This window comes from Novosphingobium mississippiense (genome assembly GCF_044029535.1).
Classification (GTDB): domain Bacteria; phylum Pseudomonadota; class Alphaproteobacteria; order Sphingomonadales; family Sphingomonadaceae; genus Novosphingobium.
Genome location: NZ_CP147003.1, coordinates 1,270,456 through 1,328,126, shown reverse-complemented (window position 1 = coordinate 1,328,126; position 57,671 = coordinate 1,270,456). Strand labels below are relative to the sequence as shown.

The window sequence follows — 57,671 nt, the reverse complement described above, 5'->3', positions numbered from 1 at the left end:
GGCGCAGATCGCGGGCTTTCCGCTGAGCAGCGGTTGGCTGGTGGCGGCGATGCTGCTTTATGTGCTGGTAGGTGCCTGCTGGGTGCCGGTCGTGTTCATTCAGGTCGAGATGCGCCGGATCGCCGATAGGACGCCGGATGGCGAGGCGCTGCCACCGCAGTATTTCCGTCTGTCGCGCTGGTGGTTCGGCCTTGGCTGGCCGGCTTTCATCGGCGTCATCGTTATCTACTGGCTGATGGTTGCCAAACCGGAGATCGCATTTTGAAACCGCCATTGTTCCGGCGCCTCCTGTCAGGCGGGATGGATGCACTGCCGCCGGTGCTTCGCGCGGCGCATGACGCCGATGATACGCAGCGCTGGGAAGGGCTGGCGCATGTGACGCTGAGCCGCAATCGCGTCGCCCGGTTGCTTTGCCGGATGATGAAATTGCCAGCGCAAGGGCACGGAATTCCGGTAGTCGTCGTCTTCGAACGACTGGAGCACGGCGAACGATGGCGGCGTACATTCGCCGGGCGCAGTTACAGCAGTGACCTCACCGTCAGGGACGGTTTGATGGTGGAAAGGATGGGCTTGGCTACCAACATCTTCCAAGTGTCTTCCGGCGAAGGCCGGATTTTGCTGGATCTGGTGGCCTTTCGTTTTCTGGGCCTGCCGTTGCCGTCTTGGCTTCGCCCGCGCTGCCGAGCCACAGAACGGGAGCAGGATGGGCGTTACGTTTTCGACGTTCCGGTCAGCCTGCCGCTGCTGGGACGTGCCATCCACTACACGGGCAGCTTGGAGCGCCGCGATGTCTGAAGTGCATCCCATCATCCTGTTCGACGGGGAATGCGTGCTTTGCTCTGCCAATGCGCAGTTCATCCTGACCCACGACAAAGCCCGCCGTTACCGCCTTGCGCCGATGCAGGGAGAAGTCGGCGCGGCATTGTTCCGCCGCCATGGTGTAGATCCTGACGATCCGGACACCATTCTGCTTATCGATGGCGACAGAGTACTGCGGGACAGCGATGCAGTGCTGTCGATCTATACAGGCCTTGGATGGCCATGGCGCATTGCAGGGCTAGCGCTCCTGGTTCCGCGTTGGATGCGCGATCCAGTGTATCGGTGGGTAGCGCGCAATCGATACAGGATTTTCGGCAGGCGAGAGACTTGTTGGATTCCCAGCGACGAACATGCTGATCGGATTATGTGATGGCACGACGCTCTTCAGCCGACTTCACGGAAAAATTGAATGACCGCCGAGCGCAAAAGAGCATGTCTGCCGAAAGACTCCCGCCTTCAGGCTTCAAAACGACGGTGTCGTCGTACGTTGTGTCTGCCGATGTCGACCCTTCCACGACGTTCAGCCAAAATTTTCCACGCTCCCTGTGCAGACTGTCCGCTATTCCGATGCTTACCGATCCGCTGTCGCTTATCCGCGCATCCATCGATTGATCGACCGACCGGATTCGCTCTCTGCTCTCGCAAGATCGGAGGAACGCGAATGTCGCGTTTGGCACGCAAACCACCGGAAGCATCAACGCCATGAACTTCAGCGCCAGCCTTTTTGGAAGCATTCGAGCGATTGGCGCAAAATCAGAAATGGCGGCCCATGACAGGCCGCCATCCCTCACGCTTCCATGGGATAGATCAGAAGCGAACCTTGGCGCCCAGCGAGAAGTAGCGGCCGATGGTGTCGTAATGGATCGCGCCGTAGGTGGTCAGCGGCGGATCACGGTCGAACAGGTTGTTGACGTTGGCGAAGATTGTGAACTTGTCGACATTCACAGAGGCGCCGAGGTCCACGTAGACGCGGGCGGAAATGTCGTTGTTGGCGATGTCCAGCGCATGGTTGAACTTGCCGCCGCCGACATAGCGCACGCGAGTATCGAGCGAGAAGGCGTCGCTAGAATACGTGACGATGCCGCTGGCGCGCCAGTGCGGGGTGCCGAAGCTGACGTTGTCGCCCACGTCGCCTGCGCGGTCGACCGTGGTGGTGCCGTCGTTGATCAGCACCTTGGGGACGTAAGTGGCAAGGCCGCGCAGGCGCAGGGTACCGCCCAGGTTCGAGGCGATCGTGCTCATCGGGAATTGGTACGTGGCTTCGATATCCACGCCTTTGGTCTTGTATTCGGCCAGGTTGATGTAGGTGGTGTAGATCGTGGTCGGCGCGCCGGCGCTGTCGCGCACGATCTGCGTGCAGAGCGCGGTGTTGCCGTTATCGCAGCCCGAAACGATGTCCTGCGCACCCAGCGACGTGATCGCATCGCGCAGCTTGATGTTGTAGTAATCGACCGAGAGGTTGAAGCCGCGCAGGAACGTGGGCGTGAACACGGCGCCCAGGGTCAACGTGCTGCCGATTTCGGGCTTCAGGTTCGCGTTGCCGCCGCCGTAACGGGTGACCGAATAGGTGTTGCCGTTCTCCGCCACGGTGGAGAAGCTGGTCGTGGTGGTGGTGAACAGTTCGCTGAGGCTGCCTGAACGGATGTCGCGCGAACGCGATACGCGCAGCAGCAGGTTGTCGAAGATGCGGTCGGTCAAGCCCAGCTTCCACGACCAGATGCCGCCGCTGGTGCTGTAGTGGCTGTAGCGAGCAGCGCCATTGACGTCGATCTTGCTGAACGGCTGGTCGAGCAGCGGGATGGCGACTTCGCCGAACGCTTCCTGCACGTTGAACCCGCCATTGAGGGGCGAGAAGTTGAAGCGGCTGAAGCCCTTGGCGGCCGAGATGGCGTCAAGGCCGCTGGTCACCTGTTCTTCCCAGCGCGCCTCGGCGCCCACTGCGATCGAGACCGGACCTGCCCAGGTCGAGAACGGGTCGCCGCGCAGGCTCGCACCGGTCGAATCCAGCTTGGTGGTATAGACAGCGCGCGCGGTGTTGCCGAAGACATAGTCGATCGCGGCCTGGCTGGCGGTTCCGGTGCCCAGGATGTTCAGCGGGGCGCAGGCGGTGTTCGGATCGGTCAGCGCCACACGGCAGACGATGTTGCCGTTGGAATCGGTCACCGCGTCCAGCGCATTGGTCAGGTTCGTGCCCGTGATCTGGTTGTGGTAGCTCTGCATGTTGCGCATTTCGCCGTGGCTGTAATAGGCGCTGTAGCGCCACTTGCCGTTGGCGAAGCTGCCGTCCACGCCAATCGCGCCTTCCACGTTCTGGCGGTAGTAGTCGAAGTTGCGGTAGCCATAGTCCTCGAACACGCGGCCGACCTTGATGCTGCTTTCGCCGGCAGCGGCAAGCTGGCTGCGGATCGTGTCGGACAGGTAGGGGTTGGCGGCCGAGATCGTGTAGGTGCCGCTTTCCGCATAGAAGGGATAGCTGGCCCAGATGCGGCTGTAGCTGCCGTCCGCCCAGAAGGTGGCATCGCCCACTTCGAAACTGGCGCGGGCATAGGCGTTCACGCGCTGGTACGGGTTGGTCAGCGCATATTCGTCGTTGGTGGCAACGCCTTCGCCGCCGACCATGGTGGTGCCGCTGATCTGGCTGCCATATTGGAAGTTCCGCAGGGTGCCATCCGCATTGAAGGTCTGGCCCTTGAGCGTGCCTGAGGTGATCAATCCGCCAAGGCTGGTGTTGGAGGCATTGACGTCGCGCACCAGGATGTAGTCGTGATCGCCGCCGACGGGCGAGAACAGGTTGGAACTGCCGACGTTCTTGCGCGAGTTGCGGTCGAGGATGCCTTCGTCGTTCTGGTATTCCCCGCCGATCATGAAGTGGCCGCGACCGCCGGCGAACTTGGTGCCGAAGGTGCCGTCGAAGCTGTAGCGATAGCCGTCGCCGCGTGTGGAAATACCGTTCTGCGCGCCAATGGTCAGCCCTTCAAGCTCATCGTCGAGGATGATGTTGACCACGCCGCCGATCGCGCCCGAACCCCAAGCGGCAGAGGCGCCGCCGGTGACGACATCGACGCGCTTCACCAGGCCCTGCGGAATGGTGTTGAGGTCGGCAGAGCCGGTAAACCGGCGATTGTTGAGAAGCGTCAGGGTGCGAGTGACGCCAAGGCCGCGAAGATCCATGGCCGAAGCGCTGGAGTTGGTGTTGGCCACGGTGCTGGCCGGCGTCTGCGTGGCGCGGAACTGGGGAAGGTCGTTCAGAACCTGCGCGATGCTGGGGCGGGCGCCAAGGCGCAGCTCGGTCTCACCGACGACGGTGGTCGGCGTGGGCGCGTCGAAGCCCTTGCGATCGATGCGCGATCCGGAAACGACGATGGCGGGGCCGCTCTCGGCGGCCTCATCCGCAGGCGCGGTGTCTTGCGCCATGGCGGGCTGGGCGAAGGCGATGGTCAGGCCGAGGGCAGCGGTGCCCCCGGCCAGCAATTGGCGGAACTTTCGGTTGGTATCACGCATGTTTGTGGACCCCTTGTTGAGTTTATCCGGCCGCCCCTGAGCGGCTTTTGTGGTGAATCTGTCGGGAGAGGGCTCAGCCGTCGACGCGGCGGAACTCGACGTCGTAGGCACGGCCTTCACCGAAGCGCAGACCGGTGACCTTGCCGGCCGCATCGCGCTTGAATTTGACCGTCACGGCCGAGGACTGCGGCAGTGCGTCGCCGGTGAAGACATCGGCATAGGTCACGGTCAGCGGGCGGCTGGACCAGCGCGGGCCATCGTAGACCAGCGCGTTGCCTTCCTGACGGAAGGTCAGGCAGCCGGTAGTGTCGACGCCGCAGAAGCGGCCGGTGAAATCCTTCGGATCGAACACGGTGACCTGATCGACCTTGCGATAGGGGATGTGCTCACCCTCACGGTTTTCGCGGACGAGGCCGGACCTGGAAAAGGCGAAGATGTCCTCGCGCAGTGCCCAGCGACCGGCACTTACCGGCGACAGGGCGCGGCCATCGGCGGTGAGCTGGCCTTGCGCGTCGGCGGCGAAGCGGACCGGGAAGCCGGTCATGCCATCGGCGTAAAGGCCGGTCGGCAGCGGGCCCTTGGGCGTATAGGGTTGGGCCTTGAAGGCGGGGAGGAACACGTCGGCGACAGCGCGACCCAGCGTCGGGGTATCGGCGTTGCCACCGTTGCACAGCAGCGACACGGCCAGCTTCTGCTTGGGATAGCGGGCCATCCACGCGCGGTAGCCGCCGGTCGAGCCCGAGTGGCTGACTTCCTGCTCGCCATTGTGATCCAGGTTCACCAGCGCCAGGGCATAGGCGATGCGGGTGCCGTCGTTCAGCGCGGTCGGCTGCTGCATCGCCTCGGTAAAGCCGGGACCGAAGCGGTCGTCGTCGAGCGCCGCCTGCCACTTGACCAGATCGCCGACGGTGGTGAGCAGGCCGCCGTTGCCGTAGGCGTCCTCGATCACCTGATCGTTGCGATAGACGTCCCTTTCGAATTCGTAGGCACCGGTGCGGCTGACGACGACATCGCCGTGGTCATCGCGCCAACGGGTGTGGGTCATGCCCAGCGGCACGAAGATGCGATCATGCGTGAAGTCCGCCAGCGACTGGCCGCTCACGCGCTGGATGATGATCGCCAGCAGGTTGAAGTTGCTGTTGCTGTAGAGGTAATGCGCGCCGGGAGCGAAGTTCAGCTCCTTCTGGTGGACCAGAATGCCCAGCATGTCCTGATTGTCCGCCGTGCGGCTGTTGCGCGGCCAACCTTCGATGGCAGCCACCGAACCCCAGTCGCGCAACCCGCTGGTGTGGTGCAATAGGTGGCGGATGGTGACCGGCGCGCCGTAGTCCGGCATTTCCGGCACGTACTTGCGGATGTCGTCATCGAGCGAGAGCTTGCCCTCGCGGGCCAGCATCAGCGTGGCGGCGGCGGTGAACTGCTTGGAGTCGGACCCCGCCTCGTAGATCGAATCCAGCTTGGCCGGCACGCCGAGTTCCAGACTGGCCATGCCATAGACGCGCTGCGCGATGATCTGGCCATCGCGCGAAACGGCGACGGCACAGCCCGGCGTATCCTGATGTGCCCAGCGCGCGAAGATCGCATCGACTTGCGCGATCTGGGGGGCTGTTGCCGGGCCGGGGGCCGGCGCAGGCGCCGCATAGGCCGCACCGGCAATTCCAATGGCAGTCATCACGCCGGCAATCGGCGTCAGGCTCAACTTCATGTCGCAAGGTCCCCTTCGGTCCCGCAACCCGCTGCCTTTGGCTCTGGGCCCAAGCGGTGTTGCGTTCGAGGGGAAGAGCTAGAGTGCCTCGCTGTCACGAACCTGACATGTGCGCCCAGCGTCAAGCTTTTGTGCAATCAATTGCAAGAGTGTGTTGCCCGGGCTTGGCATTTGTTATGCGTGGAGCCATGCGTGGCGTAATTTCGCATCCTTGGGGAGGGGTGCCGGGTCGTCATTTGGGGAATTTCTGATGCGTTTGTTGCTGGTTGAAGATGACGAACGGCTGGCGCGCGGTGTGGCCGCCTCGCTGGAGGCAGCGGGCTTTTCGGTGGACCGTCTGGAAAATGGCGAGGACGCTTTGCAGCTTGCAGGGGAGGAGCCTTACGCGGCGATTATCCTCGATCTTGGTCTGCCCGATCTGGACGGTTTGGACGTGCTTTCGCGCTTGCGGGCACGCGGGGGAGTAACGCCCGTCATCATCCTGACCGCACGGGACATGGTGGACGATCGCATCAACGGGCTTGATCGCGGTGCCGACGATTACATGGCGAAGCCTTTTGACCCGCGCGAACTCGAATCGCGCATCCGCGCTCTGGTTCGCCGCAGTCAGGGCACGCCCGATCCGGTGCTGCGCATCGGCACTCTGGTGTTCGACCGGTCGAGCCGTACCGTCTCGCTGGACGACAGCGTGCTCGATCTTCGCCGCCGCGAACTGGCGGTGCTGGAAACGCTGATGGGTCGCCCCGGCAAGGTGATCCCCAAGGAACGGCTTTCGGCAGAGGTCTTCGCCTTCGATGATGCCGTCACGCCCAATGCGCTGGAAGTCTACGTCGGCCGCCTGCGCCGCAAGCTTCAGCCCTCTGGCCCGGCAATCCGGACGGTGCGTGGATTGGGCTATATGATCGAGGCGGCCTGACCTGACGCAAGACGCCATGCTGCACGTCCGTCCTCCGCGCGCGCCGTCGTTGCGTGTGCGCCTCACCGGCGCGGTGATGCTGCCGCTTGCCGCGCTCGTCCTGTTTTTCGGCGTGGTGACGGTATTGGTCACGCACAATACCGAAGCCGATACGGTGGACCGCGTGCTGGTCGGCTCGGTCCGCACGCTCAGCCTAGCCTACAACAGCCCCCCGCAGGATCGCGAGCGGTTGGTGCCGCTGGCGATCCACTTGCTCAAGCGGCGCGCTCGCCCGGTGGTGCATTACAGCGTCTATCGCGGCGATAAGGCGATTGCGGGCGATCCGGCACTGCTGCCGCCGACGGACTATGCGCGCCAATGGAACGGAGTGACCGACGCGCATGCCCCGGCCACCTTTTACAATGCCTATCGCGAACACCGGTTGGTACGCGGTTATCTCGATCCAGCCGATGCCCAAGCTGTTACCCAGGCCGCTTACTTGCGTGACGGAATGTTGCGCGGAAAGCCCGTGCGCATCGCCACCGAGATTCGCCGCGCGGCCGGGGACGATGGCCTGATCGCGATCCAGATTGCTGACTATGTGGACGACCGCGCCGCGTACGAGCAGAACTTCAGTCTGCGCGTCCTGATGGTCGGTCTGGCCGCGCTGGTGGTGACCGGTGCCTTGTTCTGGTGGGCGATCCATTGGGGTTTGCGCCCGCTGCTGGACATGACGCGGCAGGTGGAACAGGCCCGGCACGATGCGTCCCCCTCATTCCGCTTGCAAGCTCCGGAGACGGCACCGGTGGAAATGCGGCCTTTCGTTACAGCCTTCAACGGCCTGATGGTGCGGCTGGATCGGGTGGCCGACGCGCTGCGCCAGTTCACCTCCAATGCATCGCACCAGATGCGCACGCCATTGGCGGTTGCGCGCGTGCAGCTTGACGTGCTCGATCGCTATGGGCCGGAATCACCGCAAGGGCAGGCGGCGCTTCAGGACATTCCCCATGCGATAGATTCACTGGAGCAATTGCTGCGCCAGTTGATCTCGCTCGCGCGTAGCGAGGATCAGGAAGGCACGCTGCTCGAACCCTTCGACTTGTCGGAGGTGACGGCATCGGTCACCGCGGACCGTGCTGCATTGGCGCCTGCGAATATCGACATCAGCTATGAGCATGAAAGCGACGGCACTGTCATTGCTATCGGGGAATCGCGACTGGCTGCCGAACTGATCGGCAATCTGCTCGACAACGCGATCCGCTACAATCGCCCGGGCGGCGCCGTCACGGTGCTTCTCGGCAGGCGCGGGAACAATGCCTTCGTGGAGATCGACGATACCGGGCCGGGAATTCCAGCGGAGGAACGCGAAAAAGTGTGGGAACGGTTCTACCGCGTGCGGGGGCAGAGCCAGGCTTTCGGCACCGGTCTTGGCCTGCCGATCGCGCGGGCGCTGGCTGAACGCCTTGGCGCGCGAGTGACTCTGGATGACGGCCGTACCGGGCAAGGCCTTTGTGCCAGAGTGGAGTTCCGCGCCGAAGCGGCGTGATCTGCCTCTCGATCCGACAGGCGTGACAGGTTCATGTCAGCCCCGGTCGATAACCCTTGGGGCCAGCCATTATCGGGCCAGTCCAAGGGGAATTCCGTCATGCCTATCCGCCGCCGCGCATTTCGCGCCCTGCTTGTTGCAGGCGCTGCCGCCTTTGCCGCTATCGCGATGCCCGCCTTTGCGGAGGAAGAGGAGGAGGGCGGCAAGCTGCCGGACGTCACGAGCGTTCCCAGCACGCCGATTGCCGGCGACTTCACGTTCGCGGCCGTGGGCGATCTCATTTACTTGCGGCCGATGCTGGCGACGCTGGAAAAGCAGTCTCCCGACATGCTGCGCCTTCTCCGCAGCGCGGATGTCACCTTCGGCAATTTCGAAACCACCGCACTCGATCTGAAGACCTTCAAGGGATCGCCGCAGGCGGAATCGGGTGGCACCTGGATGCTCGCCGATCCGAAGGTGCCAGCGGACGTGGCCGGTATGGGCATCGATATCGTCGGCCATGCCAACAACCATGCGACGGATTGGGGCGTGGAAGGCATGCTCGATACGCTTGATCTTCTCGATGCGGCGCATGTCGTGCATGCGGGCACCGGTCGTTCGATGACGGCGGCCCGCGCACCTGCGTATTTCGATGCAGGCCACGGCCGGATCGGGCTGGTTTCGGCAACCACTACCTTTACGCCGATGTCGCCCGCCGCTGATCCGTTGGGGCAGGTACCAGGTCGGGGAGGTGCGAACACGATCCGCAGCACCGAAGTCGGCCTCGTGTCTCAAGCCGATCTTGCCGTGATCGCCCGATTGTCGGGAACGAAGGATGGCGCACCGGTAAAGATGAAGGGCCGCGAATATCGTTTCGCCGCCGATGCCGCTTCGCCCATGAAGATCGAATACGATCTCAACCAGAAGGACGTCGGCGCAAACCTGCTGGCGGTGCGGCAGGCCAAGGAGAACGGCAACTTCGTCGTCTTCTCGCTGCACAATCACGAGCCAGGCAATGCCAGCAAGACGCCGGCTGGCTTCGCGCAAGGCCTCGCTCATCAGGCGATTGATGCGGGGGCGGACGTCTATGTCGGCCACGGTCCGCATCAGCTTCGCGGGATCGAAATCTACAAGGGCAGGCCGATCTTCTACTCGCTGGGCAACTTTGCGATGATGAACAATTCGCTCGATGATGTTCCGGCCGACATGTACGACCAGTTCGGCGTCACACCGGGCAGCGTGACTACGCCCGAACTTCTGGCCGCACGTAACGCCAAGGAGTTTTCCGATCCCAACCTCTACGAGACGGTGATTGCCACATCGCGTTACCGCGACGGCAAACTGATGGAAGTGCGGCTCTATCCGATCGATCTCGGGGTGAATGCCAGCGGAGCAGGCCGCGGCGTGCCCCACATGGCGGACGCGGCGAGCGGAGCGCGAATTCTGAACCGCCTTCAGTCGCTGTCGCAGCCCTATGGCACGAAGATCCTCATCGACCACGGTGTCGGTGTGATCCGGATCGGCGCGCCCAACTAATCGACAACACCCGCCGGCGCCGACCGCGCCGGTCGTCCTGTCCCGAATTTGGCCCGGCCCACGTGCCGGGCCTTCCTGCGCGGGGCTTGAGTGCGAGAAGCGACTTTCTCTCGGATTGGAGGCGCAATGGACATGCTGCCATGCACTCTGGCCATTCACCACTCGCTCAATTCGCCTTTGTTGGCACAGTTATCGAATGGAGCGGTCCAACCCTACCCGCATCATCTGTGCGACGCCGCGAGCATCATTGGGACCGGACTTGTTGATCTGCTGAGCCTTGAGAAGCGGACGATCGGGGATACCTCAGTTGAGGTTAGATTTCCTGCTTCGGATCCCGGATCTTCGGTGGTGCGTCCATCAAGCCGCATCTGCAGCGGCAAAGTGTGCGATCTGGTTGTCATATGCTTTCAGGAAGGCTGGTCGGGCCGTCGCGCGAACGACGTATCCGCGACAAGCGGGATACTCTTCTAGCCCATCGAACCGGTGCACCTGCCGCAGCACGTCCGCCATCAGGAGGTCGGCCACGGTGAAGCGACCGGCGACAAGCCATTCACGGCTGGCCAGAACCGCCTCCATCCGCTCCAGTCTGGCTTTCATAAAGTCATCGACGAATTTGGCCTCGGGCGAATGGCCCGGAAAGCCCATGAAGCGGAACAGCGCCCACGGCTGGCTCGGCAGGTCGACCGAGTTGAGCGCGGCAATGACCCATTCCAGCACTTCGGCCCTCCCGCGTGAATCCGTAGGCATGAGCACGGGGCTCTTCTCGCCGAGATGCAACAGGATCGCGCCGCTCTCGAAGATTGTGAAGTCCCCGTCGGTCAGCCACGGAACCTGGCCGAAGGGCTGCGCCGCGAAATGGTCGGGGCCGCGATCTCGAAATGGAGTACTCTCCACCCGATAGGACAGTCCGGCCTCTTCCAAGGCCCAGCGCACCCGCAGATCGCGGACCATGCCGCGCGGCATCTCGGGAACCCAATCGTAGGTGGTGAGGATCAACTCGCTCATTCACTATCTCCAAGAAAAGTCTTTCCGGATTCCACCCCGGTCCCGACGGCAAACCGGCTTTCACCGCGACTGTGACGTCGTATCGTTCGGCCCACAAGTAGACGGCGTGACGCTCGGTCGCGGGGAGATGACCGAGCGTCGCTTTACCGAATGCTGATGCTCCCAACCGGCGGACGGGTTCGGCCATTGGTCAGGGTAAGTTCCAGTGGCCACGCGAAGTATCTCCCTCGCAGGCGGGTTCTCGGCAGGTGAGCGACAGTTTGTCGAGCGATGCGGTTGAACAAAATGATACCGGTGTCATAAGAGGGGGAAGAACGAAGACCGGAGGGCGTGTTCTCTTCGGCTCAAAGGGAGCGAATGCCAAGTGCTGCACCACCGGAAGCGTATCGTAACGAATCGGGCCACCTCCAGGATAGCTCTGGCGGTCGCCAGTCTATGCATCGCTGCGGCCACCCCCGCTTCGGTTATGGCGCAGGAATCGGATGGCCTGTTGTTCCATGCCCCGCTGGACAGGGGCTTCGATGCGATCGTCTCCGGCGGGGCGGCCACTCCCAACTTCAAAAGCGATGTTACGATCACCCCGGATGGCGCGATCGGCGGAGCAGGGCGATGGTCGGACGGTGGCTATGTGGCCTGGGAAGCCCCCGGCAACATCTATGCCCAACGCGGCACCCTGTCCTTTTTCTGGCGCAGCCATACGCCGGTGGGGGAGGCCCCCTTCGTCATCTTCCGTGCCAGCGCTGGCGACCATTCGAGCTGGGACATGGCATTCCTTCGCATCGATTGGAACGGCCACGGTTTCGACGCCTTCGTTACTGATGCCAATCTCTCACGCGTGCGGGTGAGTTGGACGGTCCCCACACCGCCGGCGGCCGATGCTTGGCACCATATCGCGTTCGCCTGGGACGAAACGCAGGGTGTTCGACTGTTCTGGGACGGCAAGGAAGTCGCCTCGAAGCAACAGGCGGCGGATCTCGATATGGCGCTGGACCAGTTCGGCTTGGCCGGCCGCGTTATCGCGCCGCATCAGGTGCAGAGCCGCTACAACTTCATGCGCGGATCCGATCTGGACGACATTCGCGTCTACGATCACATGCTGAGCGGGGCGCAGGTTACCCAACTGGCCGAGCGTAAGGAGGTGTCTCCGATCGCCTCGTCGCCGGACCTGCAAAAGGCCTGGCTCCATCGCTTCGGCTGGGACACCCAAAGCCCGCCGGTGCTGGCGGACAAGGTTACCACGATCCGCAAGGTCGAGTTCGCCGATGCCAAGGATTTGAAGGAATGGATGTGGAAGGGCATCGACGGGATCGCCGAAACGACCTGGCCGGGCGTCTATAACCGATCGCGCCTGCCCGGCCGCGACGATTACTTCGAACTGCCCGACTGGAATGTCTATGTGGAGGGCGGCAAGACCTATCAATTGACCGTGCCGGACAATGCATCGTTCAATCGCGTCGAAATCCGGGGCGCGGCGTACGGCGCGCTGGAATGGTCGCAAGATGGCAAGGCCGCCTGGAACAAGCTTGCGACCCGCCCGCAAGGCGTGGTGCGATCGCTTACCGATACGCCCATGAAAACCGGCGGAACCTTGCGCTTCACCAATGTGATGCAGGAACAGCCGATCCAGGAAATCTGGGCTTATGACATTCATCCTGGCGAAGTGCCGCGCGGCACGTTCCAGCTCAGCTATACGGTGCATGCCGATGCTGCGGCGGATCTTGGCGCCCTGGAACAGCTGAAAGCCCATATCGCCGGCCGCTACCCGGTGAACGAACGCTCGACTGTCGTTGCGCTGCCGACCAGCGGCATGAAGACGGCGGTAGGAGCCGGAAGCGCGGGCGCTTCGGGGGCGGCACAGCGGACTGGGAACGAGCTTCCGCTGGTCCATGTGCTCATTCCATCAAACTTTGGCGATGCACCTGCAGACCGCCCGCTGGCCCGGGCGTGGAACTATGGCTGGGAAAACGTCCACGATGGATTGGATGGGCTGGCCATCGATCTGCCCGCGATCAATGCCAAGCCCAATGCGCAGGGCGTGATCCCACTCGATATTCGCGTGAAGGACCCGATCTGGCCAGATCGCGATATGATCGACGTGCAGGTTTCGGTCCGCCCGGGACAACCCCGCACGCTGTGGCTGGACTTGCGCGACCGCATCCTGACGGCCGACAGTTTCTACCTGACGGTCGCGTCGGCCGCTTCGGATTTCGGGGCCAAGTCGCTTGACGGCATGACCGTGCGCCTTGTGTTCAAGGATCGTGCCGAGGCGAAGGTTGAGCACATTGCCGATCGCTTCAACCAGGTGAAAGACAACTGGGCCTTCCTTGTCGAAGAGCACACGGCATCCAAGCGCGCGGCGCTCTATCGTCGCCTCTACGGGGACATCACCGACCTGCTTCGCGTCGACCCGGACAATCTGGAAGCGCGGCGCTACTGGGCCGACATCAGCTATTCCGAGGATCAGCTACCGCCTTTCGTGCAGCCCGAACCGCCGGCGGGCATGCCGCTTTGGGCCTTTCGCCAGCTTGAGGATCTGAAACTCACGCGCCAGTTCGTGAACTGGTGGATCGACAACAGGCAGGTGCCCTACGGCGATTTTGGTGGCGGCATTTCCGACGATACCGATCTGACGCAGCAGTGGCCGGGCCTTGCGTTGATGGGGGTCGATCCGGACAAGATCAACACATCGCTGCGGGCCCTGTCGGATGCGGCCTACAAGAACGGCATGATCGTCGACGGTCTGGCCTATATCACCACGGACGAACTCCACGCCTACGAAGAAGGCATCAATTCAGACGCTGAACGGCTCTATCTGAACTGGGGGGAACCCAAGGCGATCGAGCGGGTGATGGCGACGGTCAAGGCGCTGGGCAAGGTGATCCGCGTGAACCCGGCGGGGCACATGCACATCTCGTCAAGCTGGTACGGCGCGCGCAAGATCTACCACGACGAACCCTGGGCCTGGCAGAAGCCCTATGGCTTCGTCATCACGCATTCGCCCATCCTTCTGGGCGTCTATAACGCGGATCCGACCGCGCGCGGGATGGTGACGGGACTGATCGACGGTTTGCTCGCCCACGGCAAACAGGGTGCGGATGGTCTCTGGACCTTCCCCAACGAAATCAGTTTCGACCACGACACCGAACGCGCGGGCGACGGCGGCGGCGCATCGCTGCCAATGCAGTCGGCCTGGGCGTCCTGGCGCTTTACGGGCGATGACAAGTATTTGCGCCCGATCCTCGGCCGTGTCGGCAAAAGCAATGTCGGCGCGCTGAGTGAGATCAACGAGAACGCGCTCACCGTGCTGGGCAAGCGGACGGAGTTGAAAGATGCCGTGCTGAACAAGGCCGGGGGGGGGGGACGATTTCGCCCGCTTCGAAGCCTGGAACGGCACTGGCGATCGGGCCTGGCTCGAAGCGCTCAACGCGCATGGAATCTCGGACAAGAGCCAGCACATGTACATGTACACGCAAGGCCACTGGTGGAGTGACCGCGTGGATGCGCCGAACGAGTACCTCCAGCGCGAGCGGCTTGGCGGCATCGCGCTCAAGCGCAACCAGACATATCCGGGTAATGCGGTAAGCTGGCGCTTCGCCGATCCGGAGGCTGCGGTGAAAGTGGCCATCCTGGTGCGCGACGCCACGCCCGATCGGTTCACGGTAGTCGCTTACAACACGACCGGAACCGAGCAACGCGCGGACATGGGCACCTGGAACGTGGTGGGCGGCATCTGGGAAATGTCGCAGGGCATCGCTCCGCAAGGAGGCGATGTTGCGCAGAACAACGTTTCCACGCGCGAGGTTGAGATCGAGCGCAGCGGATCGCTGCCGGTCTCCTTTGCTCCGGGCGCCACGACGGTCATGACCTTCCGCCTCAAGCAGAAGGCAGGCGTTCAGCCGGAGCATCGTCCAGACCTTGGCATTGGCGATGACGACGTGATCCGGAAGGGCAGCAGGCTTTCAGTTACGGTGCACAGCCTGGGTTCTGTTGCCGCGCCCGGCGGCACGCTGACGTTGGAGACACCGGAGGGTAAGGTTCTTGCGTCCACCCCGGTCCCTGCATTGGCGGCGCCGAGCGACCTGAGGGCAAAGACTGCCACCGTCACGCTCACCGTTCCGGCGGGCGCGCCGAATCTGCTGCACGTCAAGGTTTCGACCGGTGCGCCGGAAGTAACCCAGCGCAACAATCTCGTTATCCTTGGGAAGGCGAACTGATGCGGGTCCGGGCTCTCCCCCTGCTCGCCTTGGCGGCGTTCGCGGTGGCGATGCTCGCCGGTCCGGCGCAGGCCAAGGCGAAGCAGGAGGTATGGAACTTCGATCGCCTTGACCGCATCGGCGACTTGCGGCCCCGGATACTCGGGGCCCCCAAGATCGAACAGGCGTCGGTCGGAAAGGCCGCCGCGTTCGATGGCGTCGGCGATGCGATTTACCTTGGACGACACCCTCTCGCCGGCGCCAAGCAGTTTACCGTGGAAGCGGTATTCCGCCCTGATGGCGGCGCGTTCGAGCAGCGTTGGCTGCACCTCGCGTCGGACGATCCCGTGAACCAGACCCGCGTCATGTTCGAAATCCGGGTGGTCGGTAACGCATGGTATCTGGACAGTTTCATTAAGGGGAAAGGCTATTCGCAAGTGCTGATCGACCCGGTGAAACTGCACCCTATCGGGCGCTGGTATCATGTCGCCCAGACATTCGACGGCACCACCTATCGCAGTTACGTCGATGGCGTTCTTGAATGTGAAGCGAAAGTCGCGGGCTTCACGCCGCAGGGGCCGGGCAATGCCTCTATCGGTGTGCGCTACAACCGGGTGAATTTCTTCCACGGGGCCATCCGCACGCTGCGCTTTTCCAAACGCGCGTTAACGCCTGCTCATTTTGAAATGCCCGCGACTGTGAAATGAAAGGAACGAGAGCAGGCGGAGCGTCTTGGGCGCCTGCTCTGAGATTTTGGTTTATCGCGTTTTCCGAGTCATCAGGTGATTCCACCTGACTAAAAAAGGCTCTAGCTGAAGTTCTTGAGTTCAGGCCAGAGCTGGATGAGCGGCGGCTTCACCCCTTCGCAAAGGGCGATCACCTTATCGTTCTCATACGCCATGGCATACTGGGACCAGGTCTTGCCGAGCAGAGTTACCTTTTCACAGTAGGGCGCAAGGCCAGCAAGATCGTCCTGAACGACGACCAGATGGCGCGGGTTCTGGCCGCGCAGGCCCCACACGAAGTACTGGTTGTGGCCGGTGAGGGCAGGGGGCAGGTGCTTGCCATAGAGATCGAGCGCCGCCGCTTCGCCATAGTTGTCGACCTTGATGCCGGTTTGCGCGCGCAAAGGGGCGGGGACGCGGGTCCATGCCGCCTCGACCTGATCGGTGAAATCGTGCCAGCCCAACTGGTCCGCGAAAACTTGCGGCAGGACCGTGCCCTTGAAGCTGCGCTCCTGCTGTTGGGGCGCGATGCCGATGCGGCCCATGTAGGCGGCGAGCCCCGCCGGCGAGAGAACCGGCAACGCCATCGGCGCGATGAGGGCGGAGATGACGACTGCCGCCGCCATGCCGATGCCGGCGATGGCCCTGCCGGTCCGTCCCTTCGCAAGCGGGGCCAGCGCAACCGCGCCGATCACGAAGAGCGAGGGATAGAGCGGGGCCAGATAGTAGTCCTTGCCGTGGCCCAGCCTGACGATGACCACCACGACCACTGCCGCGATGGTCACGAAGCGCAGGTCCCTGAGCTTGCCGACCACGAACGGTGCGACAAGTCCGGCGATGCACAAGGGGGCGAACAGCGGGTTCATCACGAAGGCCTGATTGGCCAGGAACGGAAGCAGCGGCACGTCCACATTCTTGCCCTTGGCTGCCGCGCCCAGCTCCAGGAAAGGAAACCCGTGGAGCAGCTGCCAGACGAAGGAGGGCGCCGCGATCACGGCTGCCAGCACCACGCCCACCCAGAATGCCGGACGCAGCAATATTCGGCGCTCAGGCGTAAGCAGCAGGCCGATGGTCAGCCCGACCATCCAGAATGCCATCGCATATTTGATCTCCAGCGCCAGTCCCGCGATCACGCCGGCAAGCACGAGCGCGCGGTCGTTCCCCTCTCGGAGCGCCTTGGTCATCAGGTAGGCGATGGCGGTCCATGCCAGCGGATCGAATGTCGAGGTGTTGAGCGTGGCGGCAAGGCCCATCAGCATCGGCGCGACCGCGCAGGAAAGGGCGGCAAGGGCGATGGCCAGCCCGCGCCCACCCAGCAGACGGGTGAAGCGAACCGCCAGGTACACCAGCAATCCGGCAGCCAAGGCCGCGGGCAGGCGTACGCCCCAGGCGCCGAACCCCAGCTTGAATAGGGCGGCGGCCATCAGAGGCACGACCGGCGGTTGGTCGACATAGCCGAATGCGGGATGCTGCCCGCAGACGATGAAGTACAACTCGTCCCGAAACAGATCGTACCGCGCGCCAAGCAAGGCATGGGCGACGAACACGATCAGCGCCGGAATCAACGCTGCCGGATCGCGGACTATCCGGGGCTGTCTCGCCTCTGCCATCATGAAATTGAGCGCCCTCATTTGAAACCGTCTTATGCCCGGGATTGCCAGGATAAGCGGCCTTATCCTAATGGGTTGACTTGCACGCCGTCCAGTAGTCGCCGCATTGCCGCAAATGGCACGACCAGCGGTGCCGGATAGATAAGGATGCCTATGTCGCTTGATGGCCCACGCCTAGCGCCCCTGTCCGGTTCCAAGCCTGACGCGCTCATCGTCTTCGTTCATGGTTATGGATCGAACGGGGAAGACCTCATTTCGCTCGGCGCAATGATGCAACCTTCGCTACCAGGCGCCGCATTCGTCGCTCCAGACGCCCCCGGAGAGCTTCCATTCATGGCGGCAGCGTATCAGTGGTGGCCAATCGAAGAATTCTCGATGGCCGAACGATCGATCGGTGCCGAGATGGCCAGGCGGGATTTCGATGCCTTCCTCACCGCGGAACTGGAAGCAGCGGGCCTGGACAGTTCACGCCTGCTGCTGATCGGCTTCAGCCAGGGTGCGATGCTCGCGCTGCACGCCGGACTGCGCCGTCCTGCCAGCCCGGCCGGCATCGTGGGCATATCTGGCATGCTCGTCGCGCCCGAACGCTTGGAAGCCGAAATCCAAAGCCGCCCGCCGACCCTGCTCATCCATGGCAGCGAAGACGATGTCGTCCCGTTCCGCTCCATGCAGCTGGCCGCGGTTGCACTCGAAGGGGCGGGCGTACCTGTCGAGACGCATATTTCGCACGGTGAAGGCCACAGTATTGCGCCGGATGGTCTTAAAGCGGCAATCACGTTTGCTCAGCGCGTTCTCTATTGAATGATGGCGCCGGGTAAGGCGCCATCATGGACTTCAAGGTGGATGCGCCGTTCAAAACTGATCGAAAATCGACCCCATCCGCGGACTGAACAGTCGGTCGTACGCTTTGAGTAAGCCCCGTCGGTCATGCTCGCGATGTAGTCGCAGATGACGCGGGGAACATCCTCGCCGTGGCGAACCCTCGCCAGTTGATCCGCCGGCAGCAGAAGCTCTGGCTCGGATGCCAACGCCTCGAACACCGACACCACCATCTTCTGGCCCTTGAATTCAAGTTGCTGAACGCCAGCGCTTTGAATGACGGCGCGATAGACCGCGTCCTTCAGCGCTTCCAGGAACGCCTTTGGGCCGGATTGCATCCCGGCCCGGAACCGGATCATGGGTTCGTCGAATTCGTCATGGGTTTCGATCTCGCAATGCGTGATCAAGTGGCCGACCATCCGGCCGATGCAGCGCTTCCGCTCGCCGCTGTCGCCAAACAGCATCGCGATCAAACGTTCGTAGACGTTGTTCTCGGACTCCTGCGGGTATTTCTGCTTGAGATAGGACAAGAACGAAGCGCAGCTTTCCTCCGGGACAAGCATCCGGAAGGTGCTCTCATCGACAAGCCGCAGCGCCAGGGCATCTTCAAGGTCGTGCACGCCGAAACCGATGTCGTCGGCCACGTCCATGATGCTGCAATCGAAGGATTTATGGACGGCCTGGTGGTGCTTCCCGCCTTGGGTTCGCAGGGCCGTAAACCTCTCGCGATCCGCGCTGGAAAGCCGCTCGAGCACGCATTGCACGACATCACGTTCGGTATCGAGGTAGCATTTGGGCGGCTTGGATGCCGCACGGTCGATGATGCTGATTGCCGTGGTCCGGCCATTCAGGCGGGGCGGACAAGCCGGATTGTAGGCCTGCGAATAGGGAACCGGATACTTCAGCACGCCAAGCAAGGTACGCCGCATGAGGTTTGCGCCGGCGCCGGCCGAAAATTGCTCGAGCTTTGAAAGGATACGCAATGTCTGCCCATTCCCTTCAAAACCGCCCGCCTCGCGCATGCAATAATTGAGCGCCACTTCGCCGCCATGCCCGAACGGGGGATGCCCCAGGTCATGCGTGTTGCCGATTGCCTGCATGAGACTGTGTTCGGGCAGATGGGCAATCGCCGGATGGTCAGGAAAATCCTTCCTGAACTGCCGGGCAATTCCTCCCGCAATCTGGGCCACCTCAAGCGAATGGGTGAGCCGGGTCCGGTAGAAATCGCTGTCCCCCAGATTGAGAATCTGCGTCTTGCCTTGCAGGCGCCGGAACGAGGCCGAATGGATTACCCGCGAGTAGTCGATATCGGCTTCATCACGAGCATCGCTGTTTTGGGCCTGCCAGCTTTCCTGCCTCGCGTACCAGCTCATCTTGGACTTCGCTCTCCTGTGGCCAACGCTCGCCGTCGGCCGTGCCTGAGCCGTCTAGAGCAGTTTCCGATCCGATTGCATCGGATAAACTGCTCTAAGATCCTGGTTTGCCGCGTTTTCCGAGTCATCAGGTGATTCCACCTGATTAGAAAACGCTTTAGCGTCCAATGCGCCGGATACCAATTCTTACGATCCGCCGGTCTCTGCCCCCACTCGATCAGACCTGGCATACATATTTGCGATGGAATGCGGGACGAGCCAGGCGACGACCAACGCAAGTACACCGCCCAGCAGCGTTGCGAGGAAACGATGCTCAGCATTCAGCAAGGGCGTTGGCTGAGCCAGCGTTACCATCAAGACGACGGTCGCGGTGATGCAAGCCGTCAAAACCGCATAGTGGGCCTTTTGCAGGGCAAAGGCCGCGCCCGCAGCCACGCTGATCCCCGCAACCAGCAGCAGTGGCCGGTCGCTCGCCAGCATCGCGAAGAGCGTTGCCACTAGTCCTCCCCCGATCGTGCCCCCCAATCTCGCCATCCCCCGCGCCCGTGTCTCATGCAGGCGAGGTTTCAGGACGATCAGCGCGGTCATCGGGGCCCAGTAGCCGTGATCGAGGCCGAAGCGGTTTACTAGGAGGATACCGCCTCCCACACACAGGCCAGCTCTGACCATGTGCGCAATCAGCAAGGCACGATCCCGGACTTGCGTTATCGCACTTTGGAGGATCGCCTGGGCTGCCTTCGGATACAACCGCGCGAGGCACCACACGGCCGCTAATTGCACGGCGCCACCGATCGCGACCATACCCGTTCGGCCAACGGCGCTTTCCAGTGGTCCGCCGTAGAAGCCGGCAACGAAGAAAATGATGACGATCTGCAGGATCACCCACCACAGGTCTTCGTCATAAAGGGCCAGCGCGGCACATCCTGCCGCAGCCATCGCCGCGCAAAGTACGAAGGCTGCCGTATGCGGTCCGAGCAGGGTCCCAAGGAACGCCGCCATCGACATTCCGACCCAGGCACCAAGCATTGCGGCCCAACGGCGGCCTCTCAATTCGCGCGCCGCGCCAAAGCCGACGGCAAACGCTGCACCTGCAGCGACAACGCCACCGGAGACGGCTTGCAGGCCATATCCGCCCAAGATCAGAACTGGGATTGCCGGAACGCAAAGCGCGGCTTCGCGCCAATGAAATGGGATTATCGAGGCGTTGACACGGTCGAGAACCTGCCTTGTGATGCCTTTCGCCAGTTCTCGTGTCCCGAAACCTTTGTTTCGATGCGGCTTACCCGGCCTGACGTTCCGCAGCAAGGCTGCTCAGTGCCCAGCTTCGGCGGATGGGGCCTCACCGCTGGCCGCGCACCGTCTGCTGTCCTGAGCGACGCGACCCGCGTCAGCCGTGCGGATCGAGTTGCCCGGCCACGGCAACCACCAGCACGATGGTCACGGCGCAGGCCGTTTCCAGCATGAGCGAGCGCGACAAGCGGCGCGCGGCGCGCGGCTTTCCCGCCGCCAATGCGGGGACCAGGTGCCAGCGGTTGCGCGCAGCACAGCCCAGCATCGTCAGGAACAGGGCCACTTTCACGGCGATCAGCCGGGGCCATGGGCCGGAAGGAAGGCTGCCATCGCTGATCAGCCATGCATTGGCGGTGCCGGTCGCGAACAGCACCGCGACCACGATCGTGCCGGTGCGGGCAAAGGCGGCAAGGCTGCGGATGACCTCGTCTTGTGCGTTCTTGCGGAACATGGCGGCAAGGAAGGCCAGCATCGCGCCGAGCCATAGCGCGGCGGCGCCAAGGTGCAGGATGTCGCTCATGGGCAGCATCGCGCTGCCCGCTCCGGCATGACCGGTCCATGCCGCGCTTGCCAGCGCGATCAGGGCCGGCGGAGCGAGCCAACGCGGACTTGGGCGGAATGCGATGGCGGCAAACAGCAGGAAGAGCGCCACGGTGCGAACCGTCAGTACCGTGGCCAGCGGTGTGGCGCCGATCACGGCGGCGAAGGTCTGGCGGCCGAGTTGGGCCAGCGGCATGTCCACCATCGCCGCGACATCCGCCACGGCCCACCACAGCGATGCCGCCAGCGCACCGGCGGCCATGGCGGCAAGCATGGCGCGGGCGCTGGCGGCGAACCGCGCGCGCCGGTCGATCAGGGCATGAAACGGCACCCCCGCCACCGCCAGCATCAGCGCATAACTGACGCAGCGCGCGGCGACTACGGGAGCGGCGATGAGGGCGCCGTTTTCCAAGCGATCAGCGGACGGCGAAGCTGTAGCTGCCCTCGACGCGGTGCTGGTCGGCGGCGACGGCGTGCCAGGTCAGCTGGTAGGTGCCGGTCGGCAGCGGGCGGGGCAGGGCGACGGTCAGGGTCTTGCCGCTGGCCTTGGCGGTGATGCCCTTGATCGGCATCGGCTTGTGGTCCGCCATGCCGGGCATCGCGGTCATCACCAGGTCGATGCCCGAAAGCGGCGCGACAAGGTCTTCGGAGAAGGTCAGCGCGATGGAGGTGGGCTTGGTGACCGCCGAATTGGCGGCGGGCGTGGCGTTCACCAGCTTGGGATGAGCCAGCGCGACAGAGGGGACGGCGGCGACCGCAAGGATGGCGGCGGCAAGGGCAGAGAGGCGCATGGGGGAAGCTCCGGTTCCGTGGTCCGGGCGAACCAGCTTGCCCGGACTTGCAGGAACCCATACGCAGGGCGGCACGCCATCCCTTGGCGAGGCGGACGAATTTTTCCGTCACAGGCCCGAGGGATACGGCGCGCCGGCGCGTATCGGCGAGTGACAGGCGGATCAGGACAGTTGGCAGACGGGAACCAGCCGATGAACGAAGTGGATCAGATGATTGCGCTGCTGCGCGGAGAGCCGCTACCCGGTGCTTTGGGCGGGATCGACGGCGCGGTCATGGCCGGCATCGCTTCCGGGCGTGAGCGCATGGTGGCGAAGCGCGGGCTGGTGCTGGCATGCAGCGTGGCGGCGGTGGTCGGCCTGTGGGGTGGTCTGGCGATGCCGGGCTCACTCTCCGCACGCGATCACGGCCATGGCGAACCGTTGCTGGGCACGCCGGCGGCGGCGCCTTCGCATCTGCTGGCGTCCTGATCGGTGCGGTACGCCTATCGCTATGTTCTGGTCGCCCTAGCCGCCTTTCTGGTCGCTTTAGGTGCGCTTTGGGTCGGCCAGAAACTGCGCGCGGATGAGCCGGAAGAAAGCCGCATCCATGTCCTGCTGCATCGCGAACTCGATCTCGATGCCGGGCAGAAGCGGCAGATAGACGTTCTGGAACAAGGCTTTGCCGCGCGCCGCAGCCAGCTTGAAGGCGAATTGCACGCCGCCAATGCCGATCTGGCCCGCGCCATCGAGCACGAACATGCCTATGGTCCAGATGTGGAAAAGGCGGTCGACCGGTCGCACGTGGCGATGGGCGAATTGCAGAAGGCGACGCTCCAGCACGTCTTCGCGATGCGCGCGGTTCTGCGCCCGGACCAGACCTCACGCTTCGACAAGGCCGTCGCCGAGGCCCTGACCAAGCCGCAGGACTGAACCGGCGTGGCCCCGCCGGAACTGGACGAGACCGCAGCGGTCGCGGCGGCGCTTGCCGGGCGGCAGGCGGGCTTTTCCGCGCTGATGGACGCCCACCGCGATGCCGTGTTCCGCATGGTACGGGGCCATCTGGGCAACGAGGCGGACGCGCTGGACGTGACGCAGGAGAGCTTCGTAGCGGCGTTCCTGGCGCTGCCTCGCTACGATCCGGCGCGGCCGTTTCGGGGCTGGATCCTGCGCATCGCGCTCAACAAGTGCCACGATTGGGCGCGGCGGCGCAAAGTGCGGCGCTTCTTCGCCTTCGCGCTGCCCATGGAGCACGCTGCCCATATCGCCGACGCGGGGCACGATCCGGAGCAGGCGCTGGCCTCTCGGCACGAGGTAGCGCGTATTCACGCGGCGATCGCCGCGCTGCCCGATGCGCTGAAGGAGCCGTTGCTGCTCTGCGCGCTGGAAGGAATGCCGCAGGACGAGGCGGCGGCGATCCTGAGGATCAGCCGCAAGGCGGTGGAAACGCGCATCTATCGCGCCCGGCAGAAATTGGCGCACCTGGCTGAGCAATAGGACTGCGCGCCGAACTCGCGCTTGAGGACGGCGGCGTTTTTGAAGGCCGGGCCCGAGACTGGAAACGATCTCGGGCCCGACTGCGATCTTATGCCGTCCGGTCAGTGCCGGCGGTAGCCGTAGTGGCCGCGATAGCCGCCCCAATGGCCATGCGGATAACCATATCCCGGCCGGCCGTAGCTGTAGTGGCGATAGTACCACGTGCGATAGGGATAGGGGCGGTAGGTCCAGCGGTTGTCGATGAAGATCCACGGGCGATACCAGGCCGGCGCGGCATAGTAGTACGGCGTGCTGTACCCTTCGTAATAGAAGGTCGGCGCATCGTTACGCACGACGTAGCCCGGCGGGCACCCCGGACTGGTCGCGCCGGTGCTGGCACTGCCTACGGCCGCGCCGCCAACGGCGCCCATGGCACCGCCGACGACAGCCCCTGCGCCGCGATCGTGTCGGCCGGCGACACTCGATCCCAGCAGGGCGCCCAGCAGCCCGCCGATCAGTGCGCCGGAGCCTGCGTTGCCGCTGGAACGCACGCAATAGCGCTGCGCCCAGTCTTCGGCATGCGCTTCGTAGTAGCGATCCTGCTCCATGTCCTGGGCGTAGGCCGGATCCTGCTGGTATCCCGGCGGCGGAGGCGGCGGTTGCGAGCCGTCATAGCCGCGCGGCGCGGTCGTGGCGTAGCCGTCCGGCGGTGGCGGGGCATAGGGCTGGCCGTAATCGCCCTGATATTGCCCCTGGTAAGGCTCCTGATATTGGCCCCCGTATTGGCCTTGATACTGCCCTTGATACTGGCCCTGATAGGGGCTGCCGGGCGGAGGGGGCGGCGGCGGATAGGGCTCGGACGCCTCGGCCGGCGGGTAATCCTGTGCCGAAGCGGCAGCCAGGGGCGTCGCGACCGCAACCACCCCCATCATCACGTATGCGCCCGCCTTCTTTAGCCTGCCAGCCATGTCACTTGTCCTGTCATATTCGAAGCGCTGAACTTGCCACTTCGAGTGTGAACTGCCGCTGACGGGCAATGTTCTGAAACATCCCTAAAATGTCGCGATATGTCGCCAGCAGCACGCCGCCCGTCGTCGCGCATCTGCGATCCCGGAAAGCTGCGCGCTCTGCCCGGCAAGCGCGCCGATCAGTTGCGGGACTGGCGGATTGCTCAGCCTTTCGTTCGGTCCGTATCGCGGGTGGCAAGGCGCTGCAGGCGGCGGGGCAGTTCGCGTTCGATGGATTTGCGACCATGGGGCTGCATCTTGCGCCATTTGCGTACTTCATCGATCGTGCGGGCGCATCCACGGCACCAGCCCGAACGGCCGTCGAACTGGCAAATCGCAATGCAGGGGTCCTTGATGCTCATCGCCGCTTCTCCGAATCGCTTCGCCCGTAGCGAAATTCGGCGATCGTCGCGAGGTCGATCGACTCACGCGCATTGTATAATCCCGGCCGAGGGATAGCGAAACGCGGCGCGTATTGCCTGCATGGCATTGTACGATACCCCCGGCCGCACCCTGCTTCAGCGCAGGCGTTTCCTTGCCCTTGGTGGCGCGCTTGCCGGAAGTTTCGGATTGGCGGGGGTGTTTCCGGCATGGGCGAGGAGCGGAACGCCTGGCATTGCGCATGCCAACACAGATTCCGGTGTTCTGACCGGCAATTCCATCGCGCTGCAGATCGGCGAGAGCCATTTCTCCACCGGTGGGCGCTCGGGGCACGTCGTGACCGTCAACGGCTCGCTGCCCGCGCCGCTGCTGCGCCTGCGCGAAGGCGAGACGGTGCGCATCGCCGTCACCAACCACCTGAAGGAACAGACCTCGATTCACTGGCACGGGCTGCTGGTGCCGTTCCAGATGGACGGTGTGCCCGGTGTTTCCTTCCCCGGCATCGATCCGGGCGAGACCTTCGTGTACGAGTTCCCGCTCGTCCAGTCGGGGACGTACTGGTATCACTCGCATTCCGGCATGCAGGAGGCCGAGGGGCTGTTCGGCCCGATCGTGATCGATCCCGCTGGCCCCGATCCGATCGCCTGCGATCGCGAGCACGTGCTGGTCCTGTCGGACTGGAGCCCGATGCACCCGCACGAGCAGATGCGCCGGTTGAAGATGATGGGCGGCTACTTCAACCGCCAGCGCCAGACGCTTTCGGGTTTATTGGGCGGTAGGGACCAGTCGCTCGCCGACCGTCTTGCCTGGGCGAAGATGCGCATGGACGCGACCGATATCTCGGACGTGACCGGATCGACCTACAGCTTCCTCGTCAACGGGCATGGCCATGCAGAAAACTGGACAGGGCTGTTCGCACCCGGCGAGAAAGTGCGCCTGCGCGTCATCAACGCCTCGTCGATGACGAACTTCAACTTCCGCATTCCCGGCCTGCCGCTGACTGTGGTGGCAGCGGACGGCAATACCGTGCAGCCGATCGAGACCGACGAAGTGCAGATCGCCATTGCCGAGACCTACGACTTCATCGTCGAGCCCGGCTCGGCGGAAAGCTACGGCGTGATTGCAGAGGCTATCGACCGTTCGGGCCTCGTCCGCGCAACGCTGGCGCAGCGGGCGGGGCTCGTAGCCGAAACGCCGAAGCTGCGTGAACGGCCTGTTCTCACCATGCGCGACATGGGCATGGACATGGACGGCATGGACATGGGCGAGGGCGGCGTGATCGACCTCAGCAAGCCAGCCAACAGTTCGATGAGCGGCCACTCGATGTCGATGCGCGATCCCTCGGTTGCGCCCGCCGTGAAGATGGGGCCGGGCGTCGCCACGCTCTCACCGATGCCCGTGGACCGGCTTGCCGACCGCCCGACCGGACTGGAAAACGTCAATCACCGCGTACTGACTTATGCCGATCTGCGCTCTCACGATCCCAATCTCGATCCGCGCGTTCCGAGCCGGCAGGTGGACGTGCATCTGACCGCCAACATGGAACGCTACATGTGGTCGATGGACGGTGAGACGATGTCGGAAAACCCGGCGCCGATTCCTTTCCGTCTGGGCGAGAGGGTGCGCGTCAATCTCATCAACGACACGATGATGCCGCATCCGATCCACATCCATGGCCACTTCTTCGAACTGGTCAACGGCGAGCCGGGGAACCGGGCGCGCAAGCACACCGTCAATGTACTGCCGGGCGGCAAGGCCTCGTTCGATCTCACCGCCGATGCCGAGGGCGACTGGGCGTTCCACTGTCACATGCTTTTACATATGCACGCCGGAATGATGCGCGTGGTGACGGTGCGCCGGGAGGGAGAAGCCTGATGGCTCGGTTCTTCCCGGTCCTCACCTCGCTGCTGCTGGCGACCTCCCCTTTGGCCGTGCAGGCACAAGAGACCGGCTCCACACCGCCGCAGGTCGACGAGCATGCCGGAATGGATCATGGCAGCATGGACCATTCACAGATGGACATGTCTGGCATGGACATGAGCGAGCCGGACATGAAGGGCATGGATCACTCCGCCCACGCCATGCCCGCAAGCACTGTCTCCGATGAGCCGGGCAACGCCCCGCCGCCGCCGGTGCCGACAGACTTTCCTGCCGAGCGCTTCTTCGAGCCCGATCGCATGGCGGCCTCGCGTGCGGCGATGGTGAACGAGATGAAGTTCAGCACCTTCGCCCTTCAGGTCGATCAGCTGGAATTCCGCACCGGCAACGCCGGCGATGGTTTCGGCTGGGAAGGGCAGGCTTGGTACGGCGGCGATATCGACAGGATCGTGCTCGCCAGCGAGGGCGAAGGTACGTTCGGTGAGCGAGCCGAACGCATTGAACTGGGTGCCTACTGGCGCCATGCGCTCGATCCGTGGTTCAACCTGCAACTCGGCATGCGGCAGGACTTCCGGCCGGATCCGCAGCGCACTTACGCGCTGGTCGGCATCGAGGGGCTGGCGCCTTACTGGTTCGAACTGCAAGGTCAATTGCTCGTCTCGAACAAGGGAGACATTCATGCACGCGGCAAGGCGGGCTACACGCAGCGCATCACCCAGTCACTGGTGGTCGAACCCGAAGCCGAGGTGGATTTCGCGTTTCAGGACGTACCGCCGCTAAACGTCGGAGCGGGCTTCGAGCGGCTCGAACTGGGCGCGAGGCTTCGCTATGAACGCAACCGCTCGCTGGCACCTTATGTGGGCGTAAATTGGGAGCGTAAGCTTGGCGGAACCGCCCGGATTGCGCAGGATGCGGGTGAGGATGTGTCTGGCGTCTCGGCGGTTTTCGGCGTGCGTGCGATGTTTTGATTGCGGCGCTAAATCGTATTGGAATGGGCGCAATTTGTAATGGTTGCGTACCCCCGCAACCACCGATACCGACATCGGCGCAGCAACAGATCCGGATTTGCCCTTGTTTCCGGCGGTTTCGTGCTGCGATGCCCATTTCATAATAGCCCCGAACTCACCGTGCAGAGTGGCGGTCATTTCGCCCGGATTCGCTCCGGGAAACAGCGTGACGCGCTCGATCAGACCGCGAATGGCGCGTGCGGCCTCGTCTCGTTCAAAGGGATGATGAAGCGCCTCGGACAGGCGCTCAACTTTCTTGTGGTAGAACTTGGCGATGTTGGGATGGATATCCGGGGCGACATACGGCGCCTCGCTCATCCGCGCCCGGATGGCATCTTCCTGCGCTTCCAGCGCCAATAGCTTGTCGACCAGACCGCGCGTTGCATCACCGTCCGCTGCCATGTTCACCAGCCGCTCGATGGCCTTCACGACCTTCTTGAGTTCCGCCTTGTCGGCAGTTGCTGCCGAGCGCTGCTGTTGGTTCAGGCGGTTGCTCTCCTCGACATAGGCATGGACTGCTTCGGCGACGATTTCAGGAGCCATCAACCGGTGGCGCAGACCTTCGAGCACGCGCGCCTCGAGGACTTCGCGTTTGATGGTACGAACGTTCGTGCACGAACGTTGATGCAGATGCGCGGAGCACCCGAAGCGACCCTGTCCGCGCAGTGCGACTGGACCATTGCAAGTGCCGCAAACCAGCAGGCCAGATAATAGCGACTTTGGACGGCGCTTCAGCTGGAGTTCCGCTCCCACGTTTGCGCTTTCGTAGTCAATTCGCTGCGAGGTTTGGCGCGCCTTCACGGCATGCCACAATTCGTCATCGAGAATTCGCAGCTCGGGTACTTCTGTTGTAATCCACTCGGATTCGGGATTGAGGCGGGAGACGCGCCGACCCGTCTGAGGATTCTTGAGATAACGCTGACGATTCCAGATGAGCCGGCCGACGTAGAGTTCGTTGTTAAGGATGCCGGTGCCGCGCTTGGTGTGTCCCCGCAATGTCGTGTTCCCCCAGAGCTTGCCGTACGGGCCGGGTATCCCTTCCGCGTTGAGCCGCTTGGCTATGGCCAAAGGGCTGATGCCGTTCGCATAGTCACGGAATATGCGGCGGATGACCTCGGCTTCAACTAAGTTGATCGTACGGTCGCCGCGGATTGGTTCACCACCGGCGTCAAGGCGCCTCACCAAATCGTAGCCGTAGGACAGGCCGCCCCCAGACTTTCCCTTCTCGACGCGGCCGCGCAGTCCGCGATGGGTTTTCTTCGCAAGGTCCTTCAGGAACAACGCGTTCATCGTGCCCTTGAGGCCGACATGGAGTTCGGAGATTTCACCCTCGGCGAGCGTGACGATGGTTACGCCTGCAAACTGCAGATGTTTGTAGAGTGTGGCAATGTCGGCCTGGTCGCGTGAGATACGATCAAGTGCTTCTGCCAGCAGAAGATCGAACTTTCCTGTCCTCGCATCCTCGAGCAACTGCTGAATGCCTGGGCGCAGTGTGACGCTTGAACCCGAAATGGCGGCGTCTTTATAGCTCGCGACCACTCGCCAGCCTTCGCGGGCAGCTTGTTCTCGGCAAATGCGCAGTTGGTCTTCGATCGATGACGGGCTTTGCCGATCGGTGGAGTAACGGGCATAGAGGGCAGTGCGGATCATGAAAAAACTCCCGACAGCGAAAGGCCGTCATGCTCGCATGACGCCCGTGCCTCCCTTTCACCCTACGCTTTAGTGATCTCGGGATTTTCATGGCTTTGAGGGGGAGGTTGCGCCGTGTTCAACTCGCGGGCGATCTGGCGTCCAAGCAGGCGAGCAAGGCAAACCAACGCGTCCTGGGTTCGGGGGTGCCGTCCTTCGGCCGGTTTAGGGACAGCATCGCTATCCCCGGCAGCCTCGGGCGGGTTCAATGGACCACTCCGCATGCTGGCAACCTTGAAGCTGATTGCGGGTTGGCGACCACTTGTAAGGACCGGCCTTCGGTCAAATTTTCCGAATGGCGGGGGGCTCCAACGTCTAGAGACAAAGTCGCTCGAAGGGCGGGGCGGGCGTCCGGAGACGCGCTGAAAAGAGCGATCGTATCAGGGCACGTGCGGGGATCGGACATGAGGAACCTGTTGTCGGACGGGACGATCTGACAGCAATGGGGGGCTGGAACTGTACTTCAAGGGGCTTCAAAATGGGGTAAATCTATTCGTCGTCCATCACAGTGCCAGGGCGTCCACGATCGTGTTGCCCGTATGCAGAAATATTTTTTCCGCTACCGGGCCGAGGGTGATGATGAGACCCGCTCAAGCAGGAAAGCAGGCATTCATACGGGGCTGCGTCAGCCAATGACTTTGCGCCTGAGGTGAGGCGTTTGGTTGCCGTATTGATCAGTTGCGTTGGAAGAGCCCGCGCGTGCACGCTCGCTGCGTGCTCAGCTCGGTGGCGATATTTGTACGCTACGTGGGCTCCCGACGCGACGTGCAGCAGCGCGATTGATAAGTGGTGCTACAGTCAAAGTGATCCGCGGGCAGTCGTCCATGCAATCACTAGGTCGGAGACCCGAGTTTCAAATTTTTTCGGAAATCGCTGTTTAGACTTCCAGGGCACACGATCTGAGGAATAGACATTGGTGCAAGTGAAGATGTTCGCGATGTCGGTATTTCTCTAGGATAACGTCAGACGTATACCTGTGATAATTGCCCTTATTGCGTGTTCATATCGAACGTCGCTATACGTGAAGACACGCCCGAACGTGGCGAGGGCAGAGGACAGGAATTGGCGGAAAACCGGGACATTACCGCGATCGGCGAGGCGCGCTCCAAGGCACCGAGCCTGGCGGCCTCCGTCGTCGAGGATCTGCCGCGTTTCCTGACCGGTTTGCGCGCGTTCGAACGGGTCACCCTCGATGCCGCGCTGCTCGATGCCTTCGTTGCCGCATTCTCGCGCCACACGGTACTGGCGCTGCGCTCTGATCTCGCCGCCTTCGATCTCTGGTGCCGGCAGACGCAGCGTTATACGGTGCCCGCGCAGCCTGAGGATGTGGCCGACTACCTCGACGTGCGCGCCGGCGAGGGTGCCAAGCCGGCGTCGTTGTCGCGGTACAAGGCGTCGATCGCCAAGCTGCACCAGTTGCTGGGCCTCTCCGATCCGACCAAGGCCCCGCTGGTCAAACTGCGGCTCGCGGCGATCCGCCGGCAGCAGGGCGTCGCCCAGCGCCAGGCCGCGCCGCTGCGCTTCAAGGGACCGGTCCGCGATATCGAGCGCGATCCGGCGCGCGGGCTCAATGTTCGCGCGCTGCTCGACGCCTGCGGCGAGGACCTGACGGGGCTGCGCGACCGTGCATTGCTGAGCCTGGCCTACGACACCGGGCTGCGCGTGCGCGAGCTGGTGGCGGTGCAGGTGGCCGATCTCATCGCGGCGATCGATCCCGAGGCGCGGTTGCTGCGGATTGCGCGCAGCAAGGGCGACCAGGAAGGCGAGGGCGCCACCGCCTATCTGTCGCCGCGCACGGTACGCGCGATCGCGGCATGGACCGCGGCGGCCGAGATCGAGACGGGTCCGCTGTTTCGGCGGGTGATCGTGCGGCGCTACAATGCCCGCGCGCGGCAGCCCGGGCGCAAGCTGGAGACGATCTCCGGGCGCGAGGCCTGGGATCTGCGCAAGACTCTGCCCAAGCCGGCGGTGCCGGCGCGCACTGAGTATTCGATCGGCGAGCGGGCGCTGCACCCTGCCTCGGTGGGGCCTATCTGGCGGGCGATCATCACCCGGGCCTTTCAAAACGGGGCCTTACCCGATTTAACGAAGGACGATCTGGCGCGCCTGGTCGCGCAGGTCAGCGGGCATTCGACACGCGTTGGGTTGAACCAAGACCTGTTTGCGAGCGGCGAGGATCTCGCTGGCATCATGGATGCCTTGCGCTGGAAGAGCCCGCGCATGCCGCTGGCGTACAATCGCAACTTGCCCGCCGAGGCGGGCCCGGCCGGGCGGTTGATGAAAAAGCTGGGATAGAGGGCGCCATCGGTGTGTCGGGCAAACACGATCGACGAGCCCCAAAGTGCCCAAAGTTTACCCGGGTGGCGTTGCTGGCCTCCAGGACGCCCGCTAGGGTTCACTCGATCGGAATTTAAGAAAACCACAGGAGAATACCCTCATGAACAATGCCGATATCGCCGAGAAGCTGGCCGCCGAGATGGGCGTCACCAAGGCCGATGCGAAGAAGGCTGTCGATGCGGTCTTCGCGGCGATTGCCGATGCTGCTGCTGCCGGCGACGAGATTTCGCTGAACGGTTTCGGCAAATTCAAGGTGAAGGATTCTCCGGCTCGCGAAGGCCGTAATCCTTCGACCGGCGAAACCATCCAGATCGCGGCTTCGAAGAAGCTGACCTTTGCGCCAGCGAAGGCGATCAAGGACAAGCTTAACGGCTGAGGCTCCGCGAAAGCGAAAAACGGCACTGCGTCCACGGCGCGGTGCCGTCTTTGTATCGTCGCGCCGCGTATCGTTTTCAGGAGAGCGCCCGACGGGGTAGGGTTTCGCGCGCATCTCCGTAAGATCGAACAGTGGTAGACTGCTAATCCGCCTATTCAGGTCCCCTTAAGCGGATTCAGCTCCCAGAACCTGCTGTTCCCAGAGATCTGGCGTCCGTCAGTCTGAACGGCAGGGTTTGGGGACGAAGCCGCCATTTGCAACGCCGTTGCGGAATGGCGGCCAATGCCAGAACTGGTCATTCACCTGCCTCGCTGACAGGCTTGTTGGTTAAGTACGCTCAACCTCATCGCTCAGAATGATGGAAAGCGATGATCCATCCATCGCGCATTCTACCGAGGTGTAGCTCATTAACGTCAGCACGGGACCATCATGTTTGTGGGGCGTCGCATGCCGATTGAACGAACGCATGTTACCCCTGCGAGCCGCCTCATGGCCGGCGAACGTGTCTTCGAATACGATGCATCGCTGCGGGTCTGCGCCAAGACGAGCAGCCGCAAGAAGGTAGCCTTCCGGGTCTGGCTTCCCGGTGCCAACGTCGCTCGCCGTTATCAGCACATCTGGGATCGGCAGCCCCGCAGCGGCCAGTCGGTGAGCCGCGAGATTTGGCCCCGCCGACGTCACGACTGCCCACCGATCGGACGGAAGGCTTTCGAGAAGCTCTTTTGCGCCTTCGATCGGAACAGTGCCGTCCTCGTCCGCGATCTCGAGTGCTTCGATTTCCCGAGCGGACGCGACTGCAATTTCCTCGGTCGATGAGAAATGGCGCGTCGTATCGAGAGTCCGGCGCCCGTGCGAATAGGTTAGGACCGCCTCGGGATCGACGCCCATCTTGGCAGACCATGCACGCCAAATCCGCTCGGACACGGCTGTGGAATCCACCAGAGTCCCGTCCATGTCGAACAAAAGGGCGTCAGCGGAAAGAGTGATGCGTTCAGTCATTATGGGGCTCACAATCAAGGGGGGTTAAGCGAGCGCTTCAGTCTTCGCGCTGCGTGTCACGGTCGCGGCGCACAGCGGAACGAGGAGCAGCATGATCGTCAGCATCCAGAAGGCGCCGGGCAGACCAATCGCCTGGGCAGCGAAGCCCACTCCTGCCGGGCCGGCCAAGGAACCGGCATATCCGACGGTGGTGACGGCAGCGATAGCAAGGCCGACTGGCATGACCTTCTGGGTGCCAGCCTGGCGAAACAGCACAGGAACCGTGTTCGAGGCACCGAACCCGATCAGCAGGAAACCGAGGAGTGCCAGTGCTGCGACCGGAGCGGTGAGAAGAACGACGTAGCCGACAATGGCAAGTACGCCCCCCCAGAACACCGTGCGTCCATCTCCAAGCCGCGCAACAATTGCGTCGCCGGTGAGGCGGCCCACCGTCATCGCCACGGCAAAGACGCTGTAGCCAATACCGGCTTGCGCGGTCGGCAGCAGACCGTTTCCAGTCAGGAGAAGCGCGCTCCAATCCAGCATCGCTCCTTCCGTCAGGAAAGTGATCGCAGCCAGTATCGCGATCAAAGCCACGACCCCGCGAGGCACGACCAACAAGGGCGTGTCATCCGATTGGGGCGTGTCGATGAGGCGAGGCGCAGCGACCAGCATGCAGGCGATCATCAGCACCGCTGCTACGACGGTCCCGGTGATCGGATCGACATGCGCTGACAAAATCGTAGTCAGCAATAACGACCCGACAAACCCTCCAACGCTGAACAGACCGTGGAAGCCCGACATCAGCGGCTTGGCAGACTGCTTCTCAACCTCCACGGCATGGACGTTCATGCTGACGTCGATCAGACCGAGGAAACCACCGAAGAGCAGCAACGCCACCACCATCATCGGGATCGTTGGCGCCAAAGCGAGGAACGGCAACAGGATTGCCTGCCCGATCCCGCCAATGATGATGATAGGACGGGCGCCGATCTTCGAGATGAACGGGCCTGCGAACTGCATCGCCAGTACCGAACCCAGGCCGAGGCAAAGCAGCAATAGACCCAGCGATCCGTCGCCCACCGCCAACCGGGCCTTCGCGAGTGGCACTAGAGGAGCCCAGCAGGCAAGACCGAAGCCAGCCACAAAGAAAGCGATCCGGGTCGCGAGACGCGATCCAGCTTCACGTTTGGTCACGAAACTTCCGATCTGTCAGGATTGAGGTAAGGCGAGTGGCTCGGCGCGCAGGATACGGGCTCCGGCGGACCTTAGATCCTCGACGGCGATATCTGCTGCGTCGTGCTCGACGATGACCCGCAGAACCGTGTCGAGGGTTGTGACCCGATGGGGGGCCTGCGCGCCAATCTTCTCATTCGCGGCAAGCACCAGGGTGCGACGGCTCCGCGCGATGAGTGCGCGCTTGAATGTCGCGTCGGCGCCGTCGAAGGCGCTCACACCGCCCTCGGCAGAAAGGGTGCACACACCCAGGAAGCAGAGGTCGATATTTAGCCGGCCAACCGCTTCCAGCGCAATTCCATCGATTGAGCCGCCAATCACATTGTCGACGTCTCCACCCACCATGTGAATGTGAATATCCCGACGAGCAGCAAGGGCTGCAGCGATCTCGATAGAGCTCGTTGCAACGACCAGGTCGCTGTCGCTGGGCAGTTCCTCGGCAATGACGAGGCTGGTGCTTCCGTTATCCAGAAAGATGAAGCTGCCGGGCTCGACAAGGGTCATCGCGGCGCGCGCCAGTGCACGTTTTCGATCGATGTCTACACCTGCCCGATCGGAAACCGGACTGGTTCCAGGTGTAAGCGGAAGCGCCCCTCCATAAACCCTGCGGCACACACCTGCGGCAGCAAGCGCGCGAAGATCACGCCGAATTGCGTCTTCAGAAACGCCGAACTCGGCCGCGAGGGTGCCGGAGTTCACCGGGCTGCCGGCAATCAATCTCGATGCAATGAGGTCGCGCCGGGCCAAGGGAATGTTGATTGTCATGAGCCCGCCAGTAGCAGTCGAATCATGCGGAATCAAGAATGAATCATGCAGCAACGAATGGAGATGGACCGGACGCGCCCGAGTTCACCCAACGATATCCTCGAAAAAACGGAAGGTCATTGGTGCGTTGCTAACGAGATCGTGCACAAACGCGCATAAATCCCACTGCACCGAACTGCACGAACCGCAGCACACGGAAGTCGACACCTGATTGATTGGGTGCGCCGCATAGCCACCGTCGAACTCGCCAATCGCGGCCTCAGGCGAAACAGGACATTCACCGGCCTGGATGGGAACGACAGGGATTGGGTCGCAACCTGCTGATCAGAATGGTCGACCTTAGTATCAGGAATTTCAGTTTCGGACCTGGACCACCGGCGGCACCCATCGTCCGTCCAATGCCTCCTCCCTGGGGGCATAAAGGCGCATGGTGATGCGGAGTTCGTCTGCAGGAGGGGATGGCAACCAATTGGACGTCCTGTCGACCCCTGGATCGTCGTGCTGGATGAAGATGTCCAATGAGCCATCGTCGTTGTACGTAAGCGCATCTCTGTCACCGATGGCAAACCGGTTCAATGGGTTGGCCACCTGGTATCCTTGTCGATCATACATCGTGATCGACCAGAAAGCATTTGCCGGCGGCAACTTGTCCGCGCTGAAATGTATGACATAGCGACGGTCGCCTGTCAGCCGCCGGCCGTCCTCGGCGACATGAGGGGGATAGATCGCGTCCTCAGGCTGATTGGCACCGAGGCCTCCCATGGCGATAAGGGCTCGGCGCATATAGGCATTGCCGTAGACACCCATAGTATCGGTCAACATTCCCCAGCCATTCACCTGAATGCCCAGGTTGTCCTCATCCGCGTGCATCCGTTCTCGCGCATCAGCCACGCCCTGATCGATTGCCGTTCGCATCGAGCTTTCAAACTGTTCGATGTCGAAAGGCAAATCTCGATTGATGCCGATGGCTTTCATCCGCGCGAGTTGGGACCAATCGGTGCGATGCGGGGGATTTACCGACATCAGTTCGGCGCCATAAGCAAAGAAGCGGTCGGCGCGCATCGCGCTTACTTGCCGCAGCGGCTCAGTCGTCATGTCGACGTCAGGCGAGGTCTGCGGCAATGGCGGCGACGGAGACTGGCCCCATTGGGATAGCGGCGTGACCCGATATCCTTTTTGCACAGCATGAACAGCCGCGTAGTCGGCAGGGCCGTTGGTCTGGGTGCGGCCCAACAACCAGACGAACGGCGTCGGCGCGTCGATATGATCGATCTCGGGAGGCAATTCGCCTTTCCATCCCGGGCCGACCACCGCGAAATCGTAGGCGGCGGTGCCGGTCGTACGGGCTCCTGGGGCTGCGAAAACGTCGGACCACATGTCGAGCATCGGCAGGAGATAATACCGACCTTTCGTGTCTGGTGCGGAAACGATGACAGGCTCGTTCCGGAGATCGAGCCATCCGGTGGAGTAGAGCGTATCGAAATTCGGACGCACTACCTCGCGCATTTCAGCCGTAGGATAAGCGGGGACGTGCACGAGGGCATTGTGTGGAGCATGCATCAACTCCGCGCCGCCGTTGGTCATGACCCGGCGGGTTATATCCATAAGGACCAACGGATAGAGGAAGATGTACGCTTCGGCAGCAATTGTGCGGGCTTGCTGTGCATCAACCGTCAGCGGCATGTGTCACCTCCTATTTCGACGCACAGTTTAAGGCAGCGAGGGGATTTTAAGGATCGGGACAAACCCTGAAAGCCATGATCAGGGATTTCGCCGTAAACCGCTCAATAGCGCTTCTGGGGGCGAGTGAAGGTGCCTGCCAAAGACGTTAACGACGCTCCTAGCAGCGTCGCCGCTTCTAGAAGCGCAGAAGGCAGCTTCCGGTGCGATCAGCCGCTAATCAGTGCGGATTGCAGCGACCGAATCGGGTCGGATCCTGCCGGAAGGTTTCGAATTGCGAGAATAAGAACGCCGCCGCTGAACTGCCTCTAATGATCGTAGGTTACGAATTTTCAGTTAGAGCCTGACTATCACTGCGTCTTGGGCGGTGAATACGGATCGGGCGTGCCTGGCGCGATTGGTGGGTAGCGTTTGAGGCTGGCTTCGAAATCCGCCACGATCTTCATCATCGGCCCACCGACCCAGCCATTTGGCGTTAGCGTGGCGCCATACTCCTCCTTGGGATCGTTCAGCAGGTCATAGATTTTGGGCACGCCAAGCTTCGTCGGCGCCGACCACCAGTCCCGTTCCTGCTCATAAAACGCGAGCTTCCAGTTCTTCCATTTGACCGCTTCCATGCGGTCGGCGACGAAAACGGGGAAACCTTGCCTGGCCGATGTGTCGGTACGGCCTTCCAGGAACGCGGTCTGATCGACGCCGTCTATCGCCCGGTCCTGCGGGATCCGTGCGCCGGCAATGGTGGCAAACGTCGTGAACGTATCCACCGAGTGGACGATCTCATTGGAGGTGCGGCCCGCCGGTACATGGCCGGGCCAACGGATGATGAATGGCGTGCGCAGCGATCCTTCCATGTGCGTGAAGTAATAGCCGCTCCAGGGTCCGGAGGAGCCCTGCGATGGGAATGTCGGATCTGGACCATTGTCGCTGGTGAAGACTACGATCGTGTTGTCGCGGATGCCAAGGCTGTCGATCTTGTCCAGCAGCTGCCCGACATTGGCGTCCATTTCCGCAAGGCAATCCGCAAAATCTCCATTCCCGGTATGACCTGCGAAGTCCTGGCTGGGCAGCGCAGGCACATGGACCAGAGTGAAAGGTACATAGGCGTAGAACGGCTTTCCCGATCGAACGGCACGCTCCATGAAATCCGTCGTCCGCCGCGTGATTTCCTGGTCGATCCGTCGACGCTGATCGAGATCGTAGACCTCCAGTTCGCGGCTCTGCTCTCCCTTTCGCCCCTCCATGATGTGCATGAAGGGGATCCCGGCGGCGCGGGCGCCGGGTTGAGAGGGAAACATCGATTCATCGGTGGTACGCGGAATGCCGTACCATTCATCGAATCCCTGGTCGTTGGGCAGGCGGCCCTGCGAACTGCCCAGGTGCCATTTGCCGAAAGCCCCCGTCGCATAGCCGGCGTCCGACAGCGTTTCCGCCAGCGTTATTTCCCACTGCGTCAACCCGTCCACAGAACCGGGAAGAGGCACCGAATGCGTGCCCGATCGGATCGCAAAGCGACCCGTCAGGATGGCTGATCGACTGGGCGTGCATTGTGCTTCGACATTGAAATTGGTCAGCCGCATGCCTTCGGCCGCGAGGCGATCGATGCGCGGTGTAGGCGCGCCGCGCAGTTCACCACCGCCATAGACGCCAAGCTCGCCGTAACCCAGGTTGTCCATGAGCACGAAGAGGATGTTCGGGCGGGCGTGCGATGTGTGGGCGAGGCCCTTGGGCGAAACCGTCGCGGCCATGAGCGCGCCCAACATCGCAAGCGTCTGTCGACGATTTGCTTCCATCCATGATCTCCCCGGTTTCCGGCACGGGGATCATCCTTGAAGACCGAGGCCACAGCCATCAGGAAAAACCCAAGAGATGCGGCGTAATCCCAGCAGTCCGCTGTCGGCTTCAGGTCCAACAGGCGCACGTGGCCGTCACCGCGCTTGAGCAGCTGATCCGAGACCGATGTGGAATGCAGAGTTCGGGTACGTGGTTCCTACAAGCTGACGGCTTGAATGGGTAGTTAGGCGATTGTCCGCTTCGACCAACCCGATGGACGGCTTTAGGTGAGGCCGGACGTTGACCGATGCGGATGGGAACGACTGGGTTGGGTCGCCTGCTGCCTCTCGGAACCTGCTAAGCCACAATAGGCCTCCCGCTTATTGCGAATTGATCGCAACATCGCTAAGCGCGCACAAAATGTCATCGAACGCCAGTGCCTTGACGCGTCTGCTGTTGACGGAACGCCGCTCGCTTCTGCGGCTCGCGCAGCGCATTGTCGGCAATGCGCCGGCGGCAGAGGATGTGACGCAAAGCCTGTGGTTCCGCGTCCAGCGGGTGGAGGACGATCCGCCTATCCTCAACAAGAAGGCATTCCTCTACCGCCTCGCCACCAATCTGGCGACCGACCATGTGCGTGCCGCTGCGCGCCACGGCAAGCTGTTCGACGGCGGCGAACTGCCATTGGAAGTAACGGCGGATACCCCTTCTGCCGAAACCCGAATGGTCGACCGGGAACGGCTGCAACGGCTTGAGGCGGCTCTGGAGGAGTTGCCGTTACGCTGCCGTCAGGTCTTCACGCTTCGGCGCATCGACGGGCTGCCCGCGCAGGAGGTAGCGGAAAGGCTGGGCATAACGCTCAATGCCGTAGCGAAGCAGGTACGCATCGCGGTGCGGCATTGTCATGCCAGACTTCAGGATGATACGGACGCGTGACTTTCTTTTTTCGCAGCGAACAGTCCCGATCCGCGCACGTCGGACGTCTCCCGTTTATAGGCGTCGGCATGGCCATGGCATGTCGCAAGCCCAAGGAACCGCGCCGGTGATGGCAGACGACACCATTCCTGACGAGATCGCCGACGAGGCGGCGCGCTGGTTCGCGGAGCGCGACAGTGGGTTGCTGAACGACGAGGCGGAACTGGATGCCTGGCTCGCGGCCGACCCGCGCCACGCGCAGGCTTTCGCGGAAATGGAAGTCGTGTGGTCCGATCTTGGTGGCGTGACGGTCGCGCCGGACGTTCGTGAATCGCTGGCTCCCCATCGCGTCTTGCCGATGCCGTCTTCGGTCACGCTCGCCCCCGTTCGCCGATGGGTACCGACCGCACTGGCCGCCAGTCTCTGCTTGTTGATCGTCGGCAAAGTCTATGACGTGCCCACCCGCCTGCAGGCCGATGCCATGACCGCGACGGGCGAGCAGCGCACGATCGATCTGCCGGACGGTTCGCGCATCCTTCTCAATACCCAAAGCGCCGTGGCGTTCGACTATACGCCCGGCCGCCGGACGATCCGATTACTGAAGGGAGAGGCCGCCTTCGCCGTGGCCCCCGATCGCGCCCGCCCGTTCACGGTCGAGGCGAACGGTGGCAGTACGACGGCACTGGGAACGCGCTTCCTGGTGCGCGCGGTCGATGACGTTACGCGGGTGAGCGTCACCGAGCACCGTGTGCGCCTGGCCTATCCGGCACCGGGCGGCAACTCCGTCGATATCGGCGAGGGCGGCAGCGTCACTTATGACGGCACGCGCGGTATCGGTCCGCTGGAAGCCGGCAAGGTCGCCGATGCGGATGCCTGGACGCAAGGGTTCCTGACGTTCGAGAACCGACCGCTGTCCGAAGTCGTTGCCGAACTGAGCCGCTATCATCCGGGCTTCATCCAGGTCGTCGGCGAAGAGGTACGCGCGCGGCGCGTCAGCGGTGTGTTCAACGTTCACGATCCGGTCGGCGCAGTCGCCAAGCTGCAGGGATCACTGAGCCTGAAGTCGGTTCGCCTGACCGACCGCATGATCTTCATTTACGGCTGAATCCGCGCTCCGACGCGGCCCGCGCGAAAAAATACAAAAAAATCTGCCCTCGGCAGTCCCGTTCTTCCTCCGTCACACGTCAAAGTTTTGAGAGCGCGTCGCAATAGCGTCATCCGCGCTCCCATTCGTTCATGATCTTGGGGGTTTTTCCGTGAATTCGAACCGTCTGCGCCGCCCTGTCCGATCGGCGGCCCGCAGCCTTGCCCTTGGCCTGTTGACCACCACCACGCTCTCTATCGGCATCGCCGCCGTTCCAGGGATGGCCTCGGCCCAAACTGCGGTTACCTACGACATTGCCGCCGGCCCGCTTCCCGCTGCGCTCAACCAGCTTGCACGGCAGGCGCGGATCGAGCTGATCTACGATGCTCCGCTGACGCAGGGCATTTCGACCAGCGGCCTTAAAGGCAGCTTCGGCTCGACCGAGGCGCTGTCCCGCTTGTTGGCCGGAACAGGCTTGACCTTCCGCCAGACCGCGCCGCGCACTTTCACGATCGAACGCGCACCGCAAGTGGCGGACGGTGCCACCCAGCTTGGCCCAGTCCGCGTTGAGGGCGGCAACGAGACCGTGGCAGGCACCGGAACCGATGGCGCGAACCTTGCTCTCACCATGACCGAAGGCACCAAGTCGCTCGCCGGTCAGTACGCACAAGTCGGCGGCAAATCGGCCGAGCGCATTCGCGAAATCCCACGCAGCGTCACCGTGCTGACCGCGCAGGAGATCGAGGACAAGAACATCACCACCGTCACCAATGCGCTGGATCAGGTGACGGGCATCTACGTGGCCTCGTACAATACGCGCACGCCGGTGTTCTACTCACGCGGGTTTCTGCTGCAGAACCTGACGATCGACGGCGGCAGCCCGATGCGCATGCATGACGGGTTGCAGTCGATCATCAACGGCGTCGGCCTGCCCAACTTGCTGGCCTACGATCACGTAGAGGTAATGCGCGGGGCGGACGGGCTCTATTCGGGCAACGGCGATGCCAGCGGCACTGTCAACCTTGTGCGCAAGCGTCCGACCGCGGAGCGCCAGATCAAGTTCGCGGCCTATGCCGGAAGCTGGGACAATTACCGCGCAGAACTGGACGTGGGCGGCCCGCTCAACGCATCCGGCACGTTGCGCGCACGCGTGGTTGCGGGCTGGCAGGACGCAGATTCCTACTTCACCGGCGCCTACACCAAGGACAAGTTCGGCTACGGCATCATCGAGTGGGACGTAACCCCCGATACCACGCTGTCCGCCGGTGCGAGCTATGACGATCTCAACGCCCAGAAGTACGAGCGCACCCTGGCGTGGCGCAGCGGAAGTCTGGGTACGCCGGAAAACTTGCCGATCCTGTCCAAGCGGGATTCGTGGATGCCCGAATGGGCCTATGACAAGGCACAGACGCTCCAGTACTTCGCCAAGGTCAGCCACGATTTCGGCGCGGACTGGAACCTGACCGTCAACGCCACCCGCAACGAAGTCGATTCTAACGAACTCTACGGCTATTACGGCATCGGCATCAATTCGGACGCGGCAACGCCCAGCGGCTACTTCATGCGCTGGATGTCGCACGGCCATGCCAACCAGACGATGGTGGACGCCAACCTCAAGGGCAAGTTCACGCTGTTCGGACAGCAACACGATGTTGCGGTCGGTGCCAACTGGTCGCACAGCCAAGCCAATTCCACCAATCCCATCGGCGGCATTGCCGGCGTCACGGTAGAGGAATACCTAACCTACTACCGCTACGCGAAGCCAACCAAGGCCGAGATCGCGACTTGGACCAATTACGGTGAATGGGGCAGCGTCTACGGCGAGAACGGCTGGGATACGACGCGCTACGGCTTCTGGGGCACGCTGGGCATGCACCTTGCCGATCCCATCAAGCTGATCGTCGGCGGCCGCTACAGCCGCAACGACAACTTTCGCGACCAGTCCATCGGCAAGTTCGTACCCTACGCCGCCGCGATTTACGACTTCTCACGCGATTGGACGGCTTACGCCAGCTACTCGGAAATCTTCGAGCCGATGCAGAACATCGTACCGATCGGTCAGTGGAACGAAGATCCGACCAAGATCACCTATTCCGACAAGCCGACCACTGGCCGCAACTACGAAGCAGGCGTGAAGGGAGACCTTGCCGGCGGCGCGCTTCAGGCGGCGGTTTCGGTCTTCTACATCGAGAAGAACAACGTCTACGTGAACGACGAGGAGCAGGGGCAGGTCGTCATCCCCGGCTATGGCACCACTTACATGCAGCGCGTTGCGAAGCTGCAGACCAGCAAGGGCTTCGATGCCGAACTGAAAGGCGCTCTCACGCAGAACTGGCAGATTTCCGCAGGCTACACCTTCAACGTCACCAAGAACAAGGAAGACGACGGCGCGCCGATCCTGCTCTGGGCGCCCAAGCACTCGGCACGGCTGTGGACCACCTATCAGCTTCCCGGCGCGCTCGAAGGTCTGCGCGTGGGGGGCGGCGTCCGGGTGTTCGGCAACAGCGACTTGCGCAAGGGCTACGCGGTGATCGGCGCCAGCGCCGATTACGATATCAACCGACATCTGACGCTCGGCGTCTACATCGACAACCTTGCCAACGAGACCTACCGCGTCTCCACCAGCAGCGCGGCGACTTATGGCAATCCGCGCAACTTCATGGTGACCCTGCGCGGGAATTACTGAGGCGATGTCCGGCGCGAAATCCCAAGGCTTTCGCCAGTCGATGGCAGCACTCCACACCTGGGTGGGGCTGCTGCCGGGCTGGCTGCTGTTCCTGATCTTCCTGTTCGGGACGACCGCCTATTTCCAGCAGGAGATTTCGCGCTGGATGCGACCGGAAATGTCCGCGTCCGCTTCATCTCGGTCGCCGTCATTTCCGACGCTCGCAGCGGCCGACACACTCCTGCGTGATCGGGCAACCGGCGCGCAGGAGTGGAACCTGTCGCTGCCCGCGCGGGGCGGACAAGTCGTACGCGTCTCGTGGGAAGGCGGCGAAGCGGCCGAAGGCAAGGCCACGCTCGATCCCGCCACGGGGCGAGCGATCACCGTACGCGAGACGCAAGGCGGGAATTTCCTCTATCGCTTCCATTACGACCTCTACGCGATGCCGCGCATCTGGGCGCGCAGTCTCGTATCGATCGCGGCGTTGGCGATGCTGGTGGCGATCCTGTCCGGTGTGGTGACGCACAAGAAGATCTTCGCCGATTTCTTCACGTTGCGGTTCTGGAAAGGCCAACGGAGCTGGCTCGACAGCCACAACGTAACGGCGGTGCTGGCCCTGCCGTTCCATCTGATGATCACTTATGCCGGGCTTGCAGCGCTGCTTTTCACAATCATGCCTTGGGCGCTCGATGCGCAGTTTCCAGCCCGCAAGGCGTTCAACGCGGCGGCCTATCCCGATGCCCCGGAATTTCCGGCGTCCGGCCGGACCGGGGCCATGCTGCCCCTACCAGTGCTGGCCGAAAAGGCGGAAGCCTTGTGGGGCGGCGGGCATCTTGGCGGCCTTTCGATCGACCATCCCGGCGACGCCAATGCCACCGCTTCGGCCTACGCGCTGCGTGACCGGCTCGGGCGTCCCAGCCCGCGTCTGATCCTGTCCGCAACCGATGGGCGGCTGCTTTATCGCGCCGCGACAGAGGGTGGCGCTCGGGCGACGCAGGACGTGATGATCCTGCTTCACCTCGGCACATTTGCGGAGACAGGCTTACGCTGGCTCTATTTCGTTTCGGGAGCGCTGGGCACGGCGATGGTAGGCACAGGCCTCGTCCTGTGGACCGTCAAGCGGCGGCAGCGCCTTCCCGATCCGGCCCGGCCGCACTTCGGCTTCCGGCTGGTGGAACGGCTCAACATCGCGATGATGGTAGGCCCCGTCGCCGGGATCGCCGCCTACTTCCTCGCCAATCGCCTGTTGCCGCTGGGCGTCGCGTTGCGTGATGAATGGGAGATCGATTGCCTGTTCCTGGTATGGGGCGGCGTCGTCGCCTGGTCGCTGGCACGGCCAGCAGCACGGGCCTGGATCGAGATGCTGGCGGTATCCGCCGCGCTCTACGCGCTGGTTCCGCTCGTCAACTCGCTCACCACTACGCGCGGGCTGGTGCCGAGCTTGAGCGCAGGTGACTGGGTCTTTGTCGGCTTCGATCTGATGATGTTCGTTGCCGCGGGTCTGCTGGCGTTTGCCGCATGGCGCCTCGCGGCCCGCAAGGCGAAGGCTCCGCCGCGTCGTACACGGACCGGGACGGAGATCATGGCATGACTCACGTTGTTGTCTTCATCATCTGCCTTGGCGGCTTTGCCCTGCTGCTCATGGCCATGGTGCGGCACCAGCAGGACTGGCTGCGGCGCAAATTGGCCGCTCCGGTCTCTCGCGGCTTGCGCTGGACCGGCTTTGGCCTGCTGGCTTTTGCCTTCCTGCATGCCGGGTCGCGGCTGGGTTGGGGCTATGGCGCAGTCGTCTGGTTCGGATGGCTGACGCTTGCCAGCCTTGCCGTCGTCACCGTGCAGACCAACCGGGAGCGGATCATGCGCCAGGTGCGGCGATGAAGGCACCCGCATCCACGCGCTGGTCTACGACCGCCCGAGTGCTGGCCGGAACGCTGGGCGCCTATGCGCTGACGTCGCTGCTGACGGTCGCCGCCTCACGCCTGATGATACGTCTCGGCGTCGATGCGGTGGAGGCCGTTACCGGGGCGACGCTAGCCAGTTTTGCGGTTTTTGCAGCCGTCTCGATGGCGGTGTTCCATGCCCGCAGTCCGGCGCGTGCCTGGCTCTGGCTTTTCGTTTTCGGCCTGCCTTGTGGGCTCGCCATGCTTGCCCTGCGCGCCGGATGACCGCCATGATCACTTCTCTCGCCGCACGTCCGCGGCCCCATATCCCTTCCGAGCCGTTCGTGCCCGAACCCGCCGTTGCTTCTCCCCGCTACGCCGAGCAGCCTGCGTCCCTCGGCACGCGTTTGATCGGGTTTGGCGGTACGAGCGGGGTGGGCCTTGCGATTCTCGCCGGCCTGTTCCTGACGTGGCAGACCTACACCGCCCCGCCGCCGCAAGCGACGCTCACGGTCGTCAACGTCGCGCCGCCTGCAGCCCCACCAGAGCCGGTCCGGGAGGTCCCGTCGGGTCCCGAACAGGTCAAGAAGGACAAGCCTGTCCCCCAGCCGGATCAGCCCGCGATCGAAACGCTGAAGATCGTCCTTCCCAGCACCAACATCGTGGCCGCAGCGCCGCCTGCCCTTCCCACTCCGCCCGATCCGGGCCCGCCAATCAAGGAGACCACCGCGCCCGTCAGCAAGCCCGCGCCGCCGGCCCCGCAGATGTCGAGCGGTAAACCGACCTGGCAGGGCATGGTGCTCGCCGCACTGGACAAAGTGAAACGTTACCCGCGTGATGCGCATTTCGCGCGGCAGCAGGGCGTGCCCTACATCCGCTTCACGATGGACCGGCAGGGCAAAATTCTCTCGGTCTCGCTGGAGCGATCCTCCGGCATTCGCTCGCTCGATCAGGCGGCGCTGGCTCTGCCGAAGCGCGCGCAGCCGCTGCCGAAACCGCCCGAGGACGTGAAGGGCGAAAGCATCGAACTGGTCGTGCCGGTCGAGTTCTTCATGCGCTGAGGGGATGTACATGAGTTACAGCAGCCGATTTTTGCGGCGCCGCCCACGCATCGAGCGCCAGGTGCTGGCGATCTTGCGCGGCGAAGACGATCTTCTGCTCACCGGCAGTGATGCGCAAACCTTCGCGGCGCTGCGCCAATTGGCCAGAAGCAATGGGTTTGTGATCCACGAACCAAAGACGATCTTCGTCGGCGATCACGAACTCGCCCTGCTGTCCTGGCTCGCCGCGGCCCAAAGGATCTCGGCATCCCACCTGCGGCCAAAGGATCGCATGTTGGCCGCGAATATACGCCGGTGCGCCATGCTGTTGGAAAATGCGGGACTGCGCCTTTATCCGCTTACACTCTACCGACGGATGCTCGAGGACACCGGACTTGCGCAAGCAATGTCCGGGCGTGACGAGCCAGCCTTGCGAATGTCCAGTATCCGTTAGAGCGGTCGTTCTTGGATCTGGGATTGATCGTCTGATTCTGTCGGCAGCGCGACATCGCCGCCATCGTTGGAATGAAAGGCCGCGTTGGGGACGATGCCGCGTCCCCGAGCGTGGCGGTGAGCGACCGCCCTTGGCTCAACCGGACAGAGAAGGTTTCCAGTGTCCGGCTCCTCAATCGGCTGCCGCCTTGCGGATTTAGATCTGAGAAATGCCGCCTATTTCGTCCGCATGAATGCGCTCTCAGCATCTGTATCGCCCCGGCCCAATGCCGCGTTACGGTGAGGGAAGCGACCGAAGCGTCGCACTTCCTCCTGATGGGACTTCGCAAAGCCGAGGAGTTGGTCTGCGAAGGCCTGGAGACGCGCAAAGCACTCCACGCTTAGCCGTTGAAGCGCGGGATCCTCTGCATGCATGAGCGGCATGTAAAAGAAATGCCGCTGGGCGAACGAGAGTTGTTCATCGATGCCTTCCTCGACACCGTCCACTGCCAGTTTCTGGGCGCGGCCATCCGAGGCGAATGCATCGGCGGTTCCCCGGAAGATGTGTCGGGAGAATTGGTCGAGAACGATGATTAGCGCGAGCCTGCCAAGCGGATTTTCAGCCCAGTCCTCGAGACATCCTTCGAATGCTTGCCGATGAAGCTCGCCAAATCGACTACGCACGATGGGATCAAGGGTCTCGGCAGCTCCGAACCAATCGGCCGGCGTGAGTTCGCGGAACCAGAAATCCAGCACGCGGGCCTGTTCGGTATCCATCTTCTTGTCTCTCCCTCTGGGCACCCGGCAGGCAAGGGGCACTTCTTGCCTGCCAGATGAGGTCACGCCGTCAGCGTGGGCATCACGACTTCCTGCACGATCGCAGTGCCTTCGGGCGTACTCCAGTCTCCTGCCAACTCCGCAATGGCTTGGTTGGTGCTCGAAAGCGTCACGCCGCCCTTTTCCATCCGGCGCAGCGCCATGTCGTCGCCGATCTGGCTCGGTGAGCCGCCGGCATCCGCGATAACCTGCACATCGTAACCCTGACCTACCAGCGTGAGCGCCGGGTACACCGTGCAGACGTCGTTGGTTACGCCTGCGATGATCAGCTTGCGACGACCAGTTGCGCGCACGGCTTCGGCAAAGTTTGGATCGTCCATGGCGTTGACTATGCCCAGCCTCTTGACGCGGCTGGCAAAGGCATCGGGCAGGATCGCTTCCAGTTCGGACAGCAAGGGTCCTTGCGCATAGTCCTCCATGCTCGATGTCAGCACGACCGGCATCTTGAGAATGCGTGCGGTATTGGCGAGCATAAGGGCGTTGCGCTTCATCTCTTCAAACGGAAGCGACTTGACCCACCCCATGGTTCCGACCTGGTGGTCAATCAGAAGCATCGCGGCGGTGTCTCCAGTGAAGCGTTCGAAAGTCATGATCGTACTCCTTCTTGGATAGATGGATAGGATTTCAGGGAGTTGAGGCCGGATCGCCGGTGAACAGCATGATCCGCGCGGGCGCATTCCCGGCACTAAGACGAGCGGATCGTTCACCGGCTTTTGCAGCGTAGAACGGAGCGCCGGGGCTCTCGGGATCGATTGCCCGGCCATCGACGGTGATGGGGCCGGTCACGGGCAACAAGAATGCCATTTCGCCCGCCGGCAACGGCAATGCCAGTTCAGCACCTGCCTCAAGTGCGATGTCGAGCATCGTCACGGGAGTGGGCGGCGCAAGCGGAGACTGTACACCGTCGAATCTCCCCATTGCGACACGGATCGTTGCGCCAGGTCGTTGGATGATTGGGATCTCGCTCGCGGTGAGACTGGTCGCCGAAGGTGTGCCTTGGCTTGCGGCGCGCGGCAGCGCGACGAATATCTGCAGAGAGTGGACGGTTCGGCCGCTCTCTGCCGGCACCTCCTCATGCACGACGCCGCTGCCTGCCGTCATCCAGTGCAGGCCACCAGGTTCGATGCAATTGTGGTTGCCCAGCGAGTCCCGGTTCGTGATGGCCGTCTCGGAATCGCTGAAGACGTAGGAGATTGCCGCGATGGCTTCATGCCGATGCGGCGGGAACGTCGGGCCCGCCATCCACGCGTGATCGACGCCGATGAAAGGCGCGATCCGCGCCTCCTCGCCGCGCAGCACACGGGCGCGAAAGTGCAGGCCGAGATTGACATGCTGCATGGCGAGGAGTGTCGTCATGGCCCGTTCCTCAGTCCGCGAGTGCCGGATAATCGGTGTAGCCCTTTTCGGTGCCGCCGAAGAAGGTCATGCGATCGGCCTCGTTGAACGGGGCGCCGGTCCTCAGACGCTCGACAAAATCGGGGTTGGCGAGGATTATCTGCCCATAGGCTTCAAGGTCGGCGAGGCCCGAAGCGAGATCGGCGCCGATGGCATCCCGCGTTCGGCCGGGGCGGTTCACGATCAGCTTGCCGCTCCAAAGGCGGCGAAGATCCGCAAGCAGGGCTTCGTTACCCTGATCCATGATGTGCAAGTAGGCGAGGCCCAGCTTTTCGAGCTCAGCGACCAGATAGCGATAGAGGTCTGCGCCTTCCGGTCCCTCGTCGATACCCCAGAGCGGCGTGCCAGGCGACAGGCGGATGCCGGTGCGATCGCCGCCGATCGCTTCTGCAATCGCCGTGGCTACTTCGATGGCAAAGCGCGCACGGTTCTCGATCGAACCACCGTATCGATCATCGCGCTGGTTCGCGCTGGGGGCGAAGAACTGCTGGATCAGGTAGGCGTTGGCGCCATGAATCTCGACGCCGTCAGCGCCTGCCTCGACGGCGGAGCGGGCTGCGTGAGCGAAATCGGCGACCGTCTGGACCACTTCATCAGAAGTCAGCGCTCGCGGCGTCGGCGCATCCTGAAGGCCGGTTGGCGTGAACATCTGTGCGCCGGGCGCAATGGCCGACGGCGCGACACCCTGCCGGTGGTGCGGCGTATTGTCGGGGTGCGACATGCGCCCTGCGTGCATCAACTGAAGGAAGATGCGGCCACCCTTGGAATGAACTGCATCGGTGGTCTTGCGCCAGGCCGCGATATGCTCGGGCGTATAGATCCCGGGCGTCGCCATGTAGCCCTGGCCATCCTCGGAAGGCTGGACGCCCTCGGTCACGACCAGTCCAACATCGGCACGCTGGCTGTAGTATTCCGGTGAAAGATCGCCCGGCGTCCCATCGAGGTTGGCCCGGCTGCGGGTCATCGGCGCCATGACCAGTCGGTTGGAAAGGTCGTAGCGGCCAAGGCGGACGGATTCGAAAAGTGTGCTCACGGTGGAACTCCGTTTGAGTTTGCTCGAGAGCACTATCGGCATCCTTTCGCTTGGGATAAAGCCGTCATCATGGAGAACATTGATCCATGAATGGAGCAATCGGCATGGGCCATCTGGATGACATGGCGCTGTTCGTGGAAGTGGTGAAAGCGAAGAGCTTTCGCGGAGCTGCCGATGTTCTCGGCATGCCCAATTCCACGGTTTCCCGTCGGATCAGCGTGCTGGAAAAGGCGCTTGGCCTGCGGCTGCTCCATCGCACGACGCGGCGGATCGAACTCACCGAAGCGGGCCAGGTCTATTTCGAGCGCAGCAAGCGGATCGTTGAGGAGGCTCGCCTTGCACACGTCGAACTGGGCGAGATGCTGGCGCAGCCGACGGGCATCCTCAGGGCGTCGTTCCCGGTCGATTTCGCAGTGACCTACCTCGCACCGCTGGTCGCGGAGTTCGCCAGGCTCTATCCGGGAATCACTTTCGACATCGACCTGTCTCCGCGCCGGATCGACCTTGTCAGCGAACCCATCGACGTAGTCGTGCGAATGGGGGAACCGGAGGATTCACATCTGATCGCGAGGCCCCTCGCGGTGCTTCAATCCCGGCTTTACGCATCGCCCCGCTATCTTGCCGAGCGCGGGGAGCCCAGGGAGCCGGACGATCTCTCGCAGCACGAATGCATGGGGATGATCAGGGCAGGCCGCTGGACGCTGGTTTCCAACGAGAAGGTGCACGAAGTGCCTGTCGGGGGCCGCTTTCACCTCAACAACGTGGGCATGATCAAGCGCCTCTCGACCTTGGGCATGGGCATAATTCTCGTGCCTGAGGAAATTGTCGCAGATGAAACCGCCGCCGGACAATTGCAGCGGATCTTGCCGGATTGGCAGAGCAAAGCAATGCCGGTTTATGCTTTGACGGAAACCCGGCTGCTACCGGCCAAGACCCAGCGGTTCATCGATTTCTTGCGCGAAAAACTGGCCTCTCGGCGGTGATTGTGTGACCGATATTGGGGACGGCTTATGCCTTCATAACGCCGGAATGGAGTGGTGAGTTAAACAGGTCAGAAACCGGTGTCCAAACGTTTCAGATATTCGCGTCTGGAGCGTTCAGTAAATGCGTCCTCGACCACGCTTTTCATAGCGAAGGATGTCGAAGGATCGCGGCGACACTTTGGCGGCGTTGCATAGCAGCTCGCGAGGTCAACTTTAGCATGAGCAACCTGCTGGTCAGACGTCCTCATTGGAATGACCACCGATGATATCGACGTCGCCGGATGCCGTCCAATCGCATTCAGACGGGCACTGCGGCAACTTTCGCAAGGTTGGGTCTCTGACGCTTTCCCGGCGGGGGGCAGGAAGCGAGCACCGTCGTCATTGAGAAGCCGGAGCGCCGCTGACACTTAGACATCCTTTTCGACGGATTGCAGTGAAGCTACGTCATGCCGCGACCACCACGAGTGAACGCTGTCTCAGAAAACAATCGACGCGACGATCTGTACATAGTGGGCGATAGCGAGGTGTGCTTTTTGAAGAAGCGCGAAAAGTATGAAATGTCGGAAAACCCGAGTGCGTCCGACACCTGGCCAACGCTGAGCGTCGAATAGGCGAGGCACCGTTTGGATTCTGCCAGTACGCGATCGTGGAGGATCTTGCTCGGCGACATACCCGTAACGCTAACACACGATTGCCTAAGCTGTGTTTCGCTAACCCGAAGTTCCGCAGCAAGTTGCGTGACCGTCGGCTGGCTACGATATCGGTCTTCGATCACATCATAATATCGATCTACCAGAATAGACCGGCTGCTTCGGTGTGTCGGACTGAAGTCGTTCATCGGCCAGTGACGCAACATAAGCAGAAGGATACCCAGCAACCGGATTTCAGCTCCAAGAAGTCCATCAGGAGTTGAAATGGCGGTTTCCTGCACCAGCTGCATCAACGTAGAGGAAAGTTCCTGTCGCAACGCTTCGGGCAGGCGGAATACCCCTGCGTTTTCCAACACGGGTCGCAATTGAGGGGCTCTGCCGAGGAGGGCTTCGAGGAAATGGCTTTCGATGGTGACCACCCATCCACTCGCTGAACTGTGGTAGCGAAAGCCGTGGATGCGGTGTGGAGGGACGATCATCACACAATTTGAAGAGAAATCGATGGCTTCTCCATCGAGCGTGATCTCACCATGACCTGTTGTGCAATAGACGAGTTGGGTCATCCTGGGATGAGTGTGCGCAGCAATTGTCCATCCCCGCTCACGGCATCGCTTATCCAACGGTTCGGCATTGATCTGCCAATCCGACGTTGCCCGAGTATCCCCGTAGACGGCGTACCGAGGTACGACCGGGTTGGATTCGTCTAGCATTTCCCACTGACCATTCAGCATCACAACTCACCCAATGCGTGCGCCATTTTTGGCTGTCGGGGCGATCTGCGCGGTTGGGTTCAGCGGCGCAAAGCAGTACGACGGCTGAACCGAGGCGCGTGCCCGGATATGCTGATATGTACCTTTGCGCAGGCCCATCGGGCTAATGCAAAAGTAGGGCGACAGATAACAGATTAGCTATGTATCGGGCGCGATTTTTCGTATGATCCGGCAAAGCTCGGTGGCCAGTGGCGAAAGTGGCACGTCGCTTTGCCGGGTTATGCCGATCATACCGCGCGTCGCCGAACCATCGATTGGTAGGGCAACGAGGGTTCCCTGCTCCAGATGGGTTAACACCGACCCGCGCGGTGCAATCCAGACGGCGCTGGTCAGGTTGGCGAATGCCATGGCGAACTGGTCCGAGCTTGTTTCGACGAAATTCGACATGCGCGACGCGCCGGCGGCGATCAGCATCCTCTCGGCGCTGCGCCGTACGGCCGTGCCAGTGGGAGGAAAGATGAACGGAAACGCATCGATCTCGGCGAGGGCTCCGCCTTTATAGCTTTCGATCAGTGGGTGCCCAGGGCAGACGACGGCGATCTGTTCCTCGGTGAAGATGGGTTCGAATTGAAGGGACGTCATTTCATCTGTGGCGGGTTGACGCCCGATCACGAAATCGAGTTCGCCGTTGCGCAGCAGCCTTGAAAGCAGCGAGTTTGTGCCGGGAGTGACCGTGACCGGCACTTCGGGGTGCAGGTTCTTGAACTCGGCTACAGCCCGGGGCGCGAGATCGGGTTCGGCGGTGGGAAGAATGCCGAAATGGACGGCTCGCGGGTCATTACTCCGAATTTGCGCGAGCTTTTCTAGCCCTTGTTCGAGCGCTGTGGTGCTGGAGGAGGCATAACGCAGGAACGTTTCGCCGGCCGGCGTGAGATTAATGCCCGTCCTGGAGCGGTCGAGCAGCTTCACGCGCAATAACGCCTCGAGATCGGCCAGAGTCCGCGAAACTGCGGGCTGAGTTAGAGATAGCGCTTTTGCGGCACCACCTATCGAACCTTCGCGCACGATAGTGATGAAGCAGGTCAGTTGGCGGGGGCTGGGAAGGGACTGCATAGTGTCTTCGAGGCCGAAATCGATCGTTTCCCTGATCATTAGCCGCGAGGCAACGGACGGCCAATACCTCTGAAGGATATCATTTACGGCATCCATGCGGAACTGAACCGTCAACGTGCTGATTTTGTCGTTTTGTGCAAATCCTGCGGCGATCTCGCCATGTACTCGCACGGCCGCGAAGGACACATCGAAACCATCGGCGGTTTGGATTCGATGCCGGGCCGGAAGACCGACGTGGAGATTGGATGATCCTGAACTGACTGCGCTGGGCGCTTGTCATTTCGCGCGGCTCGGGGAACTCCCCGTGATGATCCAATCTTCGCGTTCATGTAAACGGGAGCTTGGAGCTTTGGCTCGTATTATCGGCGCAATCGCCACATCGCATACGCCGACGATCGGTTTTGCGCAGGACGCGCAAAAGCAGGATGATCCGGCGTGGAAACCGATCTTCGATGCCTATATGCCGATCCGGCAATGGGTTGAGGACAAGCGTCCCGACGTCCTGCTGATGGTCTATAACGACCACATAACCTCGTTCTTCTTCGATCATTATTCCACGTTTTGTCTGGGCGTCGACGAGACCTATCAGGTCGCAGACGAAGGTGGTGGACCGCGCCCCGTGCCGCCGATCCAGGGGCACGCGGATCTTTCGCGCCACATCACCCGCTCGCTCGTGACTGACGAGTTCGACATGAGCACCTTCCGCGACAAACCGCTCGATCACGGGATTTTTTCTCCGCTATCAGTCCTCCTGCCGCATGGCGCGGCGGGTTGGGGAAGCGATGAGGCTTCGCCGCGCATCGTGCCGCTGCAGGTCGGTGTGCTCCAGTTTCCGATTCCCACCGCACTGCGCTGTTACAAGCTGGGCCAGGCGCTGCGCATGGCGATCGAGAGCTATCCCGAGGACATCAGCGTGGCCCTGGTCGCAGCTCCTGAACGACAACAAAGGGTCGGCTCCGGAATCGACCGAGATGCGCCCATTTTCGCCGTACAAGGGCGCGTTTCATTGCTCGGAAGCGGTCACTCGTTCAGGTCGGAACGGGCCGTCGGGGGCAATAAAAGCTGCCAGTCGTCCTCAAACGGCGTGTTGGCTCGACTTGTAGGTTTTCGTTCAGGTCTCCGTCCCCGTCCCCGTCCCCGTCCCCGTCCCCGTCCCCGTCCCCGTCCCCGTCCCCGTCCCCGTCCCCGTCCAGAAGAGGCTGTTGGTGGCGACGGTCTAGTCCGCTATTGGGTGGTCTAAGACATAGTGGCGCTCGCCTTAGGCAGGGAATCTCCCATGATTGAGCCGTTTCAAATACCCTATGATGCAGAACAGGTAGCAGATCTGCAGGTGCGCCTAGCGCGAACACGCTGGGCGGATGCTGTAAGCGAAGACTGGACGATGGGCACCGAGCGTAGCTTCCTTAGTCGCTTCATCGATTTTTGGCACAATAGCTATAACTGGGCCGAACGACGTGATTACCTGAACGGGCTCCCTCATTTTCACACGACGATCGACGGACTCGGCCTGCATTTCCTTCACTTCCGCAGCGAGACAACAAGGCCGACGCCGCTTCTCCTCATGAACGGATGGCCCTCCAGCTTCATCGAATTCCAGCGGCTTGCGCCGATGCTGACGGCTGGATCGCCGGCGTTCGATGTCGTCATTCCCACCATGCCCGGCTTCGGCTATTCAGACCGACCAACCCGCCGCCCCTACGGCGCGGATCCCGTCGAGCTCTATCCCAGACTGATGGCCCTGCTGGGATATGAGAACTTCGTCGTCGCAGGCACCGATATCGGGTCCGGGCTTGCGACGCGTATCGCCCTTCGCCATCCCCAGCACGCGCTAGCCGTTCATGTTTCCGCCATCGCGCCCAAGCCGTTACCAGCAAATGACCCGCCTCTGACGCGGCCGGAGATGGAATATGACGCGCGCCTCCTGGCATGGGGCCGCGAGGATGGTGGATACCAAGCGATCCAAAGCTCGCGCCCCCAGACGCTAGCCTTCGGGCTCGCCGACAGTCCAGTCGGACTCGCCTCCTGGATCCTGGAGAAATTTCGCGCGTGGACGGATTGCGGCGACGATCTTCTGTCGATCTGGCCGCTAGAGGCACTGGCGGACAATCTCACCATTTATTGGATGACCAACACAATCGGATCATCCATCCGCTATTATTACGAGGCTACACGCCTGCGGCCGCCGCTCCGCGAGGATGACTTCGTACACGCGCCGACCACCGTCGCGATGTGGCCCCATGACCTAGCTCTCGCGCCGCGCGAGCGAGCAGAGCGCCTTTACAACGTGCAGAGCTATACGGTCTTTCCTCGCGGCGGACATTTCCCGGCATGGGAGGCACCGGAATTGTACGCAGATGACCTGAGGAAACTCGCGAAACAACATGAGACAGTCGGCTTAAAGCCCCAGCCTTGATCCCGCTCCACTCAGCCCGGTTCTCCTGAAAAAAGCTCCGGCAGTTTTTTAGGCCGACCGAAACTGGCCGCCTTGCCGCCACGGCTGAAAGCGCAGATGCAGGGATTGTCTACGGACAGTGGGTTGGCGAAGCATGTCGTTATCGGCGACGAGCCGTCAGCGCGTTCACTTCGATGTTCAACAAGGCGTTGGGCAATTCCCCTGCCTACTATCTCGCGGCATATCAGGCTTGTGGGTGACAATACGGAGCAGGGTAGAGCCAGCGATGGCTCTACCCTTTCCGCAACCTGGGACCCGGGCCTTCCAAGGGCCTCAAGCTTGCCGGTTCAGAAGTGGTAGCCGCGACGGTGGAGACGGACATGATCGACCAGCGCCCGCAGTTTGGGCGCGAGGTTGCGCCGATCTGGGAAATACAGAAAGAAGCCGGGAAACGGCGGGCAATATTCCTCGAGCAGCGCAATCAGATCGCCGCTATCGAGATAGGGGCGGAACGTCTCCTCCACGCCAAAGGTCAGTCCTGCGCCGGCGCGCGCGGTGCGTAGCATCAGGCCCATGTCATTGGTTGTCACCCGCGGCCGCACGTCCACATCGAACGTCCGCCCATTCTCGCTGAAGTCCCAGCGATAGGGGGCCACGTCGGGGGCGGGGCGCCAGCCGATGCACCGGTGATCAGTCAGGTCTCGTGGATGCCGGGGCGCCCCCCATCGCGCGATATAGGACTGCGCACCGACGACCATTTGCCGCTGGTCACCCGACACAGGCACGGCGATGACGTCCTGGGCCAGAACTTCACCCAGGCGGACGCCGGCGTCGAAGCCGCGCGCGACGATGTCGAATTCCTCGTCGGTGACCGTTACGTCCAGCTGAACGCCGGGATAGGCTTCGACGAATTCAGCGATCAGCGTTCCGGAGAGAAATGCCTCCGCGATCGAGGAGACAGCGACGCGCAACCGCCCCGTCGGGCGCGCGTCCCGGTCGCTGGCGGCATCGATGGCGGCCGCGACTTCACTGATCGCCGGCGCTACGCGGCTGTACAATGCCTGCCCCGCCTCGGTCAGGCCGACGCTTCGCGTGGTCCGATGCACGAGCGCTGTGCCGATCCGGTTCTCGAGTGCACGAACAGACTGGCTGACAGCGGATCGGGTCACGCCAAGTCGTTCGGCTGCGACGCGGAAGTTCCGCGTTTCGGCGACGGCTACGAAGGCCGGCATACCAGCAAGGTCGGTGGTCATATGTAAGATTTTCTTACCATAGAAGTAAGTTATGGGCAAATTGTCTGTCCAATAAGTTCGTCACATATCCCGCTCAACGACAGGGCGTCACGCGGCGCCGGTAAAAATGGAGATGTGCGATGACCCCACTTTCGCTCGACCGATATCGCCTACTCGGACGATCAGGCCTGCGTGTTTCGCCTCTCGCGCTTGGCACGATGACCTTTGGCGCCGATTGGGGTTGGGGCGCCGATCAGGACGAAGCGCGTCGGCAGTTTGACCTTTACGTCGACCGGGGCGGCAATCTGGTCGACAGCGCCGTCAACTACACAGACGGCGCTTCCGAGCGGATTCTGGGAGGGTTCCTGCGCGACAAGCGCGAGCGCGTCGTCCTGGCTACCAAGTTCACGATGACACGTGAGCCGGG

The 57,671-nt window shown here is 62.5% G+C and carries 50 protein-coding genes and 2 pseudogenes (2 of these 52 only partly in view); 29 read left to right on the top strand and 23 right to left on the bottom strand.

Going from position 1 to position 57,671, the window contains the following annotated elements:
- The 3 genes in view from WBP06_RS24345 to WBP06_RS24335 are tightly spaced (at most 35 nt apart) and all read left to right on the top strand, a layout consistent with a single transcriptional unit that may run on beyond the window.
- Window positions 1-265 carry the 3' portion of a DUF2269 family protein gene (locus WBP06_RS24345; protein WP_395334811.1) on the top strand. Its footprint begins 209 nt before the window's first position, so 265 of the gene's 474 nt are visible here — the last part of the coding sequence; its start codon lies beyond the left edge, outside the window; the stop codon is at window positions 263-265.
- Between the two features lie 35 nt (window positions 266-300).
- Window positions 301-795 carry a DUF4166 domain-containing protein gene (locus WBP06_RS24340; RefSeq protein WP_395334809.1) on the top strand — a complete coding sequence of 165 codons (495 nt, stop codon included), beginning with the start codon at window positions 301-303 and terminating at the stop codon, window positions 793-795.
- Window positions 788-1,189, top strand: coding sequence for a thiol-disulfide oxidoreductase DCC family protein (locus tag WBP06_RS24335; protein WP_395334807.1), 402 nt, complete (start codon window positions 788-790; stop codon window positions 1,187-1,189). Before WBP06_RS24340 ends, WBP06_RS24335 begins: the two co-directional genes overlap by 8 nt.
- A gap of 437 nt (window positions 1,190-1,626) precedes the next feature.
- On the opposite strand, the gene WBP06_RS24330 is transcribed toward WBP06_RS24335, so the two are convergent.
- Entirely contained in the window at window positions 1,627-4,320 is a 2,694-nt protein-coding gene (locus WBP06_RS24330) for a TonB-dependent receptor domain-containing protein (protein WP_395334805.1), read from the bottom strand.
- 73 nt (window positions 4,321-4,393) lie between these two features.
- Entirely contained in the window at window positions 4,394-6,025 is a 1,632-nt protein-coding gene (locus WBP06_RS24325; protein ID WP_395334803.1) for a serine hydrolase domain-containing protein, read from the bottom strand.
- Between the two features lie 250 nt (window positions 6,026-6,275).
- Here WBP06_RS24325 and WBP06_RS24320 point away from each other — a divergent pair, with 250 nt between their 5' ends.
- The 3 genes from WBP06_RS24320 to WBP06_RS24310 all read left to right on the top strand — a co-directional run bounded on the left by WBP06_RS24320 (window position 6,276) and on the right by WBP06_RS24310 (window position 9,981).
- Window positions 6,276-6,941 (top strand): response regulator transcription factor, encoded by a 666-nt coding sequence (locus WBP06_RS24320; RefSeq protein ID WP_395334801.1) that lies wholly within the window; start codon window positions 6,276-6,278, stop codon window positions 6,939-6,941.
- 16 nt (window positions 6,942-6,957) lie between these two features.
- A complete protein-coding gene (locus WBP06_RS24315) occupies window positions 6,958-8,466 on the top strand; it encodes an ATP-binding protein (RefSeq protein WP_395334799.1) in 1,509 nt (502 codons plus the stop codon).
- Window positions 8,467-8,565: 99 nt separating this feature from the next.
- Window positions 8,566-9,981 carry a CapA family protein gene (locus tag WBP06_RS24310; protein WP_395334797.1) on the top strand — a complete coding sequence of 472 codons (1,416 nt, stop codon included), beginning with the start codon at window positions 8,566-8,568 and terminating at the stop codon, window positions 9,979-9,981.
- 357 nt (window positions 9,982-10,338) lie between these two features.
- On the opposite strand, the gene WBP06_RS24305 is transcribed toward WBP06_RS24310, so the two are convergent.
- A complete protein-coding gene (locus WBP06_RS24305) occupies window positions 10,339-10,986 on the bottom strand; it encodes a glutathione S-transferase family protein (protein WP_395334795.1) in 648 nt (215 codons plus the stop codon).
- A 466-nt stretch (window positions 10,987-11,452) separates the two neighbouring features.
- Here WBP06_RS24305 and WBP06_RS24300 point away from each other — a divergent pair, with 466 nt between their 5' ends.
- The 3 genes from WBP06_RS24300 to WBP06_RS24290 are packed head-to-tail and all read left to right on the top strand — an operon-like array spanning window position 11,453 to window position 15,886.
- Window positions 11,453-14,476 (top strand): LamG-like jellyroll fold domain-containing protein, encoded by a 3,024-nt coding sequence (locus tag WBP06_RS24300; RefSeq protein ID WP_395334793.1) that lies wholly within the window; start codon window positions 11,453-11,455, stop codon window positions 14,474-14,476.
- Window positions 14,442-15,200, top strand: a complete 759-nt coding sequence (locus WBP06_RS24295; RefSeq protein ID WP_395334791.1) for a hypothetical protein — start codon at window positions 14,442-14,444, stop codon at window positions 15,198-15,200. The genes WBP06_RS24300 and WBP06_RS24295 overlap by 35 nt, the downstream gene beginning before the upstream one ends.
- A 50-nt stretch (window positions 15,201-15,250) precedes the next feature.
- A complete protein-coding gene (locus WBP06_RS24290) occupies window positions 15,251-15,886 on the top strand; it encodes a LamG domain-containing protein (RefSeq protein ID WP_395337572.1) in 636 nt (211 codons plus the stop codon).
- A 101-nt stretch (window positions 15,887-15,987) separates the two neighbouring features.
- Here the strand turns inward: WBP06_RS24290 and WBP06_RS24285 are convergent, their stop codons facing one another.
- Entirely contained in the window at window positions 15,988-17,535 is a 1,548-nt protein-coding gene (locus tag WBP06_RS24285; protein WP_395334789.1) for a glycosyltransferase family 39 protein, read from the bottom strand.
- A gap of 126 nt (window positions 17,536-17,661) precedes the next feature.
- Between WBP06_RS24285 and WBP06_RS24280 the strand changes: the two genes are divergently transcribed.
- Window positions 17,662-18,315 (top strand): alpha/beta hydrolase, encoded by a 654-nt coding sequence (locus WBP06_RS24280; RefSeq protein ID WP_395334787.1) that lies wholly within the window; start codon window positions 17,662-17,664, stop codon window positions 18,313-18,315.
- On the opposite strand, the gene WBP06_RS24275 is transcribed toward WBP06_RS24280, so the two are convergent.
- The 4 genes from WBP06_RS24275 to copC all read right to left on the bottom strand — a co-directional run bounded on the left by WBP06_RS24275 (window position 18,309) and on the right by copC (window position 22,327).
- Window positions 18,309-19,706 carry an anti-phage deoxyguanosine triphosphatase gene (locus WBP06_RS24275; protein ID WP_395334785.1) on the bottom strand — a complete coding sequence of 466 codons (1,398 nt, stop codon included), beginning with the start codon at window positions 19,704-19,706 and terminating at the stop codon, window positions 18,309-18,311. The two genes, WBP06_RS24280 and WBP06_RS24275, sit on opposite strands and share 7 nt — an antisense overlap.
- Before the next feature lie 186 nt (window positions 19,707-19,892).
- Window positions 19,893-21,011 (bottom strand): FUSC family protein, encoded by a 1,119-nt coding sequence (locus tag WBP06_RS24270; RefSeq protein ID WP_395334783.1) that lies wholly within the window; start codon window positions 21,009-21,011, stop codon window positions 19,893-19,895.
- 82 nt (window positions 21,012-21,093) lie between these two features.
- Window positions 21,094-21,948: a CopD family protein gene (locus tag WBP06_RS24265; RefSeq protein ID WP_395334780.1), complete on the bottom strand. Its 855-nt coding sequence runs from the start codon at window positions 21,946-21,948 to the stop codon at window positions 21,094-21,096.
- 4 nt (window positions 21,949-21,952) lie between these two features.
- Window positions 21,953-22,327: a copper homeostasis periplasmic binding protein CopC gene (gene copC / locus WBP06_RS24260; RefSeq protein ID WP_395334778.1), complete on the bottom strand. Its 375-nt coding sequence runs from the start codon at window positions 22,325-22,327 to the stop codon at window positions 21,953-21,955.
- 192 nt (window positions 22,328-22,519) lie between these two features.
- Here copC and WBP06_RS24255 point away from each other — a divergent pair, with 192 nt between their 5' ends.
- From WBP06_RS24255 to WBP06_RS24245, 3 genes are read left to right on the top strand one after another with little or no spacing between them, the layout of a single operon-like run.
- The gene (locus WBP06_RS24255; protein WP_395334775.1) at window positions 22,520-22,795 is read left to right on the top strand and encodes a hypothetical protein; all 276 of its coding nucleotides are present in this window, start codon (window positions 22,520-22,522) and stop codon (window positions 22,793-22,795) included.
- A gap of 3 nt (window positions 22,796-22,798) precedes the next feature.
- Entirely contained in the window at window positions 22,799-23,236 is a 438-nt protein-coding gene (locus tag WBP06_RS24250) for a periplasmic heavy metal sensor (protein WP_395334773.1), read from the top strand.
- Between the two features lie 6 nt (window positions 23,237-23,242).
- Window positions 23,243-23,800 carry an RNA polymerase sigma factor gene (locus tag WBP06_RS24245; RefSeq protein ID WP_395334771.1) on the top strand — a complete coding sequence of 186 codons (558 nt, stop codon included), beginning with the start codon at window positions 23,243-23,245 and terminating at the stop codon, window positions 23,798-23,800.
- A gap of 101 nt (window positions 23,801-23,901) precedes the next feature.
- Here WBP06_RS24245 and WBP06_RS24240 read toward each other — a convergent pair whose 3' ends face one another.
- Both WBP06_RS24240 and WBP06_RS24235 read right to left on the bottom strand, forming a co-directional pair.
- On the bottom strand, window positions 23,902-24,747 hold the full coding sequence (locus WBP06_RS24240; protein WP_395334769.1) for a glycine zipper 2TM domain-containing protein: 846 nt from the start codon (window positions 24,745-24,747) through the stop codon (window positions 23,902-23,904).
- A gap of 203 nt (window positions 24,748-24,950) precedes the next feature.
- Complete coding sequence (locus tag WBP06_RS24235; RefSeq protein WP_395334767.1) at window positions 24,951-25,148, bottom strand: DUF1289 domain-containing protein; 198 nt, start codon at window positions 25,146-25,148, stop codon at window positions 24,951-24,953.
- 121 nt (window positions 25,149-25,269) lie between these two features.
- On the opposite strand from WBP06_RS24235, the gene WBP06_RS24230 reads away from it, so the two are divergent.
- Window positions 25,270-27,042, top strand: coding sequence for a copper resistance system multicopper oxidase (locus WBP06_RS24230; protein ID WP_395334765.1), 1,773 nt, complete (start codon window positions 25,270-25,272; stop codon window positions 27,040-27,042).
- On the top strand, window positions 27,042-28,013 hold the full coding sequence (locus WBP06_RS24225) for a copper resistance protein B (RefSeq protein WP_395334763.1): 972 nt from the start codon (window positions 27,042-27,044) through the stop codon (window positions 28,011-28,013). Before WBP06_RS24230 ends, WBP06_RS24225 begins: the two co-directional genes overlap by 1 nt.
- A gap of 603 nt (window positions 28,014-28,616) precedes the next feature.
- On the opposite strand, the pseudogene WBP06_RS24220 reads toward WBP06_RS24225, so the two are convergent.
- Window positions 28,617-29,702: pseudogene (locus WBP06_RS24220) on the bottom strand (recombinase family protein); the annotation flags it as partial.
- 1,182 nt (window positions 29,703-30,884) lie between these two features.
- Here WBP06_RS24220 and WBP06_RS24215 point away from each other — a divergent pair.
- A complete protein-coding gene (locus tag WBP06_RS24215; RefSeq protein WP_395337571.1) occupies window positions 30,885-32,036 on the top strand; it encodes a tyrosine-type recombinase/integrase in 1,152 nt (383 codons plus the stop codon).
- 136 nt (window positions 32,037-32,172) lie between these two features.
- Window positions 32,173-32,454, top strand: a pseudogene (locus tag WBP06_RS24210) (HU family DNA-binding protein); the annotation flags it as partial.
- Between the two features lie 327 nt (window positions 32,455-32,781).
- Here WBP06_RS24210 and WBP06_RS24205 read toward each other — a convergent pair.
- The 5 genes from WBP06_RS24205 to WBP06_RS24185 form a co-directional block, all read right to left on the bottom strand.
- Entirely contained in the window at window positions 32,782-33,453 is a 672-nt protein-coding gene (locus WBP06_RS24205) for an HAD-IA family hydrolase (RefSeq protein ID WP_395334761.1), read from the bottom strand.
- A gap of 24 nt (window positions 33,454-33,477) precedes the next feature.
- Window positions 33,478-34,629 carry an MFS transporter gene (locus WBP06_RS24200; protein ID WP_395334759.1) on the bottom strand — a complete coding sequence of 384 codons (1,152 nt, stop codon included), beginning with the start codon at window positions 34,627-34,629 and terminating at the stop codon, window positions 33,478-33,480.
- A 15-nt stretch (window positions 34,630-34,644) separates the two neighbouring features.
- Complete coding sequence (locus WBP06_RS24195; protein WP_395334757.1) at window positions 34,645-35,433, bottom strand: DeoR/GlpR family DNA-binding transcription regulator; 789 nt, start codon at window positions 35,431-35,433, stop codon at window positions 34,645-34,647.
- Window positions 35,434-35,787: 354 nt separating this feature from the next.
- Window positions 35,788-37,116 (bottom strand): DUF1254 domain-containing protein, encoded by a 1,329-nt coding sequence (locus WBP06_RS24190; protein WP_395334755.1) that lies wholly within the window; start codon window positions 37,114-37,116, stop codon window positions 35,788-35,790.
- 347 nt (window positions 37,117-37,463) lie between these two features.
- Window positions 37,464-38,903, bottom strand: coding sequence for an arylsulfatase (locus tag WBP06_RS24185; RefSeq protein WP_395334753.1), 1,440 nt, complete (start codon window positions 38,901-38,903; stop codon window positions 37,464-37,466).
- A 400-nt stretch (window positions 38,904-39,303) separates the two neighbouring features.
- Between WBP06_RS24185 and WBP06_RS24180 the strand changes: the two genes are divergently transcribed.
- From WBP06_RS24180 to WBP06_RS24145, 8 genes are all read left to right on the top strand, one after another.
- Entirely contained in the window at window positions 39,304-39,819 is a 516-nt protein-coding gene (locus tag WBP06_RS24180) for an RNA polymerase sigma factor (protein WP_395334751.1), read from the top strand.
- A 109-nt stretch (window positions 39,820-39,928) separates the two neighbouring features.
- Complete coding sequence (locus WBP06_RS24175) at window positions 39,929-40,903, top strand: FecR family protein (RefSeq protein WP_395334749.1); 975 nt, start codon at window positions 39,929-39,931, stop codon at window positions 40,901-40,903.
- A gap of 151 nt (window positions 40,904-41,054) precedes the next feature.
- Window positions 41,055-43,568 carry a TonB-dependent siderophore receptor gene (locus WBP06_RS24170; protein ID WP_395334747.1) on the top strand — a complete coding sequence of 838 codons (2,514 nt, stop codon included), beginning with the start codon at window positions 41,055-41,057 and terminating at the stop codon, window positions 43,566-43,568.
- Between the two features lie 4 nt (window positions 43,569-43,572).
- On the top strand, window positions 43,573-45,138 hold the full coding sequence (locus WBP06_RS24165) for a PepSY-associated TM helix domain-containing protein (protein WP_395334744.1): 1,566 nt from the start codon (window positions 43,573-43,575) through the stop codon (window positions 45,136-45,138).
- The gene (locus tag WBP06_RS24160) at window positions 45,135-45,425 is read left to right on the top strand and encodes a DUF3325 domain-containing protein (RefSeq protein WP_395334742.1); all 291 of its coding nucleotides are present in this window, start codon (window positions 45,135-45,137) and stop codon (window positions 45,423-45,425) included. Before WBP06_RS24165 ends, WBP06_RS24160 begins: the two co-directional genes overlap by 4 nt.
- On the top strand, window positions 45,422-45,712 hold the full coding sequence (locus WBP06_RS24155; RefSeq protein WP_395334740.1) for a hypothetical protein: 291 nt from the start codon (window positions 45,422-45,424) through the stop codon (window positions 45,710-45,712). The genes WBP06_RS24160 and WBP06_RS24155 overlap by 4 nt, the downstream gene beginning before the upstream one ends.
- Window positions 45,709-46,488 (top strand): energy transducer TonB, encoded by a 780-nt coding sequence (locus tag WBP06_RS24150; RefSeq protein ID WP_395334738.1) that lies wholly within the window; start codon window positions 45,709-45,711, stop codon window positions 46,486-46,488. Before WBP06_RS24155 ends, WBP06_RS24150 begins: the two co-directional genes overlap by 4 nt.
- A gap of 10 nt (window positions 46,489-46,498) precedes the next feature.
- On the top strand, window positions 46,499-46,921 hold the full coding sequence (locus tag WBP06_RS24145) for a hypothetical protein (protein ID WP_395334736.1): 423 nt from the start codon (window positions 46,499-46,501) through the stop codon (window positions 46,919-46,921).
- Window positions 46,922-47,136: 215 nt separating this feature from the next.
- Here the strand turns inward: WBP06_RS24145 and WBP06_RS24140 are convergent, their stop codons facing one another.
- The 4 genes from WBP06_RS24140 to WBP06_RS24125 all read right to left on the bottom strand — a co-directional run bounded on the left by WBP06_RS24140 (window position 47,137) and on the right by WBP06_RS24125 (window position 50,164).
- Entirely contained in the window at window positions 47,137-47,676 is a 540-nt protein-coding gene (locus WBP06_RS24140) for a DUF924 family protein (protein WP_395334734.1), read from the bottom strand.
- 62 nt (window positions 47,677-47,738) lie between these two features.
- Entirely contained in the window at window positions 47,739-48,326 is a 588-nt protein-coding gene (locus WBP06_RS24135) for an isochorismatase family protein (protein ID WP_395334732.1), read from the bottom strand.
- Between the two features lie 34 nt (window positions 48,327-48,360).
- Window positions 48,361-49,092 (bottom strand): pirin family protein, encoded by a 732-nt coding sequence (locus WBP06_RS24130; protein WP_395334730.1) that lies wholly within the window; start codon window positions 49,090-49,092, stop codon window positions 48,361-48,363.
- Window positions 49,093-49,102: 10 nt separating this feature from the next.
- A complete protein-coding gene (locus WBP06_RS24125; RefSeq protein WP_395334728.1) occupies window positions 49,103-50,164 on the bottom strand; it encodes an alkene reductase in 1,062 nt (353 codons plus the stop codon).
- A gap of 86 nt (window positions 50,165-50,250) precedes the next feature.
- On the opposite strand from WBP06_RS24125, the gene WBP06_RS24120 reads away from it, so the two are divergent.
- Window positions 50,251-51,147: a LysR family transcriptional regulator gene (locus WBP06_RS24120; RefSeq protein WP_395334726.1), complete on the top strand. Its 897-nt coding sequence runs from the start codon at window positions 50,251-50,253 to the stop codon at window positions 51,145-51,147.
- 439 nt (window positions 51,148-51,586) lie between these two features.
- On the opposite strand, the gene WBP06_RS24115 is transcribed toward WBP06_RS24120, so the two are convergent.
- A complete protein-coding gene (locus tag WBP06_RS24115) occupies window positions 51,587-52,528 on the bottom strand; it encodes a helix-turn-helix domain-containing protein (protein ID WP_395334724.1) in 942 nt (313 codons plus the stop codon).
- Between the two features lie 177 nt (window positions 52,529-52,705).
- Window positions 52,706-53,806: a LysR family transcriptional regulator gene (locus tag WBP06_RS24110; RefSeq protein ID WP_395334722.1), complete on the bottom strand. Its 1,101-nt coding sequence runs from the start codon at window positions 53,804-53,806 to the stop codon at window positions 52,706-52,708.
- Window positions 53,807-53,861: 55 nt separating this feature from the next.
- Here WBP06_RS24110 and WBP06_RS24105 point away from each other — a divergent pair, with 55 nt between their 5' ends.
- Both WBP06_RS24105 and WBP06_RS24100 read left to right on the top strand, forming a co-directional pair.
- A complete protein-coding gene (locus tag WBP06_RS24105; RefSeq protein WP_395334720.1) occupies window positions 53,862-54,860 on the top strand; it encodes a hypothetical protein in 999 nt (332 codons plus the stop codon).
- Window positions 54,861-54,896: 36 nt separating this feature from the next.
- Window positions 54,897-56,033: an epoxide hydrolase family protein gene (locus tag WBP06_RS24100; protein ID WP_395334717.1), complete on the top strand. Its 1,137-nt coding sequence runs from the start codon at window positions 54,897-54,899 to the stop codon at window positions 56,031-56,033.
- 326 nt (window positions 56,034-56,359) lie between these two features.
- On the opposite strand, the gene WBP06_RS24095 is transcribed toward WBP06_RS24100, so the two are convergent.
- A complete protein-coding gene (locus tag WBP06_RS24095) occupies window positions 56,360-57,265 on the bottom strand; it encodes a LysR family transcriptional regulator (RefSeq protein WP_395334715.1) in 906 nt (301 codons plus the stop codon).
- 119 nt (window positions 57,266-57,384) lie between these two features.
- Between WBP06_RS24095 and WBP06_RS24090 the strand changes: the two genes are divergently transcribed.
- Window positions 57,385-57,671, top strand: the 5' end (the start) of a protein-coding gene (locus WBP06_RS24090; protein ID WP_395334713.1) for an aldo/keto reductase. It continues 787 nt past the right edge of the window; 287 of the gene's 1,074 nt are visible here — the first part of the coding sequence; its start codon is at window positions 57,385-57,387; its stop codon lies beyond the right edge, outside the window.

Bases quoted from the DNA above. Each gene is read 5' to 3' on its own strand.
- WBP06_RS24290 (WP_395337572.1), top strand. From the start codon at position 15,251: ATGCTCGCCGGTCCGGCGCAGGCCAAGGCGAAGCAGGAGGTATGGAAC.
- WBP06_RS24235 (WP_395334767.1), bottom strand. From the start codon at position 25,148: ATGAGCATCAAGGACCCCTGCATTGCGATTTGCCAGTTCGACGGCCGT.
- WBP06_RS24095 (WP_395334715.1), bottom strand. From the start codon at position 57,265: ATGACCACCGACCTTGCTGGTATGCCGGCCTTCGTAGCCGTCGCCGAA.
- WBP06_RS24230 (WP_395334765.1), top strand. From the start codon at position 25,270: ATGGCATTGTACGATACCCCCGGCCGCACCCTGCTTCAGCGCAGGCGT.
- WBP06_RS24160 (WP_395334742.1), top strand. From the start codon at position 45,135: ATGACTCACGTTGTTGTCTTCATCATCTGCCTTGGCGGCTTTGCCCTG.
- WBP06_RS24185 (WP_395334753.1), bottom strand. From the start codon at position 38,903: ATGGAAGCAAATCGTCGACAGACGCTTGCGATGTTGGGCGCGCTCATG.
- WBP06_RS24310 (WP_395334797.1), top strand. From the start codon at position 8,566: ATGCCTATCCGCCGCCGCGCATTTCGCGCCCTGCTTGTTGCAGGCGCT.
- WBP06_RS24315 (WP_395334799.1), top strand. From the start codon at position 6,958: ATGCTGCACGTCCGTCCTCCGCGCGCGCCGTCGTTGCGTGTGCGCCTC.
- WBP06_RS24330 (WP_395334805.1), bottom strand. From the start codon at position 4,320: ATGCGTGATACCAACCGAAAGTTCCGCCAATTGCTGGCCGGGGGCACC.
- WBP06_RS24285 (WP_395334789.1), bottom strand. From the start codon at position 17,535: ATGAGGGCGCTCAATTTCATGATGGCAGAGGCGAGACAGCCCCGGATA.
- copC (WP_395334778.1), bottom strand. From the start codon at position 22,327: ATGCGCCTCTCTGCCCTTGCCGCCGCCATCCTTGCGGTCGCCGCCGTC.
- WBP06_RS24100 (WP_395334717.1), top strand. From the start codon at position 54,897: ATGATTGAGCCGTTTCAAATACCCTATGATGCAGAACAGGTAGCAGAT.
- WBP06_RS24140 (WP_395334734.1), bottom strand. From the start codon at position 47,676: ATGGATACCGAACAGGCCCGCGTGCTGGATTTCTGGTTCCGCGAACTC.
- WBP06_RS24195 (WP_395334757.1), bottom strand. From the start codon at position 35,433: ATGACAATCAACATTCCCTTGGCCCGGCGCGACCTCATTGCATCGAGA.
- WBP06_RS24165 (WP_395334744.1), top strand. From the start codon at position 43,573: ATGTCCGGCGCGAAATCCCAAGGCTTTCGCCAGTCGATGGCAGCACTC.
- WBP06_RS24305 (WP_395334795.1), bottom strand. From the start codon at position 10,986: ATGAGCGAGTTGATCCTCACCACCTACGATTGGGTTCCCGAGATGCCG.
- WBP06_RS24340 (WP_395334809.1), top strand. From the start codon at position 301: ATGGATGCACTGCCGCCGGTGCTTCGCGCGGCGCATGACGCCGATGAT.
- WBP06_RS24130 (WP_395334730.1), bottom strand. From the start codon at position 49,092: ATGACGACACTCCTCGCCATGCAGCATGTCAATCTCGGCCTGCACTTT.
- WBP06_RS24275 (WP_395334785.1), bottom strand. From the start codon at position 19,706: ATGAGCTGGTACGCGAGGCAGGAAAGCTGGCAGGCCCAAAACAGCGAT.
- WBP06_RS24335 (WP_395334807.1), top strand. From the start codon at position 788: ATGTCTGAAGTGCATCCCATCATCCTGTTCGACGGGGAATGCGTGCTT.
- WBP06_RS24240 (WP_395334769.1), bottom strand. From the start codon at position 24,747: ATGGCTGGCAGGCTAAAGAAGGCGGGCGCATACGTGATGATGGGGGTG.
- WBP06_RS24280 (WP_395334787.1), top strand. From the start codon at position 17,662: ATGCCTATGTCGCTTGATGGCCCACGCCTAGCGCCCCTGTCCGGTTCC.
- WBP06_RS24145 (WP_395334736.1), top strand. From the start codon at position 46,499: ATGAGTTACAGCAGCCGATTTTTGCGGCGCCGCCCACGCATCGAGCGC.
- WBP06_RS24255 (WP_395334775.1), top strand. From the start codon at position 22,520: ATGAACGAAGTGGATCAGATGATTGCGCTGCTGCGCGGAGAGCCGCTA.
- WBP06_RS24155 (WP_395334740.1), top strand. From the start codon at position 45,422: ATGAAGGCACCCGCATCCACGCGCTGGTCTACGACCGCCCGAGTGCTG.
- WBP06_RS24180 (WP_395334751.1), top strand. From the start codon at position 39,304: ATGTCATCGAACGCCAGTGCCTTGACGCGTCTGCTGTTGACGGAACGC.
- WBP06_RS24175 (WP_395334749.1), top strand. From the start codon at position 39,929: ATGGCAGACGACACCATTCCTGACGAGATCGCCGACGAGGCGGCGCGC.
- WBP06_RS24115 (WP_395334724.1), bottom strand. From the start codon at position 52,528: ATGCTGAATGGTCAGTGGGAAATGCTAGACGAATCCAACCCGGTCGTA.
- WBP06_RS24150 (WP_395334738.1), top strand. From the start codon at position 45,709: ATGACCGCCATGATCACTTCTCTCGCCGCACGTCCGCGGCCCCATATC.
- WBP06_RS24190 (WP_395334755.1), bottom strand. From the start codon at position 37,116: ATGCCGCTGACGGTTGATGCACAGCAAGCCCGCACAATTGCTGCCGAA.
- WBP06_RS24325 (WP_395334803.1), bottom strand. From the start codon at position 6,025: ATGAAGTTGAGCCTGACGCCGATTGCCGGCGTGATGACTGCCATTGGA.
- WBP06_RS24225 (WP_395334763.1), top strand. From the start codon at position 27,042: ATGGCTCGGTTCTTCCCGGTCCTCACCTCGCTGCTGCTGGCGACCTCC.
- WBP06_RS24320 (WP_395334801.1), top strand. From the start codon at position 6,276: ATGCGTTTGTTGCTGGTTGAAGATGACGAACGGCTGGCGCGCGGTGTG.
- WBP06_RS24135 (WP_395334732.1), bottom strand. From the start codon at position 48,326: ATGACTTTCGAACGCTTCACTGGAGACACCGCCGCGATGCTTCTGATT.
- WBP06_RS24120 (WP_395334726.1), top strand. From the start codon at position 50,251: ATGAATGGAGCAATCGGCATGGGCCATCTGGATGACATGGCGCTGTTC.
- WBP06_RS24205 (WP_395334761.1), bottom strand. From the start codon at position 33,453: ATGACTGAACGCATCACTCTTTCCGCTGACGCCCTTTTGTTCGACATG.
- WBP06_RS24295 (WP_395334791.1), top strand. From the start codon at position 14,442: ATGTACATGTACACGCAAGGCCACTGGTGGAGTGACCGCGTGGATGCG.
- WBP06_RS24300 (WP_395334793.1), top strand. From the start codon at position 11,453: ATGGCGCAGGAATCGGATGGCCTGTTGTTCCATGCCCCGCTGGACAGG.